The organism is Paraglaciecola sp. L3A3 (assembly GCF_009796765.1).
In the GTDB taxonomy this organism is placed as follows: Bacteria; Pseudomonadota; Gammaproteobacteria; order Enterobacterales; family Alteromonadaceae; genus Paraglaciecola.
Genome location: NZ_CP047023.1, coordinates 2,169,288 through 2,226,958, shown reverse-complemented (window position 1 = coordinate 2,226,958; position 57,671 = coordinate 2,169,288). Strand labels below are relative to the sequence as shown.

General features: G+C 37.9%; 41 protein-coding genes and 1 tRNA gene (2 of these 42 cut by a window edge). 24 read left to right on the top strand and 18 right to left on the bottom strand.

Going from position 1 to position 57,671, the window contains the following annotated elements; all coding sequences use genetic code 11:
- A protein-coding gene (locus GQR87_RS09260) for a LysR family transcriptional regulator (protein WP_233267443.1) crosses the window boundary here: on the top strand, positions 1-875 show its 3' portion. It extends 64 nt beyond the left edge of the window; only the last 875 of its 939 coding nucleotides appear in the window; its start codon lies beyond the left edge, outside the window; its stop codon occupies positions 873-875.
- An 89-nt stretch (positions 876-964) separates the two neighbouring features.
- Here the strand turns inward: GQR87_RS09260 and ppsA are convergent, their stop codons facing one another.
- On the bottom strand, positions 965-3,340 hold the full coding sequence (ppsA, locus tag GQR87_RS09255) for a phosphoenolpyruvate synthase (RefSeq protein ID WP_158968655.1): 2,376 nt from the start codon (positions 3,338-3,340) through the stop codon (positions 965-967).
- A gap of 193 nt (positions 3,341-3,533) precedes the next feature.
- Here ppsA and GQR87_RS09250 point away from each other — a divergent pair, with 193 nt between their 5' ends.
- Both GQR87_RS09250 and GQR87_RS09245 read left to right on the top strand, forming a co-directional pair.
- A complete protein-coding gene (locus GQR87_RS09250) occupies positions 3,534-4,346 on the top strand; it encodes a pyruvate, water dikinase regulatory protein (protein WP_158968653.1) in 813 nt (270 codons plus the stop codon).
- A 379-nt stretch (positions 4,347-4,725) separates the two neighbouring features.
- Positions 4,726-5,631 carry a GntR family transcriptional regulator gene (locus GQR87_RS09245; protein WP_233267442.1) on the top strand — a complete coding sequence of 302 codons (906 nt, stop codon included), beginning with the start codon at positions 4,726-4,728 and terminating at the stop codon, positions 5,629-5,631.
- Positions 5,632-5,948: 317 nt separating this feature from the next.
- Here the strand turns inward: GQR87_RS09245 and GQR87_RS09240 are convergent, their stop codons facing one another.
- Complete coding sequence (locus tag GQR87_RS09240) at positions 5,949-6,095, bottom strand: hypothetical protein (RefSeq protein WP_158968651.1); 147 nt, start codon at positions 6,093-6,095, stop codon at positions 5,949-5,951.
- Between the two features lie 212 nt (positions 6,096-6,307).
- On the opposite strand from GQR87_RS09240, the gene GQR87_RS09235 reads away from it, so the two are divergent.
- From GQR87_RS09235 to GQR87_RS09225, 3 genes are all read left to right on the top strand, one after another.
- Positions 6,308-7,204 (top strand): amidohydrolase, encoded by an 897-nt coding sequence (locus GQR87_RS09235; RefSeq protein WP_158968649.1) that lies wholly within the window; start codon positions 6,308-6,310, stop codon positions 7,202-7,204.
- A gap of 303 nt (positions 7,205-7,507) precedes the next feature.
- On the top strand, positions 7,508-8,335 hold the full coding sequence (locus GQR87_RS09230) for an amidohydrolase (protein ID WP_158968647.1): 828 nt from the start codon (positions 7,508-7,510) through the stop codon (positions 8,333-8,335).
- A gap of 140 nt (positions 8,336-8,475) precedes the next feature.
- A complete protein-coding gene (locus tag GQR87_RS09225) occupies positions 8,476-9,255 on the top strand; it encodes an IclR family transcriptional regulator (RefSeq protein ID WP_158968645.1) in 780 nt (259 codons plus the stop codon).
- Between the two features lie 156 nt (positions 9,256-9,411).
- Here GQR87_RS09225 and GQR87_RS09220 read toward each other — a convergent pair whose 3' ends face one another.
- Both GQR87_RS09220 and fucP read right to left on the bottom strand, forming a co-directional pair.
- Positions 9,412-9,759, bottom strand: a complete 348-nt coding sequence (locus GQR87_RS09220) for an L-rhamnose mutarotase (RefSeq protein ID WP_158968643.1) — start codon at positions 9,757-9,759, stop codon at positions 9,412-9,414.
- 2 nt (positions 9,760-9,761) lie between these two features.
- Positions 9,762-11,180: an L-fucose:H+ symporter permease gene (gene fucP, locus GQR87_RS09215; protein ID WP_158968641.1), complete on the bottom strand. Its 1,419-nt coding sequence runs from the start codon at positions 11,178-11,180 to the stop codon at positions 9,762-9,764.
- Between the two features lie 305 nt (positions 11,181-11,485).
- Between fucP and GQR87_RS09210 the strand changes: the two genes are divergently transcribed.
- From GQR87_RS09210 to GQR87_RS09190, 5 genes are read left to right on the top strand one after another with little or no spacing between them, the layout of a single operon-like run.
- Entirely contained in the window at positions 11,486-11,782 is a 297-nt protein-coding gene (locus GQR87_RS09210) for a UxaA family hydrolase (RefSeq protein ID WP_158968639.1), read from the top strand.
- Position 11,783: 1 nt separating this feature from the next.
- Positions 11,784-12,968, top strand: coding sequence for a UxaA family hydrolase (locus GQR87_RS09205; RefSeq protein WP_158968637.1), 1,185 nt, complete (start codon positions 11,784-11,786; stop codon positions 12,966-12,968).
- 13 nt (positions 12,969-12,981) lie between these two features.
- Complete coding sequence (locus GQR87_RS09200) at positions 12,982-14,022, top strand: aldo/keto reductase (RefSeq protein ID WP_233267441.1); 1,041 nt, start codon at positions 12,982-12,984, stop codon at positions 14,020-14,022.
- A 60-nt stretch (positions 14,023-14,082) separates the two neighbouring features.
- Positions 14,083-14,856, top strand: coding sequence for an SDR family NAD(P)-dependent oxidoreductase (locus GQR87_RS09195; RefSeq protein ID WP_158968635.1), 774 nt, complete (start codon positions 14,083-14,085; stop codon positions 14,854-14,856).
- Positions 14,857-14,914: 58 nt separating this feature from the next.
- The gene (locus tag GQR87_RS09190; protein WP_158968633.1) at positions 14,915-15,760 is read left to right on the top strand and encodes a fumarylacetoacetate hydrolase family protein; all 846 of its coding nucleotides are present in this window, start codon (positions 14,915-14,917) and stop codon (positions 15,758-15,760) included.
- A 94-nt stretch (positions 15,761-15,854) separates the two neighbouring features.
- Here GQR87_RS09190 and GQR87_RS09185 read toward each other — a convergent pair whose 3' ends face one another.
- The 3 genes from GQR87_RS09185 to GQR87_RS09175 form a co-directional block, all read right to left on the bottom strand.
- On the bottom strand, positions 15,855-16,214 hold the full coding sequence (locus tag GQR87_RS09185) for a DUF2750 domain-containing protein (RefSeq protein WP_158968631.1): 360 nt from the start codon (positions 16,212-16,214) through the stop codon (positions 15,855-15,857).
- A gap of 412 nt (positions 16,215-16,626) precedes the next feature.
- A complete protein-coding gene (locus GQR87_RS09180; protein ID WP_158968629.1) occupies positions 16,627-17,361 on the bottom strand; it encodes an SGNH/GDSL hydrolase family protein in 735 nt (244 codons plus the stop codon).
- Positions 17,362-17,543: 182 nt separating this feature from the next.
- Positions 17,544-19,196: a sulfatase gene (locus GQR87_RS09175; RefSeq protein ID WP_158968627.1), complete on the bottom strand. Its 1,653-nt coding sequence runs from the start codon at positions 19,194-19,196 to the stop codon at positions 17,544-17,546.
- A 142-nt stretch (positions 19,197-19,338) separates the two neighbouring features.
- Between GQR87_RS09175 and GQR87_RS22540 the strand changes: the two genes are divergently transcribed.
- From GQR87_RS22540 to GQR87_RS09145, 7 genes are all read left to right on the top strand, one after another.
- Positions 19,339-19,473, top strand: a complete 135-nt coding sequence (locus GQR87_RS22540) for a hypothetical protein (protein WP_255456466.1) — start codon at positions 19,339-19,341, stop codon at positions 19,471-19,473.
- A gap of 92 nt (positions 19,474-19,565) precedes the next feature.
- Positions 19,566-21,095 carry a sulfatase-like hydrolase/transferase gene (locus GQR87_RS09170; RefSeq protein WP_158968625.1) on the top strand — a complete coding sequence of 510 codons (1,530 nt, stop codon included), beginning with the start codon at positions 19,566-19,568 and terminating at the stop codon, positions 21,093-21,095.
- 287 nt (positions 21,096-21,382) lie between these two features.
- The gene (locus GQR87_RS09165; protein WP_158968623.1) at positions 21,383-21,925 is read left to right on the top strand and encodes an RNA polymerase sigma factor; all 543 of its coding nucleotides are present in this window, start codon (positions 21,383-21,385) and stop codon (positions 21,923-21,925) included.
- Between the two features lie 18 nt (positions 21,926-21,943).
- Positions 21,944-23,047 carry a FecR domain-containing protein gene (locus tag GQR87_RS09160; protein WP_158968621.1) on the top strand — a complete coding sequence of 368 codons (1,104 nt, stop codon included), beginning with the start codon at positions 21,944-21,946 and terminating at the stop codon, positions 23,045-23,047.
- A 225-nt stretch (positions 23,048-23,272) separates the two neighbouring features.
- Positions 23,273-26,272: a TonB-dependent receptor gene (locus tag GQR87_RS09155; RefSeq protein WP_158968619.1), complete on the top strand. Its 3,000-nt coding sequence runs from the start codon at positions 23,273-23,275 to the stop codon at positions 26,270-26,272.
- Positions 26,273-26,854: 582 nt separating this feature from the next.
- The gene (locus GQR87_RS09150) at positions 26,855-30,235 is read left to right on the top strand and encodes a TonB-dependent receptor (protein ID WP_158968617.1); all 3,381 of its coding nucleotides are present in this window, start codon (positions 26,855-26,857) and stop codon (positions 30,233-30,235) included.
- Positions 30,236-30,403: 168 nt separating this feature from the next.
- Positions 30,404-31,714 carry a tetratricopeptide repeat protein gene (locus GQR87_RS09145; RefSeq protein WP_158968615.1) on the top strand — a complete coding sequence of 437 codons (1,311 nt, stop codon included), beginning with the start codon at positions 30,404-30,406 and terminating at the stop codon, positions 31,712-31,714.
- A 32-nt stretch (positions 31,715-31,746) separates the two neighbouring features.
- Here the strand turns inward: GQR87_RS09145 and GQR87_RS09140 are convergent, their stop codons facing one another.
- Both GQR87_RS09140 and GQR87_RS09135 read right to left on the bottom strand, forming a co-directional pair.
- On the bottom strand, positions 31,747-32,724 hold the full coding sequence (locus GQR87_RS09140) for an alpha/beta hydrolase (protein ID WP_158968613.1): 978 nt from the start codon (positions 32,722-32,724) through the stop codon (positions 31,747-31,749).
- Between the two features lie 125 nt (positions 32,725-32,849).
- On the bottom strand, positions 32,850-34,949 hold the full coding sequence (locus GQR87_RS09135) for a DUF5011 domain-containing protein (protein ID WP_158968611.1): 2,100 nt from the start codon (positions 34,947-34,949) through the stop codon (positions 32,850-32,852).
- 957 nt (positions 34,950-35,906) lie between these two features.
- On the opposite strand from GQR87_RS09135, the gene GQR87_RS09130 reads away from it, so the two are divergent.
- Positions 35,907-37,034, top strand: coding sequence for an alpha-L-fucosidase (locus GQR87_RS09130; RefSeq protein WP_158968609.1), 1,128 nt, complete (start codon positions 35,907-35,909; stop codon positions 37,032-37,034).
- Between the two features lie 117 nt (positions 37,035-37,151).
- On the opposite strand, the gene GQR87_RS09125 is transcribed toward GQR87_RS09130, so the two are convergent.
- The 4 genes from GQR87_RS09125 to GQR87_RS09110 all read right to left on the bottom strand — a co-directional run bounded on the left by GQR87_RS09125 (position 37,152) and on the right by GQR87_RS09110 (position 42,118).
- Positions 37,152-39,131 (bottom strand): hypothetical protein, encoded by a 1,980-nt coding sequence (locus GQR87_RS09125; protein WP_233267440.1) that lies wholly within the window; start codon positions 39,129-39,131, stop codon positions 37,152-37,154.
- Positions 39,132-39,243: 112 nt separating this feature from the next.
- Entirely contained in the window at positions 39,244-40,056 is an 813-nt protein-coding gene (locus GQR87_RS09120) for a hypothetical protein (RefSeq protein ID WP_158968607.1), read from the bottom strand.
- Positions 40,057-40,061: 5 nt separating this feature from the next.
- On the bottom strand, positions 40,062-40,649 hold the full coding sequence (locus tag GQR87_RS09115) for a hypothetical protein (protein WP_158968605.1): 588 nt from the start codon (positions 40,647-40,649) through the stop codon (positions 40,062-40,064).
- A 14-nt stretch (positions 40,650-40,663) separates the two neighbouring features.
- Positions 40,664-42,118, bottom strand: a complete 1,455-nt coding sequence (locus GQR87_RS09110) for a sulfatase (RefSeq protein WP_158968603.1) — start codon at positions 42,116-42,118, stop codon at positions 40,664-40,666.
- A 262-nt stretch (positions 42,119-42,380) separates the two neighbouring features.
- Between GQR87_RS09110 and GQR87_RS09105 the strand changes: the two genes are divergently transcribed.
- From GQR87_RS09105 to GQR87_RS09085, 5 genes are read left to right on the top strand one after another with little or no spacing between them, the layout of a single operon-like run.
- Positions 42,381-45,497, top strand: a complete 3,117-nt coding sequence (locus GQR87_RS09105) for a glycoside hydrolase family 2 TIM barrel-domain containing protein (RefSeq protein ID WP_158972948.1) — start codon at positions 42,381-42,383, stop codon at positions 45,495-45,497.
- A 14-nt stretch (positions 45,498-45,511) separates the two neighbouring features.
- Positions 45,512-47,089, top strand: a complete 1,578-nt coding sequence (locus GQR87_RS09100) for an arylsulfatase (RefSeq protein ID WP_158968601.1) — start codon at positions 45,512-45,514, stop codon at positions 47,087-47,089.
- Between the two features lie 54 nt (positions 47,090-47,143).
- Complete coding sequence (locus GQR87_RS09095) at positions 47,144-48,625, top strand: tetratricopeptide repeat protein (protein WP_158968599.1); 1,482 nt, start codon at positions 47,144-47,146, stop codon at positions 48,623-48,625.
- A gap of 57 nt (positions 48,626-48,682) precedes the next feature.
- Positions 48,683-50,188 carry a sulfatase gene (locus GQR87_RS09090; RefSeq protein ID WP_233267439.1) on the top strand — a complete coding sequence of 502 codons (1,506 nt, stop codon included), beginning with the start codon at positions 48,683-48,685 and terminating at the stop codon, positions 50,186-50,188.
- Positions 50,185-52,101: a sulfatase gene (locus tag GQR87_RS09085; RefSeq protein WP_158968597.1), complete on the top strand. Its 1,917-nt coding sequence runs from the start codon at positions 50,185-50,187 to the stop codon at positions 52,099-52,101. The genes GQR87_RS09090 and GQR87_RS09085 overlap by 4 nt, the downstream gene beginning before the upstream one ends.
- A 110-nt stretch (positions 52,102-52,211) precedes the next feature.
- On the opposite strand, the gene GQR87_RS09080 is transcribed toward GQR87_RS09085, so the two are convergent.
- From GQR87_RS09080 to GQR87_RS09060, 5 genes are all read right to left on the bottom strand, one after another.
- On the bottom strand, positions 52,212-53,153 hold the full coding sequence (locus GQR87_RS09080) for an alpha/beta hydrolase (protein WP_158968595.1): 942 nt from the start codon (positions 53,151-53,153) through the stop codon (positions 52,212-52,214).
- A gap of 422 nt (positions 53,154-53,575) precedes the next feature.
- Positions 53,576-54,424: a hypothetical protein gene (locus GQR87_RS09075; protein ID WP_158968593.1), complete on the bottom strand. Its 849-nt coding sequence runs from the start codon at positions 54,422-54,424 to the stop codon at positions 53,576-53,578.
- Between the two features lie 951 nt (positions 54,425-55,375).
- Positions 55,376-55,452: transfer RNA gene (locus tag GQR87_RS09070), tRNA-Pro, on the bottom strand.
- 182 nt (positions 55,453-55,634) lie between these two features.
- On the bottom strand, positions 55,635-57,590 hold the full coding sequence (locus GQR87_RS09065) for a phytase (RefSeq protein ID WP_158968591.1): 1,956 nt from the start codon (positions 57,588-57,590) through the stop codon (positions 55,635-55,637).
- Positions 57,587-57,671 carry the 3' end of a metallophosphoesterase gene (locus GQR87_RS09060; RefSeq protein WP_158968589.1) on the bottom strand. The gene runs 896 nt beyond the window's last position, so only the last 85 of its 981 coding nucleotides appear in the window; the start codon falls outside the window, past its right edge; it ends in the stop codon at positions 57,587-57,589. The genes GQR87_RS09065 and GQR87_RS09060 overlap by 4 nt, the downstream gene beginning before the upstream one ends.

The window sequence follows — 57,671 nt, the reverse complement described above, 5'->3', positions numbered from 1 at the left end:
AGGTGATTGAGCTAGGTAGTTTCAGCAAAGTAGCTGACGCCAACAAGCTGACCAACTCTGTGGTGAGTAAACGCATAGCTCGCTTGGAGAAAGATCTTGGGGTGCAGCTGTTATACCGAACAACACGAAAATTAACCCTCACAGAAGCAGGTAGGATCCTGCTACAAAAAGCGAGAATGGTTCGTCAAACAACCACTGAGGCTTTAGATGCTCTATCAGGGTTTGGTGAAAATATATCTGGTCACATACGTATGTCGGTGCCCACTATTTCAGGTGAATTATTGTTGGCCGATTTAGTGTCTAACTTTTGCAAAACTTATCCCAATATTAATATTGAATTACGCCTTGAAAACAACCTTATTGATTTAGTGGAAGAAGGCATTGATCTAGCTATTCGAACAGCAAAAATGCAAGACTCATCGTTAATCGCTAGCAAAATAATCGATTCATCATGGGTTGTTTGTGCCTCTGCCGAATACTTACTTCATTCTGAAAAATTAGAAGTATTAGCGGATTTAAAACAACACAATTGTTTACGTTATGACTTACAAACGGAAGGCAGCAGTGATTGGCGTTTTATTCAGGGTAAAAAATCATTGTCTGTAGAGGTATCTGGTTCACTTTCTTCAAATAATGCTTTGAGTCTAAAAAAAGCAGCTTTAAACAACAGTGGAATTATTTATGTTCCTAAATGTTCTGTCCATGAAGAATTATTATCTGGCTCATTACAACCAGTCTTAAGTAATTTCACCCCAAGAGTTTTGGGTGTCTATGCCGTTTATCCTTATACTCGACACCAACCGCAAAAAATAAAATTACTGATTGAAGAAATACGCAAAGCTTATCAAAATCTAAGCCATTATTTTATGTTGTAAAATTACGTTAGAAACAAGTTTATTGCACAAATTTTTGTATAAAAAAACCGCTTTAGAAAACTAAAGCGGCATTACCTACAAAACAACAATTATTTTGCGTGTTTTTCACCTAAATATAACCAAGTTTCGACAACCGTATCAGGGTTCAACGACACACTATCTATGCCCTGTTCTACTAACCATTGAGCTAAATCTTCGTGATCAGATGGCCCTTGACCACAAATACCCACATATTTACCGCGTTTTTTGGCTGCTTGAATGGCCATAGCAAGTAAAGCTTTAACAGCTGGATCTCTCTCATCGAACAAATGAGCGATTAGACCTGAATCTCTATCTAAGCCTAAAGTTAATTGAGTTAAATCGTTAGAGCCAATAGAGAAACCATCAAACATATCCAAGAATTGATCGGCCAATAGTGCATTTGATGGTAGTTCACACATCATAATGACTCTTAAACCATTTTCACCTTGCACTAAGCCTTGTTCTGCCAACAAGTCTAAGACTTTACGGCCTTCATCAAGGGTTCGAATAAAAGGGATCATTATCTCAACATTAGTCAGATCCATTTTATTTCTAACTCGTTTAATGGCTTCACACTCTAGTGCAAAACATTCACGAAAATTATCTGAAATATACCGACTTGCTCCACGGAAACCGAGCATTGGATTTTCTTCATCGGGTTCATATTGGTCGCCCCCCACTAAATTGAAATATTCGTTAGACTTAAAGTCAGACATACGAACAATCACTTTTTGCGGATAAAAAGCTGAAGCTATAGTCGAAATACCTTCAACCAATTTTTCAATATAAAACTCAACGGGTGATGCATAGCCAGCGATCATCTCAGTTATTTCAGATTTTAATTCATTTGATTGCTGCTCAAAATTAAGTAAAGCTTTTGGATGAATACCAATCATTCGATTGATAATAAACTCCAATCTAGCCAAACCGACGCCAGCACTAGGCAAACGAGCAAAATCAAATGCTCGGTCAGGGTTACCTACATTCATCATGACTTTTAAAGGCAATTCAGGCATAGAGTCAATATTAGAAGTTACCACATCAAAATCTAACACATCGTCATATATAAAACCCGTATCGCCTTCGGCGCAAGACACAGTAATTTTGTCTCCAGTAGCGATCGAATCAGTAGCATTACCACAACCCACAATTGCAGGTATCCCTAGCTCTCGAGCGATAATTGCCGCATGGCAGGTTCTGCCGCCACGGTTAGTCACTATGGCGGAAGCCTTTTTCATGATGGGCTCCCAATCTGGATCTGTCATATCAGTAACCAAGACATCACCAGGTTGAATCTTGTCCATTTCTTCAACACCGCTAAGTACTTTAGCCATACCTGCGCCAATCTTATGACCGATAGCACGACCTTCACAGACTATTTTAGCTTTACCGTTTAATCTGAAACGCTCAATGACTTGAATATTTTCACGACTGCGCACAGTTTCTGGGCGTGCTTGAACTATATACAGCTTTCCGTCTATACCATCTTTGGCCCATTCAATATCCATTGGACGTTTGTAATGTTTTTCAATAATCACAGCTTGTTTTGCAAGCTCCATTACTTCTTCATCAGTAAGTGAGAATTGACAACTATCAGCAGCATCAATATCAACGATTTCAACTTGTTTTCCATGTTCTAGAGCATCGGAGTAAATCATTTTAGTTAATTTGCTACCCAAGTTTCTGCGCACTACGGCTGGAACGCCTTTTTCTAAAGTCGGTTTATGAACATAAAATTCATCAGGATTTACCGCCCCCTGAACCACCATTTCTCCTAGTCCATATGATGATGTGATAAATACAACATCTTCAAAGCCAGACTCAGTATCAATAGAAAACATCACACCAGAAGAAGCACAGTCACTACGCACCATTCTTTGCACGCCAGCTGATAAAGCGACACCTTTATGGTCATAACCTTGGTGAACTCGATAAGAAATAGCTCGGTCGTTAAATAATGAGGCATAAACATGTTTAATCGCCAACATGACGGCATCATAACCTTTAACGTTTAGGAAGGTTTCTTGCTGCCCTGCGAATGAAGCATCAGGCATATCTTCAGCAGTAGCAGATGACCTTACGGCAAATGAAGCTGCATCCCCAGACTCACCTTGCAGTGTTTCAAAAGCACTTTTAATTTCACTTTCTAACTCAGGTAAAAAAGGCGTCTCGATAATCCAATTACGAATAGTCTCACCGGCTTCTGCCAACGCGGCTATGTCTTCAACATCAAGTGAATCCAATAATTCATGAATACGGTCTTCCAATCCACTTTGTTGCAAAAACACGTTAAACGCATAGGATGTTGTGGCAAATCCACCAGGTACTTGTACACCAGCATTTGCTAAATTCGAAATCATCTCACCCAATGATGCGTTTTTACCACCAACGGTACCGACATCACCCATACCAAGATGCTGATACCATAAAACGTGTTGTTGCATTTTAATTCTCCAAACTGAATTTTAAGGTTGTGTGTATCAAAAAAAATAAATATATGTAGAGTACAGAAGCGTTAAATAGGGATTTATTTATCCTCTTAGATTTAACCTAAATGAATTGTAGAATGAGTCTTTTATGAAAGTAAAATTTAATTCAGTTACGTAATTTAATTACAACATTGTTAAGGAAATGTTAATGATAACAGCGTATTATATATCAGATGGAACAGCCATAACGTCCGAAGTTTTTGGCCATGCACTCCTTAGTTTATTTGAGGTTGAGTTTAATCATGTGACTATTCCATTTGTCGAAACAGTCGAACAAGCGGAAATAGTAAACAAAAAAATATCTGAAAGTTTTCAAGATGACAAACAAAGACCATTAGTGTTTCATACCATAGTCAATTTAGATGTGCGAAAAGTCATTTCCAGATCCATCGGGATTAATTACAACTTTCTTGATCAATTTGTAGCGCCACTAGAAAAAGTTTTAGGTGTTCCAGCCAAACCAGAAAAACATCGAACTCACAGCATTCATGAAAAAACCTATGATATTAGAATCGAAGCTGTCAATTATGCTCTGGCTAACGACGACGGCTCTAATTTAAAGGATTATCATGAAGCTGATATTATTTTGGTAGGCGTGTCTCGCTCAGGTAAAACACCAACTAGCCTATACCTAGCATTACAATACGGAATTAAAGCTGCTAATTACCCTTTCACCGAAGATGATATGGGAGAGATCCTTCGTCTACCCAAAATTCTCAGGCAGTTTAAAAATAAATTATTTGGTCTTACCATTGAAGCACAACGCTTACATCAAATTCGTTCAGAACGAAAAGCGAATAGTCGTTATGCATCTTTACCACAATGTAAAATGGAATTGAGAGAAGTAGAAAATTTATATCGGAAAGAAAAAATTCCTTTTTTAAACAGCACTCATTTTTCTATTGAAGAAATATCAGCCAAAATATTGGCTGAAACAGGATTAAAACGTAAAAATTATTAGGTCTTTTATAACAAAAAACAACAAAACTTGGCCTTTTATCAGCAAAGCCGTAGCGCAAAAAAATAATGATAATATATGGGGAGGAAGAATTAATATTCTCTCCATTTACCCGCAAAATATAAAGTAAAATAAATGTTATCAAATAGTTAACTTAACATGTGTATATGTATGTGAACTTACACATGACTATCAATATGGCTAGACATAAAATATCTAGCTAATATTTGCGGTTAATCACTTGGTTGGTGTTATTTGAATAGAAGAGATATAATTTTATTTAAGCTGTATATTTTCCTATAAACATCTGTAAAATCAAGAAAATATATTTGTTAAAAAATAATACTTACACACTCGATTAATTGTTATCAAGGAAAAAGATTTGAGTACTAAAACCTACCTGTTTAAACAATCAATCAATCGTATGCTACAACTAATTATTGAACTTCCCGCAGGGGAAAATGTTATGGCTAACGATATTGAATTGACAAAATTGTTAAATATTAGCCGTACAACTGTGCGCTCATGTGTTGAGTACTTAAATGAACAAGGCATAGTTAAAAGAGAAGGTCCTAACAAAATAGTATTACGTCAGCCTGAAGAAGCTGATTTCTTTGATATTAAAAACAAAAACTCATCCAAAGATATACAAATAGAAAAATATTTTTTGAATCTGATAAATACTGGACAGTTAGTACCGGGTGACAGATTTTCAGAACTTAGTTTAGCTAAAAACTCTGGTTGTACCACGATTACTGTTCGTGAATTTTTGATTAAATTCTCTAATAATGGTTTGATTGAAAAAATTCCTCGTGGCCGTTGGAAAATGGTGAAATTTGATGAAGAGTTTGCTCGTGAATTAGTTGCATTTAGAGAAATGGTTGAAATGCGTGCGATTACTGAATTATTAAAGTTACCTAAAGACCATCCTGTTTGGCAAGAATTGAAAGAGCTATTAATCAAACATCAAGAAGTCAGCCATGATATGGAAAATCGCTATATGGAATTTCCAGACTTAGATCGTGCCTTACACCTTATTATCTTAAAAAGTGCTCACAACAGATTTACTCAACAATTTTTTGATATTGTTTCTTTTGTTTGTCACTACCATTATCAATGGGATAAGACAGGTGAAATTGAACGGTTTACAGTCGCTATAAATGAACATATCGATTTATTAAACAACTTAATAACCTACAATAATGCAGGTGCCATAATGAGCTTGGAGAGACATTTACAAACAGCAGAAACCACATTGTTACGCTGCGTGCACGGATTAGAAAAATAAAGTCTCCATCCCCTACTTAATCACTCATTGAAGTTTTTGGCAACAAAGCGAGTTTAAATAAACTGACTTTGTTGCCTAACGTTATTTAACCTGAACTCGGGTTAATAAGTGTGTATTAATTAAATTTATACTTAAAATTCAGCGGGTTGAAAACGCGCATTCGTTTGGGTTGACATCCCCCTTACTCGATGACGAAAATTTTGTGGATAGCAAGGCGGATTGTCGTACGCATTAGCTGGCTATTTTAGAAGATCCAACGCCGCTAGGCGCAAAAAGAGCGTTATTGAGAGGCTCGGCTTATCCAGTACTCAGGTTATTTACCATCCCCCATATTGAACATATTTAACTTCTTCGCTTTTGCCAACAGCCCATCGACCACGATGGGGAAATAATGTCCGGTCGACCGTTTCACTATTAGTTTCATCCAGTAATGGTAGCAAAGCGCGGTCATCTGACGTTTGCATAGTAACAGGTAAACTCACACCAGCTAGATCAACAAAGTTTTATATTTACAACTTATTTCATACTCAAAATATCAAGAATAACAAAAACATGCTAATTTTCGTGCTCTAAATAGAAATATTACAGATTAAGTTTACAAGCCCTTCAACGTTTGATATACAGAACATTACATTAAATATAAATCATTATTTATTTAATAATCGGTGAAAAAATCATGAACGATCGTACTAAAATAACGAAACCAATTCGGCTAGATAGTCATAGGTTAGTTTGGCAACATGGTCCTGACTATTATAATTGGCTGACAGAAGATATGTATCAAGCGCCTGTTAATATTCAAGCGGAAAAACTAATAAAACGAAACCATTTACCAGGAATTTCAAAGATAATATTGGTTCAAGCTGTCGCCAATATTGAACAAACAAAATACTTATTGCGACTGGCACATTTAAACGACTCCATAGTTGGTGTGATAGCCTGCATAGATATGTATTCACCTGATGCAATTAGAGATATTGCCAGACTGGCAATTGACCCATACTTCAAAGGAATTAGACCTAAACTACAAAATTCTGCAGAATCCGATTGGATGTTGGCTGCCAAATTTGAGCCGATATTTAATTGTTTATCAAATTTTGGGTTGAGTTTCGATGCTTTAGTGAAACCTCGGCATCTCGAGGCTTTGTTAGTGATAATCAATCGTTTTCCTGAACTTAAAATTGCCATTGATCATATAGTGAAACCAAATGTCACAATGAGACATTTTGAAACGTGGGCAGAAAACATTTTTCAAATATCAAGCCATAGCCATGTATTTTGTAAGCTAACGGGATTAATAGAAGGCTCACATCACAATGCTAACTTAGAGCCGGTAATACCTTATATGCAGCATTTAATAGAAAGTTTCGGTGCGAAAAAATTGATGTGGGGAAGCGATTGGTCTGTGCTTAATCTAGCAACAGATTACAAACAATGGCTTGGTCTCACCGAAGCATTTTTATCATCAATGACTGAAGATGAAAAACACAATATTTGGTCACTTGCGGCAAGTGATTTTTATAATATAAAACACGACATATTAAAACCACAACATCTAATGGAAGCCTGCTAATACCAATTCGCATTGATAAGTTGCGATTCAGCGAGAGTTTAAATGCGCTTAATCAAGGCGCTTGAATGAAGGAATAGTGGGTCTATTTTGAGTTCGAGCAACACAGGGTAAGCGCATTTAAAACTCGCCTGAAAGTAATGCCCCAGCGGCTTTCCCCCTGCGTTCTTGGTATTTAAAAGCGAACAACCATTCCTTTATTGTTCAAAAACCGCTGGAAGTATTCTCAGTGATAACTTATCAATATGGATTGGTATAAGTAGCAAACATAAATTGGCATGTTAATAATATAAACTTAAGGCTCTTATGCAACGTATTGATACTCACCACCATATATGGAAATTGTCTCGAAATGACTATCACTGGTTAACACCTAAATTAGATGTGTTATATCGGGACTATTTAATTAATGATATTGAGCCAATTTTAGAAAAAACAAACATAATAAAAACAGTATTAGTTCAAGCTGCTGATAGTTTAAATGAAACATACTTTATGTTAGATATTGCATCTAAACACGCTAAGATTGCTGGTGTAATTGGTTGGATAGACATGTTAGCTGAGGATGCGTTGGCTCAATTACAAAAATTAAGTATTCAGCCAAAATTCAAAGGCATTCGGCCCATGCTCCAGGACATTTCTGATCCAGCATGGATGTTAAATGATAAGTTAACACCAATTTTTCAGGCACTTATCACTCACAACCTTATTTTTGAAGCATTAGTAAAAACTGAGCACCTGCCTTATTTAAAGCAATTATTAGAGCGCCACCCTAAATTAAAGGTTGTGATAAATCATGGAGCTAAACCGAATATAAGCTCACAGAAAACGAAAGACTGGCATACATGGATAAAAGCCATAGCCGAAAACCACCCTGTATTTTGCAAATTATCTGGCTTAGTAACCGAAGCTCAACAACCAGTAAAATACACAGACATATCACCCTATATGACACATATTCTTCATAGTTTTGGCGCCGAGCGCATTATGTTTGGTAGTGACTGGCCTGTTATAAATTTAGCTTCTGATTATTCTACTTGGATAAAGTATGTGGAACGATTTGTCGCTCCGCTCAGTTTGCAACAACAAAAGGCTATTTGGTACGATAATGCAAAGCAGTTTTATCAACTTTAGTTCTAGGGGCTGTTGTTCTTTAGTGTATGAATTTTGTTCAAAAGCCCCTAGTGAACTAAAATAAAATTTACTTTATGGAATACTAGGACCGACCTAAGTATACTAACCTCAACAATTTACGACTCGAATATAAGTTAATAATGGAAGAAAAAAATAAAAAACGCAGCTATTCAGCACCTGCGTTAGAAAAAGGTTTTGAAATTCTAGAGCTATTAGCAGAAGTTCAAGAACCTATGTCGCTAACTCAAATATCCACCACTTTAAATCGCTCTAAAAGTGAAATTTATCGCATGGTTGCGGCTTTAGAGACTCGGGGATATTTGGCCAGAAATGAAGGTGGCGATTTCTTCCATATCACTAATAAGTTGTTTGATTTGGGAATGAAAGTCCCTCCTGTAGGCACGTTAGTAGAGGCTGCATTTCCAATCATGCACAAATTATCTGCTGAGATAATGCAATCGTGTCATATTGCCGTTGCCAACCAACAACGTATGGTTGTAATTGCTCGTGTTCAAAGTCCTGCTATTGTTAGTTTATCAGTTCGGGTAGGACATCACTTAGAATTATTTAAAACAGGCTCAGGACGGGTTTTATTGTCTTATATGCCTGAAAATGTTAGAGAACAATCGTTGCAAGATTTTGCAAAAACTGATGAAGAATTCAATCGAGAAGAGTGTGAAACACTGATCGGTAGAATTTTGAGTAAAGGTCATGCAAGATCTAAAAGCCCAATTGTCACAGGACTAACTGATTTATCATTTCCTATATTTTTAGGTCATACAAAAGAAGTCATTGCCTGTCTGACTGTACCTTTTATAGAAGAAAAAGGCATTTCATTGAGCCTTGCCAAAACCGAAGCCCATGTGAAAAAAGCCGCTGCTGAGCTTTCTGTTATGGCACAAACTTATAGTGGTTTTTAACCGTCTATAAACTCAATCGCCTAGTCAGTAAAAAAGGTCAAATTCGTTTCGAATTTGACCTTTTTTGTTTAAAACAATCAGTCCTTGCATTTTATAACAATTCCATTAAATAACTATGCACTCAACGAGAACTTATTTGAGTTGGTATTGGTAAAATCAATGTTCTTCAAGGCAAAAAATATTAGTGACTGCTTGCCATTTCCCTGCATTAGGTTCGTTAGGATCGACTTTCTGAAACTTTTCCATCAAACGCTCCCACGCTTGGATTTTTTCATTATTAAAGTCTGCTTTAGCTTTTTTCTCAAAGCTAAAAGATTCAGTGACTTCAATCACCATGATCAACAACAAATCTTGTCTAAAAATTTTCATCGATATAATTTCGGAATTTTTAATACTATCAATGACCTCAGGCCAGACTTTACCTGGCTTATGATAATCTTCATATTCTTGAATAAGCTCAGCGTCATCTCGTAAATTAAGTGTTAAGCAATGTGTTTTACTCATGTTTAAGCCTTTTTATTATGAATGTAATTAACTCTAAATCCATATGTAGCAATCACCACAAAACAAATTAGAGGTAGTACAAACGAAGTTTGTACTGATGGAATAGAGTTAATAATAGGTTGAGCATCGATTAGTGCCGCTTGTAATGGTGGCATTAAAGCCCCACCCACTATCGCCATCACCAATCCAGCGGATGCTAAACTTGCGTCGTCGCCCATATCTTGTAGTGCCAACCCATAGATAGTGGGGAACATCAAAGACATAGCAGCCGACACACCAATTAAACTATATAAACCAGCAAAACCTGTTAAAAATATTGCGCCTAAAATAAAACCAATGCCACAAGCGGCCAATATCATTAATAAATGACCCGGTTTAAAAAATCCAAGTAAGAATGTGCAGATAAAACGACTTGCTAAGAAAAGACTCATAGCGACTATATTGTAACCCTGAGCTTCTGCTGAGGTTAACCCCACCACTGTCATGCCGTAATGGATAATAAAGGTCCAGCACATGATTTGTGCTCCTACATAAAACGCTTGGGCAATCACCCCTTCTATATATCTATTATTATTTTTCAGACGTATAAATGTTTCTTTTAGCTCACCGAGGGTTAATGGATTCTGCTGAGACATAGTTTTTGGTAATTTAAAAAATAAATAAACAAAAAATAAAATGGTGACTATTGTCGCTATTGCCACATAAGGACCGCGAACAGTAATTAAGTCAGCAGCTTGCATTGCTTGGTGGGCGACAGGATCAGCGGCTGCAAAATCATGTAATGCTTGAGTTAACTTTCCATCCACCATTGAAGGTAACATATCTTTATACTCGGGATGAGCAAGTTTTTCAGCTTGCCTAAATTCTTCAACTTGTAACTTATTTAAAATCAAGGTCGAGGCAACAAACATGCCCGTTAAAGAACCGATTGGGTTAAATGCCTGAGCTAAATTAAGTCGCCTAGTTGCAGTATCCTTGTGTCCCATAGATAGAATATAAGGGTTAGCAGTAGTTTCTAATAAGGCTAGACCACAGGTTAAAATACAAAGGGCCGCTAAAAAGTAATAAAACTCCATATATACGCTAGCGGGAATAAACAAGATTGCGCCAACTGCATATAAAGCAAGCCCTAGCAAGATCCCCGCTTTATAGGAAAAGCTCCTAATAAAAATAGCGGCCGGTATTGCCATCACCCCATACCCTAAATAAAACGCAAATTGCACCATGCTACTTTGGGCATTACTAATTAGAAATATATCTTTAAAAGCTTTTACCAAAGGATTAGTCACATCATTTGCAAACCCCCATAACGGAAACAGCATTGCAATTAATATAAATGGCAGCAGCATTCCTGTTTCTAATAGTGGCGGTTTATTTAAATGGGATGTTGATGGCATAGAAGATTCAACAATTTTAGACATATTTATCTCTCATATTTTAAGTACTAACTAAGCTAAGCAAAATTCAGCCAAGCTATTGTCCTATAGTTGGTTATTATTGATTAAGTAAATAATCACACAAAAGTTTTATATATTCAATAATGAATCATATTTAAAACACTTTTGTATGTATTACAATAAAAAAAATAGATATAAAAATTAGTTAATTAGATAAAATTGAACGGTTAATAGGAAGAATATATATTGACTTAATCCTTCAGACAAAATATATTTTAAATATTAAATTTTACATTAAATATAAAACACTGGGAGTTAGGACAAGCGTTATGTATTCAAAATTTGTCTTAGTAAATAAAGCAGATAATGTTTTGATTTGTTGTCAGCCAGTAAAACCTGGCGAAGTAGTCGTTATTGAAAACCTAGAATATACAATGACTACATCAATTGATGTAGGTCATAAAATTGCTAGAACCGCAATAAGCAAGCAACAAAAGGTAATCAGGTATGGGGTTCCAATTGGATCTGCCATCATAGATATTAAAGCTGGCGAACATGTTCATATGCATAATATGAAAAGTGACTATATACCTAGTCACACCAGACACGCCAAGGCTGGAGAATAAAATGCAAGGTTATTTAAGGAAGGACGGCAAGAAAGGCATTAGAAACACTGTAGTTGTCGCGTATTTGGTTGAATGTGCCCATCATGTGGCAAGAAATATCGTGTCAAAAATAGACCATGAAGATGTACAGCTAATTGGTTTTCCAGGTTGTTACCCTAATGAATATTCGCTACATATGATGGAAACACTTTGTACTCATGCCAATGTAGGTGGTGTGGTACTTGTTTCATTAGGTTGCGAAGGATTTAATAGGGAGCAACTTGCAGCAACAATAACAAGTAGTGGCCGCCCTGTTGAAACATTGGTTATCCAAAAATGTGGTGGCACAAAAACCACCATTGAAGCCGGTATTGAAAAAGCCAATGCAATATTTGATGAGATCCAATCGACCCCTAGAGTAGAAATGCCGGTAGAAGATCTGGTAATTGGTACCATATGTGGCGGTTCAGATGGAACCAGTGGGATCAGCGCCAACCCTGCCGTAGGTGTTTGTTTTGATAAATTAATAGCAGCTAATGCAACTTGTATCTTTGAAGAAACAGGTGAATTAATTGGTTGTGAACACATTATGGCTCACCGAGCAGAAACCCCAGAAATTGCCGAACAACTCATTACATGTGTTGAAAAAGCAGAAAAGTATTATACCAAAATGGGTTATGGCAGTTTTGCTCCAGGTAATGCTGAAGGTGGACTGACTACTCAAGAAGAAAAATCTATGGGGGCTTACGCTAAGTCAGGCGCTTCCAATATAAACGGCATCATTAAACCAGGTGAAGTACCCTATAAAAAAGGCTTGTTTTTAATGGATGTAGTACCTGACGGCGAACCAAAATTTGGTTTTCCTAACATAGCCGACAATCAAGAAATTGTAGAAATGATCGCTTCCGGAGCTCATATAGTGTTATTTACTACAGGTAGAGGATCGGTGGTTGGCTCAGCTATTTCTCCGGTAATAAAAATTTGTGCAAATCCAGAAACTTATAGAAACCTAAGTGAAGATATGGATGTTAATGCCGGAGCTGTTATCGAAGGAAATGCCACAGTCGATCAAGTGGGAGAAGAAATTTATCAGCAAATATTAAAGGTTGCGAATGGTGCTCCGTCTAAATCTGAAGAATTAGGCCATAAAGAATTCCTTTTAACCTATAAAACTTTTGAAAATCTCGGGCCTTCGTGTCTCCGATAAACAAGTGATTTAAATGAATATTATGAAGCACAATTTTGAAAAGCGTCAAATAGGCAACACTAAGTTACAAGTCTCTACTTTAGGATTTGGTGCGGCATCTATGGGAAATCTGTATCAAGCCGTAGCTAATAGCGAAGCTCAAGCCACCCTAACCGCAGCCATTAATGCCGGCATCAATTTGTTTGATACGGCGCCCCGTTATGGACTTGGATTAAGTGAGCGACGTGTAGGTGATGCTTTACGTGACTTGCCCGCAGCAGACTATGTGTTGTCCACAAAAGTAGGACGTATTTTAACAGCAGATCGTCAAGCCAATACATCAGAGCTTAGATATGGTTTTGCTACACCTATGCCCTTTGATGCCCATTATGATTACACCTACGATGGCATAATGCGCTCATTTGAAGACAGTTTGCAACGTTTGGGTTTAGCTAAAATAGATATTTTGTTGGTACATGATATAGGTGTCGATACACACGGCGATAAAGACCAGTTTTATTTTGATCAGCTTTCTTCAAGTGGCTATAAAGCATTAGATGAACTTAGATCGTCAGGACTAATACAAGCAGTGGGTTTAGGTGTGAACGAATCTCAAGTATGTGAACGTGCCATGGATATTGGACAATTTGATTGTTTTTTATTGGCTGGACGTTATTCACTACTAGAACAAGATCCATTACATAATTTATTACCTAAATGTATTGAACATGGTGCCTCAATTATTTTAGGCGGGCCTTATAATTCAGGTATTTTAGCCACGGGAGTTAAAGGTGATAGAGTGCCTTTATTCAACTATGAACCCGCTCCTAAAGAGATTATTAAGCAGGTTGATGAAATTGAAAACGTATGTGAAAAGTATCAAGTCACTCTAGCCGCTGCCGCGTTGCAATTTCCTCTAGGACACCCTGTTGTGTCATCTGTAATCCCTGGCCTAGGTAATGAAAGACGGGTCAAAACAACCTTAGATTTATTTTCCGAAGACATTCCAAATGAATTTTGGCAGGCATTACAAGCTAAAGGTTTATTGGACGAAAGTGCCCCTTTGCCTAGTTAGTCGAAGAACACACCTACCCCGTCTTTAGGCGTATTAATAAAACATAGATTTGGAATAAACATGACAAGTAACAAAAAGAAAGTAGCATTAGTAACAGGTGGTGGCAGTGGTATTGGTCAAAGTATCTGTTTACGTCTTGCACAAAAAGATTTAAAGATTATTGTGGTTGACCTAGACATTAATGCAGCCACAGAAACAGTCAACCTTATCAGTGCGCAAGGTGGTTTAGCAGAAGCTTATAAGTTAGATATTGCCAACCATAAAGACGTTACGTTATTGTTCAAAAATATTATCGAAGAAAATGCTATCGACATACTTGTTAATAATGCAGGTATTGCACACATAGGTAACATAGAAAATACCAGTGAAGCAGATTTAGATCGTCTATATAACGTAAATGTTAAAGGTGTATATAATTGTGTTTCGGCTTGTATCGAAGCCATGAAACAACAAAAAAGTGGGGTGATTATCAACATGGCCTCAATTGCTTCTTCGGTAGGTATTACTGATAGGTTTGCTTACTCTATGAGTAAAGGGGCTGTGTTAACTATGACTTATTCTGTCGCGCGAGATTATATTGCTGACGGTATTCGTTGTAACTGTATTTCTCCAGGCCGCGTGCACACGCCATTTGTCGACAACTTTTTAGATAATAATTACCCTGACAATCGCGATGAAATGTTCGAAAAATTATCTAAAAGTCAGCCAATAGGCCGTATGGGACAGCCCCAAGAAATTGCCGCTTTAGTGGAATATTTATGCTCTGACGAGGCTTCATTTATCACGGGTAGTAACTTCCCGATTGATGGTGGCTTTGTTACTCTAAATAACTAAACACTTAAATTTATAGCTAGTAGCTCAAAATTATTAAATGAATATATAGGACTCAACAATGAAACTTTTACGTTATGGACCTTTAGGTCAAGAAAAACCAGGCATAATCGATAACGATGGTAATATACGTTGCCTTTCAAGCATAGTGGCAGACATTAATGGCGAAACCTTATTAACTCAATTAGATAAAATTAAAACAATTGATATTAATAGCTTACCGGTTGTTGAAGGTAATGTTAGATACGGCGCATGTGTCGGCAATGTAGGAAAATTTCTTTGTGTAGGCCTTAACTATGCAGATCACGCGGCAGAATCGGGCATGCCTATTCCTGCAGAACCAGAAATTTTTACTAAAGCAACAAGTGCTGTTTGTGGACCTAACGACGACATCGTGCAACCTAAAAACAGTGACAAACTTGATTGGGAAGTAGAATTGGCCATTGTTATTGGTAAACACACTTCTTATGTGACTGAGGAAGAAGCAAAGGATCATATCGCTGGCTATTGTGTGTGTAACGATGTATCAGAACGTACATTCCAACTTGAAAAAGGTAACCAATGGGACAAAGGAAAAGGCTGTGATACTTTCGGTCCAATCGGCCCATGGTTAGTCACCTGTGACGAAGTAAGTGATCCAGAAAACTTGTCAATGTGGTTAGAAGTGAACGGTAAAAGGTTCCAAAACGGAAATACCAATACTATGGTATTTAAACCTGCCTTTATCGTTAGCTACTTAAGCCAATTCATGAGCTTACAACCAGGCGATGTGATTTCAACTGGTACCCCCCCAGGTGTGGGACTTGGCCAAAAACCACCAGTATACTTAAACCCTGGAGATAAAATAGCCTTAAGCATTGAAGGCCTTGGAACTCAAAATCAGACCGTAGTTGAATATACAAAATAGCCAATAAAAAAGCCTCTATCTAGAGGCTTTTTTATTTTCATTGAGTTACACAAATAGTGATAATAATTTAAAACATCGACTTTTTGTTACACTATTACAAGGCTTCTAATTTAGCTAACATCTGACTAAATTCAGCCAACTCTAGCTCTAAATATTCACCGGCATCTAACCATTCTACACCAATTAACACATTGTCTTCGGCTAAGTCCTCAACCCAATATTCTAACCAATCAGAAAGGCTGATGGCCATTGGTACATAGTCTTGCCATTCGTCAACACAATGCTTTTTAGCTAATACCATGCTAGACCATACCGGCATAACATCGGCATTTTCAAAGTTAATAGAATCAAGTACTACCCAGCCTTCACTGGCCTTATCTTGTAGTGCCCATAATGTTTGGGTAGTTTTTACTTGTGCCATAAAATCGGCTGATGGAATTTTATTATCTGTCATCTTGATTATTGTCTGTTAGCTGTGTAGAGCTAATCATACGTAGTTAACCTAGTCGGAACAACGCTAAACTTAAATTTGTGTTCTGAATCGATCAATTAATGCCAATCTAGTTAACCTGAATATTGGATAAGCCGAACCTCTCGATAATGCTCTTTTTGCGCCTAGCGGCGTTAGATTGTCTAACAATAGCCAGCTATTGCAAACGACAACTCGCCTTGCTATCCACAAAAATTTCGTCATCAAGTAAACGTTTAGGCAGTCCCTGCCTGCGGGCAGTATTTTTGCTGCCTCAGCACTCATTCATGTAGAGCAACTAGATCACACTCGTACTTTATTGTATTCATACCGTTCAATTCGCTGCAAAAATATTCAGCAAAGATCAACAGCCCCTAATGTATTTCGCTAAAGAAAGTCACAATAGGGGTTGAATCACTTTTGCCACTTGAGCAGCCTGTAACTTACGCCCTTGTTCATTAAAATGTACATTTTTGGGTAATTGGATTTGCTCTAATTTATTTTCTGACAAGGCATACAAATCATTTATTTGAATTCCTTTTTCAATCATAAGTTGTAGCGCTATATCGTTATAAACGAGCGCATCTATAGGTGCGCGAGCTGGTTTAACACCATCCGGATATGGGGTAGTAGTAGCAAATACTAATTTAGCCCCCGTAGTTTGCAACTGTTCAACAATTTTAACTAAATTTGTACGATAAATTTGTGGTTCAGCTTGACGAGGATGATTAAAATTATTGGAATTTTTTCTTGAGTCTGGTTGCACATGTTTTAGATCATGTAATCCCCAATTAAAATGGATAACATCCCATTTTTTATCGCCAATCCAGCGAGTAATTTGACCCACTCCAAACTCAGTGCCCTGGCAATTTTCAGCTTTTTGCCCATTGTTAATATTAGGGCGAAACACATTAGCTTGTCCTGTTAGTAATTCTCTCACTTTAAGGGTATAACCTATTGAAATTGAATCTCCTAGAATTAACACATTAGGTAAATTATCTTCAACTATAGGTGACCATTTTCCTGTGGCGTTTATCTCCACTTCAGAGCCCGTTTCAGCTTGATACGGTTGTGCACTACATCCCAGTAAAAACAGTAAACTAAGGGTCATAATGAAAAGACATTTAAACATAGATCCTCCTTCATATGTTGATCGAATGTTACTTTATACATATAAAAGACGAACAATATATATTCAATTATCCGTCAATCAATTTAGTGTCAATCAATTTAGTGTCAATCAATTTAGTGTCAATCAATGACATCCAGTAAATTACAGCCTAAATCACTTATTAAAAAAAGTGGTTTTAACTGCTACTGCTTTGCCCCAATATCTTTATGCGTTATTTGACTCCCCCACCAATTATTATTCGGTGACCAATCGGGTAAAAGCATTTCTTTTCGTTGCTTTTCAAGTTTGGGCAATAATATAGTTTTATGTTCTTCTAAACGTTTTTGACGTGCAATTTTATTCCAAGTTGGATCTTCAGCAGCATAATGTGTATCCATCGAAGCTAACCATTGGATAAGTTGTGTCTTTAGTTTTTCAGTTTGCTCAGGATGACGAGCTGCTAAGTCATGGCGTTCACTTATATCCGTAGCTAAATTATATAATTCATTGCGGCCATCTTCCCAATAATGAATTAATTTCCACTGCCCTTTTCTAATGATAGAACTAGGTTCTCCACCTTGATTTCCGTAATGTGGATAATGCCAGTATAAAGCTCTGGATTGTATGGCTCGACCTTCAATAAGCGGTTTAATACTCACCCCATCAAGATGCGCATCAGGCTTAAGTGGTAATCCAGCTAAGTCTAATAATGTAGGAAATAAATCAGTTCCTGAAACAGGTTCATCAATACTTTCATTGCTTTGTTGTAACCAAGGCACATAAACAAAATAAGGCACTCTCATCCCGCCTTCCCATTGGTACCCTTTACCACCACGTAAACTTAGGTGATTAGTAGAATAGTTATCGCCAGAGGTTACGCCGCCGTTGTCAGACGTAAAAATAACAATAGTATTTTCAGTTAAATTAAGCTTTTGCAATGTTTGCATCACACTACCAACCGCTTCATCAACTTGCTCAATTAAACCTGCATATACCGGGTTGTCTTGATATTTTCTTGCAGGCAACACTCTTTCCATTTCAAAGCCTGATTGATGGATCCCCATTTTTTCAGCTTTATCTCTATATTTACGCCACTTTTCTTCTGAAGTTTGGATAGGAGCATGAACCGCATAAAAAGAAAGGTAAGCAAAAAATGGCTCGTCTTTATTATCTTCAATAAAGATTGATGTTTCTTTTGCCAGTTTCATCGATAGGCTCATGCCTTTTTCTTCAGGTAAATTAGTCAAATTAGGATTTTTAAATGGAGAAAAAAAGCCACCACTTGGACCACCTGCTTGGTTTCCTCCTTGATTTACGTCGAAACCATGGTCGGTTGGCAATGAATTTTCTTCTTTACTGCCTAAATGCCATTTGCCAGCAAAAAACGTGGCGTATCCCTGTTCTTTGAAGGCTTCAGGAAGAGTCGTAGAACTTTGATCTAAATGAAGTTTAAATTCTGGGGGAAGTAACTTTGTATGTCTATTTCTTTGCTTCCATTCTTGCCCTGTAGTTCGCTTGCCTTCGTATTGTGTTATGCCATGCCTAGCAGTAAACTGCCCTGTCATTAGGCTTGCCCTAGAAGGACTACATACTCTAGAACCAGCATATCCATTAGTGAATATAGTCCCGGACTTTGCAATTTTGTCAATGTTCGGAGTTTCATAATATTCACTGCCCATGACACTTAAGTCGGCATAACCCAAATCATCTACCAATATAAATAAAACGTTCGGTTTAGAGGGCGTAGATACAAGCTCAGCAGGAGTCTGTTTAGTGCTTTCGTAAGTGCAGGACAACAACACACTGAGTGCAGGCCAAATCAGTAATGATGGTCGAATATTCTTAGTTAATTTCATATCAATATCTACTTTTAAATTTATAGTCAAAATGTAAGCCCCAAATTAACAGGCCTTACATTGCAAAAACTAGGGTGCTAATAGTAATAACTCACTAGTGCCCTAGTCAAAATCTCACTTCTACCTAGATTAACTAGTTAATATGACCATCCAGATTGACTGCATCACTGCACCAGCTCCAGCGGCGGTTAACGCTAAAAATATCTTCTATTCATTTTTGTCTTCGTCTTTAGGTATGCATTTATCTGAAAAACAATTTAATGCAATGAACAAGTAACAAGATAAACACATAAAAACCGTAAAATTTTTACGGTTTTCACAATAAATATGGTCAAACATATACACGTTTAAGGGGTTATTAATTAGATTATGAAACATACAGACTTAACAGATGCACAACGTGCATCGACATATATAACAATGCGCAATAAACTGAGTATCGCCGCTTTAATATGTTTGGGCTTTTTATATAGTGCCTCCGTATTAGCCAATACTGACAAAACCAACGTGCTATTTATCCTAACTGATGACCAAGCCTATGATACTGTTCATGCTTTTGGCAACGACCGTATTTCCACTCCCAATATTGATGCGCTGGCTCATAACGGCATGAGTTTTACTCATGTATTTAATCAGGGAAGCTGGTCTGGTGCAGTCTGCTCACCAAGTCGTCGTATGATCAATACTGGTAGGCACTTATATCAAACTGGTCGTGGGCCAGAAAAACTAGATGCCAAAACGAAAGACAGCATTAAATTAATGGGAGAAACCTTTAAGGATAATGGCTATCACACTTTTATGACCGGAAAATGGCACTTATCTGAGCAAGATTGGGAAACCAGTTTTTCCGAAGGCCAGGCCATTTTTATGCACGGCATGGCTCACTTACATAAAGGTGGACAGTTCAATACTGAGTTTGTTGATTATGTACCATCGAAAAGTAATCAAACAAATTTTCGAGCATACAAAGCCCAAAAACATACCAGTGAAGTGATTGCTGATGCAGCAGTTGATTTCCTAAAACATAAACAAGAAAAACCATTTATGATGTATGTAGGGTTTCTCGCCCCTCATGACCCAAGGCAAGCACCACAAAGTTATATGGGTAAATATCCTGGCGACACAATAGATTTACCCGCTAATTTCTTACCAACTCACCCATTCAATCAAGGGGATTTCTATATTCGAGATGAAATATTAGAAAACAATCCACGTACTCCCTATGCAGTGAAAAAAGCCATTGGTGAATATTACGCCATGATAGAACACACTGATGCGCAAATAGGTCGTGTTTTAGAGGCATTAAAAAATTCTGGGCAATTAGATAATACCTTAATAGTATTTACCGCAGATCATGGTTTATCTGTAGGAAAACATGGCCTATTGGGTAAACAAAATCAATATGATCATAGCATAAGAGCTCCCTTTATTATGCAAGGACCAAATGTCCCAGTAGGGAAATCTGCTACTGGAATGTTTTATTTAAATAGTGTATTTCCTTCGATTGTGGACATGGCAGGTTTGGAGATACCTAAAAGTGTCCAAGCGCCGAGCATTGCTCCTCTAGTACGTGGCGAAAAAGACAAGATCTACTCAAGCATTTATGGCAGTTATCGTCATTTTCAGCGTATGTTACGCACCGATGATTATAAATTGATCTATTATCCGATGTTAAAGAAAACCCAATTATTCGATATGCATAAAGATCCGTTAGAAATGGTTAATTTAGCTAATAAACCAGAACATAAAATGCGGATTAAGAAAATGATGGAAAAGCTGGAAGAATGGAAAAAAGTTGTCAATGACCCCTTGGATAACAATGACGTTATCAACAGTTACAGAACAATGAGCGGCGTTAATGATTCAAATAAACGGCCTAAAGCATGGCCAGCTTTATAACAATTAGACTTAATTTTTTTTCCAGAACTCAATAATTGAGAAACCCAAATGAGGTCTAAATTAACATTTCATTTGGGTGCCAAAGTCTTTCTTATAGTAAACTGACAAGTATTCAATTTATTCTTATCATATTTTAAATATTATTTTTACGGGTTAACAATAGTCGATTGTTCAATATGTAGATGGCTTGATAAATTTCAATTTATTCAATAAGAGATGGATCTTAATAATGTTAAATAAACTGGTAAGTAGCACGATCCAACTTCAATGCAAAAAGGCATAATTATATGACCATGATTTCTCAAATATTTATTGAAAACACCGATTTTTTAAAGCGGTTTTTAATGAAATATTTGAAATCAGAGCAAACAGTTGAGGACGTAGTACAAGAGGTCTATATAAAAGCACACAATGCTGAGTTGAGCAAAGAAATTGAATTTCCTAAAGCTTTTTTGTTCACTATTGCAAAAAATCTAGCATTGAACGAATTAAGTAAAAAATCCTATCAAAGGACGGTTTATTTAGAAGATTGTAGCAGTGAAGAAAATGATCCCATTGGCGATAGTTTAGAACATGAAATCGATGCGAATAAAGCTGTCGATATATATTGTAAAGCTATGTCTGAATTACCAGAAAAGTGCCGAAAAGTATTTTTATTAAGAAAAATTCACGGATTAAAACACCAAACAATAGCGGAACAATTAGAAATTTCGCTAAGTAGTGTAGAGAAACACTTAAAAACAGCAACTTTGAGTTGTAGAGATTACTTAAAGCGTCACCAGATAGATTTACATGGTGTCACTAATATTAAAAATAAACAGTCAAAATAAAGAGTCGGATAAGGGCATATGAATCACAATATCATAAAATTTGCAGCTCCCAGATCCGTTGAAGATATAGCCGCGGATTGGCTGATAAAAATGGATGGCGACGTTACTTTAACTAAGGTCGAGCAAACTGAATTTGCACAATGGATAGAAAGCGATCCACAGAATAAGCGTGAGTTTTTGTCACTGGCCCAAGTATGGGACGATGTACCTGTAGAAAAAATTCATCAATTGTTAAATGCCAAGCATTATACAGCAAAACAAAAACAATCATTTTTACAAGGGTTTGCATTTCGTCCTGCCTTTGCATTATGCAGCATGTTTTTTGTGGCAATAATACTGTTTGTATTTTCAGGCAAACAAACAACAGAATATACAACTAACGGTCTATATGTAACAAACATTGGTCAACAAAATAAGCACCAATTAGTTGATGGTTCTGTCATATATTTAAATACCAACAGTCGCGTTCAGGTGGATTACACCGAAGATAATAGAAACGTTTGGTTAGTTTATGGTGAAGCGCATTTCGAAGTGGCCAAAGACGCCAATAAACCTTTCAGAGTTTACGCAGCAGGTGGACGTGTACAAGCTGTTGGTACTGCCTTTAATGTCAGACTTCGTGACAATTTATTAGATGTATTAGTCACAGAAGGACGTATTGCTCTATCTGCGGTGACTGAAGACTTTATCACCACACCTTTCTCACAAGAAAGAAATGAGCAAGATGCTAACCATATGAACACTATTTTATCGACAGTGGGCATGTTAGATGCGGGCCAGAAAGTCACTCTAAATGCCATGTATGAAGGTAAGGCAGCATTAAAAAATGTAGCTAAAAACATCCAAAATTTAGATAGCAAAGAATTAGAGCGTCAGCAAGCATGGCAAACGGGTGTACTCATTTTTGATGGTCAAACAATGAGTGATTTCGTGAATGAGGTGTCTCGGTTCACCCATGCTACTTTTATCATTAATGATCCACAAGTAGCGAATATGAAGGTGGGCGGTAGATACAAAATTAACAAACTTGACCAAGTTTTAGTTGCGCTAGAAGAAACCTTCAATATTGAAGTATCTCAAATCAGTAACAACAGTTATTTACTCAGAAAAAAACAACAATAAAGCCAGTAATTAACCACTGGCTTAGCCAAGTAACAACGGAAAATTGAACCATTAATAACATTAAGTTTTATATATAGAACATTATTACAAAAAGAAACTTCTATTCGATAGAGATACTTGTATACTGAAATTATAAAAAATTAGTTCTGACATTCTCTCATCAGCAATAAAAGATAATTAATGTTGTATATGTTTTATAGAAAACTTTTTTTTATAGTCTGTTTTTTGTTTTTGGTAAATTCTCAATTTGTTATTGCATCATCAAAAACCTATCAACTATCTATAGAAGCAGGTAGTACAGCGACTTCTCTAAGAAAACTAGCTGAACAAACCGATTTATTAATTCTTTATCCCTATGACTTAGTTAGTCAAAAAACTTCTGCGGCAATTAATGGAAAGGTAACAATCGACAGTGGAATGTCGACAATTTTGGAAGGTACAAATCTAATGGCGGTCAGAAACGCCAACGGTTTATATAAAATAGTCAAAATTCCAGTCACTGAAGTCACTTCACAACCAAACGAAATTGCAACATTTCCGCCTGAAGACATCATTGATGCTATCGAAGAACACTTAGATGAACAAAGTCCCGAAATTATTTCTATTGTAGGCAGACTGAGTAACTATCAAAAACGTTTTTTAAAAAAACGATACTCAAACGTGTTAGTAGAAAATGTCAGTGTTCAAAACAACAAAAATCATATTCAACGTAATGTGGGAACACTCCTACAATCGGCAGCTGGCGCCAGTACCGACTATCGAAAACGTGAAGGACTATTTTTAACTGTCAGGGGATTTGGCCCTGAGTTGAATACAGTGCTTTATAATAATCGCCAACTACCTTCTACGAACTTAGGCAGTGGATTTAGTTTTGACACCTTCTCGCCGCAGTTATTTTTGTATTCTGATATCTATAAAACACAAACAACAGAATTAGTCTCAGGCGGTATTGGCGCAACTATTAACTTAGTAAACCAGCCGAGAACTAATCAAAAATCGTTCAACTTACGTGGCGGTATAAAATTATCAGCAAGTGAAGATGGTGATTTTTTCCCAGAATTATTTGGCTCTGTGACTTACTCTGGAGAAACTATTGCCAGTATTTTTTCAATGAATTTTTTGCAACAAAGTTACCGAATAGAATCAGCCAATTCAGATGGTTGGTTTGCAGCTGATTTAACTGGAATCGAAAACAAAGAAGGGAGTGAAGATTATAGTGAAATTTGGGTACCAAGAAATTTTGACTTGCGAATTGAACAATCAGAAAAGCAACGTTTTGGCCTGTCTTGGGTCAGTAAATTAAATATCACACCCAACCTCTATATTATTACTGATCTTGTATATTCTAGATTTGATGTGGAATCCAGTATAGCCTCATCTGGAAATTGGACACATATTAACGGTAATACTGAAAATTCAGCCGAAAAAGATACCTTTGATAGTATTTCAGTTGATCAAAACAACACCTTATTGAGTTATAGATACAAATCCGACTTGTCCTTCGCCAGTGATTTTGTGCAGCTTATCCGAAATCGTCCTAGCGAAACAATACACTTTGCAGGCACAGCAGGTTATGACTTTAGTCAAGCCAGTAACATTGTCATGGATATATCCTATGCAGTGGCTAAAAGTAACAATGGTGGTAACAAACGATTCTCAGCTGTAGGTTCTCCTAATGCTAATCCTCAATATACTCTGTTAGAAAACCGTCCTTATGCCAATATTAGTTTTGCTAACTCTATCGACGCTTCGGATCTTCGCAGTCACATTACTATTGATAGTGGTGATGATGTGGAAGATAGAATATTTCAAATTAAGTTAGATGGCGAAACTATTCTAAAGTCCACTCATTGGGAACAAATTAAATATGGACTTTATTATGCCGACCGAACAAAAGAAAAAATCGCATTTAAAACGCCTTGGGGTGAAGAGTTTGGTGGTTACGAATTTGACTTACCAGATGAGATGTTTAGTACCATTGATGCAAGTGGTTTTTTAGATGGTGGCGTTCCTGAAGTCTGGTATGGCTTCGACTCACAACAATACATAGATTACCTTTGGTCAGATGAGCATATTCAGCAAGCTATCATTGATACAAACCACCCCCTAGCAGAAACAATAGAATTACGTAAACAATTGGGAGGCTTTAATGCCAACGAATTACCTAACAGTTCCTGGGACGTCAGAGAAGAACTACTTGAAGCATATATTAAAACCTTTCTAAGCGGCCAACTTTTTGATTTGAATTGGTCGGCGCAAATGGGTGTTCGCTTATCAGCTACAATTATAAAATCAAAAGGTTACGACCAAGGCATACAAGATTTAACCTATAGCGATACAGATCCTACATCGTTACGTATTACATACGCACAAAGTATTCCTGTATCCAAATCCAATAATTATGTTAACTGGTTACCTAATATCAATTTTAAACTTGAATTAAATGATCAGCAGTATATAAATATTGGTGTTTCAAAAACCATATCACGGCCTTCATTAGATAAATTAGCGCCATCTATTGGTGAATATGTCGCTAGAACTGGTGCCAGCACTGCCATCAGAGGCAATCCGCAACTGCAACCCTATGAATCAATCAATTTTGACATCAATTGGTCTTGGTTTTTTGATGATAAAGGCTTAATTGACCTTACCTTCTATTATAAAAGTGTTGATAATTTTATTTTACAAAGTGTGGGTTTTGAATCATTGCTCGCTCATCCAGAAGGTGACTTTTTAGTCAGTACCCCATATAACGCTGATAGCACTTCATTTTATGGTTATGAGTTTGTCTATCAAAATCAATTTGAAAGCCTACCCGCTCCTTTTGATGGTACTGGTATTGAACTGCGTTATACCCATGTTGCATCGGATCCATTGCAGGCTAATAGTAGTATTCGTGAAGAAATTATTGAAGGCTTATCTGATACCCTAAATTTGATCTTTTTTTATCAAACTGAAACATTTAATGCCAGTATCATCTACAACCACAGAGATGAATTTGTTCGCAAACATAGCGGCCTGCTAGGGCAACCCGAAATGGTTGATGACTATGGTCAGTTAGACTTTAAAGTAAGCTACCAATTAAGTGAAAAATTGGGGCTGTTTTTAGAAGTCCAAAACTTAACCAATGAAAACCTCCGTAGTTTTTCACTATTTAATGAACGGCTATTGTCTTATGAACACCATCAGCGAATATTTACTTTAGGATCAAATTTACGGTTTTGAAGTATCACAAAGCAATTATTTGTAGCTAATACCAAACAATTTGAAGAAGAGCGTTCGGCTTATCCTGGGCTCAGATTGGATTGTAAAGTTATATATAACTTTTACAGTTTACTATTAACACTCGTTTAACACCTAGACCCATTAAAAACCAAGACAACTACATAATGAATAAAGTAAATGTGCTTACGGAATGTGGACGAGTCAAAGGCTTATTAATAATAAAGATATAATTACTGGCTCTGGTATACGGCTAATAGGCTAAATAACAAGATCTTCATAGTAACTTACCCATAAAACAGATTATAAGATACTGTACCAAATACATACCACCATTATATATTGGTACAATTAATACTCTTTCATACTATTCATAATCATCAATAAAAAGGATACAAAAAAATTGTAACAATTATTTTTAAAAAATATTTACGGGTTCACGGCAATTGAATTGTTATATTGATGTTACAGAAGAGCAGTTCAACCATATATAACGTTACGCTCTTGTAAACTATAAAAATAAATTTACTCAATATAATGCAAACTTCAAAATTGCCATTGAGCGACATAATAACGGAGTTCACGATGAAACAACCTTGGAATACTTTGCCCACTTTAGTAGCCGTAGCGGTGCTAACGGCTATAAATCCAGTGTATGCCCAAACCACAGATGAAAACGAAACTGAGGTAGAGGTAACAGCTGTTAGCGAAACCGCAAGCCAAACCAGGACTAACGCAAAAAACGAAGATTTCGAACTTGAAGTAATTGAAGTTTCTGGCCTACGATCAAGCCTAATGCGTGCAAGTGAAATAAAGAAGCATGCCAATAGTGTAATAGATGTTATTAGCGCTGAAGATGTAGGTAACTTCCCCGATGAAAACGTTGTTGAATCTATGCAGCGTATTACCGGTGTACAAGTTATTTTTGGCGAAAATGGTGGTGCTAGTTCTTTCCAAGTTCGCGGGGTTAGTGAAAACCGTATTGAACTTAACGGCCGCAGTGTTGCGGGTGGTGAAGGCAGTGAGCCCGATAGGCAAGTTAACCTTTCAGATATTCCTTCCGAATTAATCGATACATTAGAAGTAATAAAATCCCCCACTGCTGCTAAAACTGAGGGTTCGTTAGGTGCAACAATAAACTTAAAAACAAAACGCCCACTACAAGTTAAAAAAGATTTTCTTAATGTAAATGCAAAAGCCAAATACGGTGACGAAGCCGATAAGCTTTTCCCTAACTTAAATCTTACCGGAGTAAAAAACTGGCGTGATACATCTTTAGGTGATTTTGGTGCCTTAGTCAATCTAACATACAATGACAACCAAAAAGGTGGGGAAGTTATTCGAGTTTCGAACTGGGGTGAAGTTTGCCCAGTATTTAGATCAAATGGAAATGGCTACACAACACAAGACCAAAGCCTTTGTGAAACTGAAGATTCTCGAAGAGTATTTCGTCCTAATAACTTTACATTAATCGATCAAAACGCACAAAATAAGAAAACGGCTATTGCTGCAACTTTTCAATGGGCGCCAAATGACACATCTTCATATACTGTAGATTTTATCCAGAATAAGACCCTTAATCACTCGACATCCGATGTATTACTAATACAATCACAGACGAATACGATGGTACCAGATACCGTGCTGGGCGATGAAACAAATATTTATGCACTAAGTAATGTTAGTCTTGGCACCGAATTGATGAGATATGACGATTTTTCTCGTGAAACTACTCCTGTTACGCCTATTACAGCTTTTGATAGTTCCTTTGGTTTCTTAAACCGAAGTACCGCACAAGCGGGACATAACACAACAGAACAAACAACTTTAGCCCTTAAAGGTCAGTGGGATTTAGATAACCTAACTATTGAAGGCGAAGTTGCACACTCGAAATCTGATGTTGAACGCCATTATATTGCTTTTGGATACAACGCTTATACTGGTACCCCAGATAGTGCTGGCGATCATCGTTCACTGGTTCAAGACCCGAGCCTTAACGGCACTGACGAAGCGATTGCGGTAAGACAAGAAGGTTCAAATTTGTCCATAGACTTGTCTGACCCCAGAGCGTTGTATCTTAACCTAAGTGGTGGCGAAGATCCTACAGATCTTAGGATTTGGCGCTTAAACGGTTCACAGGACGATGGATGGACGCGTAGTCCAACAACATCGGCAGCGAAACTCGATTTTGACTACTTTGTAGATTATGGCGCACTTGAATCAGTCCAATTTGGTGCCCGTGTCGCACAAGATGTCATGGAAAATACCAGTCGTTATCGCTTTACTTGTGGAAGAAACTATAGCGCTGGCGGTTATGTTGAAGGTGAAAGCCCCGCTTGTTCAGAACCTATGTCAGCAGTTGAATTGGCCGAAAAATATGGCGATAGTATCAACCGTGTTCACGATGGCTTTTTCTCTGAATATGCCAATATACCTTCATGGGTCGCCTTTGACTTAGATATGTATCGTGACAATCGTGAGTTATGGAATGAAATCTCAGGCTTTAATGAGGTTGGCTATGTAGAAAATGCTGGTGAATCTTATACTATCACCGAAGATACCAGCGCCGCTTATGCAATGATGAATTTAAATGGCGACATATCAAGTTCACTTACCTATCGCGGAAATTTTGGTGTGCGAGCAGTTAAAACAAAAATAACCGCAGAAACGTACGAAGCCGTGGACGAAAATAATGCTCCTGTCGCGACTACAAGAACCAATAGTTACAATACTTTTTTACCTAGTATGAATATCGCTTTTGCCTATGAAGACTTAGGTTTAGTACGTTTAGCTGCAGCGAGAACCATGGTACGCCCTGCATTAGCAAGGTTATTACCCACAGCACAGCTAAATAGATTTAGTGGTTGTAATGTATACGATCCAGAGAACCCATATGGCATTGGCATTTTAAATAAAGGCACTCCAAATCCCGACTTGACCCAAGAAGAGCAAAACCTTCAACTTGCGCAGCAATACGCCATTGCCAATGATTATAACGGCTCTGTAAATGCTTGTCCTGGTATTCGTGGCGGTAGCACTGCTATTGGTAATATTGCTCTGGATCCACAATTATCATACAACTATGATTTAAGCTTTGAACACTATTGGGGCAAAGGAAATATGGCCAGTTTGGCATTTTTCTACCGTAAAGTTCAGGCCGACCTAATCACTAGACGAGTCGTATTTGCGGTACCTACTGATCCAGCTAACGAACTTGTAGGTGTAGAAAGTAACCTAGGCGGTGGCGAGACCTACTTATTAGGTGAATCTGTATCCCAAGTTCCAGGATTTGAACTTTGGCGAGCTCGTGAAAGTCATAATGGTCAGGGCTCAATTCGTCAAGGCATTGAAATTGGCTACACCCAATGGCTTGATTCTTTACCTGGCGCATGGAGTGGTTTAGGGTTTTCTTTAAACTATACTTATAGTGAGGGTACTAGACCTGATCCTATATTCCTTGATGCAGTAACAGAAGAAGAGATAAATTTATCATCACTGCAAAACCTACCGGTAGAATATGCAGGACAAACCATTCCTTCTAATTACTCTTCTCAGTTAGAAATTATTGATGAGTTATTAGCCTTAGGTGATGAAGGTCCACTAGCTAATGGTGTGATACTAACAGACTATAGGTCACTTTTACCTGTCCCCCAGTTGTCTAAACACTCAGGCAATGCGTCAATATTCTACGACAAAGGACGCTACAACGTTCGTTTATCAGCCAATTACCGTAGTAAATACTATAGTAACAGCGGATTATACAGTAATGCCGTTTATTATGATGATACCTTACGCGCTGACTTTTCGTCGTCTTATAAAGTGAATCAAAACTTAAAAATACAATTCACTATTAATAACATACTAAAAACCAACGCTCACCGTTGGAGAACCGATTCTCAGTTAACTGATACTACAACGTACTCAGATCGATTCTATACGTTTGGCGTAAACTATAAGTTTAACTAACAGTTAATGCTTTAAAAAAAGGCTAGCAATTTATTGCCGGCCTTTTTTATTATCTATTTTTTTGATGCTATTTGTTTCTAGCATAAATTCTATGAATTTCTGAACTAAATCAAACGTGCAGAGGTAAGTTTAGCCTCAAGTAAGGTATATCTTACATAGGAATGTAAAATGAACATTATCGCCAAGTCACTTAGCTTAAGTTTACTCATATCTTTTAGTAGCTTTCTATTAGCCGATGAAAAAGCGGAATTTAAACAGTCTTTTGCTAATTTTGCCAAATATGCTCAATCAGGTGATTTTGCAACAAGTTTACCCCATGCAAAAAAAGTATATGAACTCAGCCAAAACCTATTTTCTAAAGGCGACGCCAATAGATTAAACGCCGCAGAAAATTACGCCCTAACCCTTAAACAACTAGGCAAAGATAGCACCGCTGAAGAAGTACTATTAGACAAGCTCACACAAGAAGAGAATAAATTTGGGCAGCATGCAAGTGAGCTACAAACCTCCCTTTCTGATTTATCTGCATTAAGCCTTTCAAAGGCAAAAATGAACACTTATCAACTGCGTTTTGAAAAAGTACACTTACGCCATAACAGTCGCAAGTACGTAAAGCAATTATTGTCTTCAAAGCTAACTACAGCACCTTTAGCCACGCAAATTAAAGCATCATTAGAAGACAATAATAATACCGCTATTAAGCTCCATGAAACTGCCCACTGGAGTATTATTACTGTTGGAAAAAGTAATAAGTTTGCCAAGCACACAAAAACATTACTAGAAAAAATATATAAATCGATGCTGAGCTTTAGAATTGCGCTAGATATACCACCGGCGAAACTACAAGAAAAACTTGTAGCGGTTTATTTCGAAAATCATCAACAAAGACAAAAGTTCACCACAGATAACCGACAGACTAATGGTCAATATGTAGTGTTAGTACTAGCAAAAAACAATAAAGCGTTTCCAGTTGCAAATACTACCAGAAATACTGTTGAGCTAATTTCCAACGCCGACGGTTTGGAAAGAAAAGTGAAAGGCCGACCAGCTTGGTTGTTCAATGGTTTATATGGCAGTTTTCTGTTCGCTAGTGCGGAAAAAGAGTTTGGTCCTCAAACCGATAATTATCTTTTACAAAGTATCGTGGCAATAAAAAAAATCAGCGCTAAGAGCTCGATACCAAGCGTTCATGAAATAGTCTCATTTGTTGGAAATAATTCATCAACCAAAAGACAAAATGAAATGAAGGCGTTTTATCCATTTTTTGTCCGTTATTTGTATGAATTCAAGCCTGAGCCATTAAGCGAGTTCTTTTACTCTGTTACCTCAAGAAACGCTAAACGCACACCCAGTGCCTTTAGATCAAGATTTACAGAAGCTTTTGGCGAGATTGAATCCCATGAAACACCTTTCCAGTTATTTTTGCAAAAGATAATTAAGGTAGGCGAGCAAAAAATTGCAGCCAACTCAAAAAAGTAAAAGTATGACTTCTTTGCCCCTTAATTATGTATTTACTTAATTACTAGGGCACAATTTTCTTTAACGGGCATCGCTTTTGAAGTTACTTCATTAACGAGCATTCCCGTAGCACTAGCGTGAAGCGTTTTTAGAAATGCATCTACGGCTTGCGTATAGCAATAGTCTTTTCCCAGTTCTACATTTATTCCCCTGTGTGAAAAAGCAACCTGTAGTAGCTTAGCTTGCGAGTCGTATGTATTGGCTTTGTTAATAAAGCTTTGAGCTTGAGCACAGGCATTGTCTTTTCGTTTCGATGAACAAACAGCCAAAAATGGAGCCAACTTTTTCTTCAAACCATGGAATGGAGACGCTTTCTTCCAATAGTCCGGAAGTTTTCCAAAGGCCTTTTTGTATAACCTTAATGTTGAGGACGATTTCATTATTTTTTCAACATCATAAGCCGCCGAATCTAAGGCAATCGTGCCTAACCATGGTGTTAACATTGCATTATGATGGACTGATATAAGCGAAACTAAATGAGCGCCCGATGAATGGCCCATTAAGATAAACTTGTTTGGCGATCCACCCCATTTATGTGCATTTTTTTGTGAAAAAAGTATTGCCTTTTCAACATCTTCCGCCTGTTCCGTAGGACCTGCTTTAGGTAAAAGACGATAATTGACTGAAATAAAAACAAAGCCTTTGGCTACCCAGTGAGCGACCTTATTTTTCACAACTGCAGAAGAGTCTTTATTCCCTATTCTCCATGCACCGCCATGGGCCATAAATATTACCGGTGAACCTACCTTTTTAACAGATGGAAAGTAAACATCCAGAATGTGGTCTTCATGTTCACCATAGGCAATATTCGACAGCATTTTGATATTATTAGCAAGAGCATGTGCTTTCATTGTGAAGAAAATGATAAGCAGCAAGCATAGATATAGTACAGTTTTCAAATTCCATGAGATATTACTTCTGATAAACATATTCATTCCTAAAGAAACAGCTAAGCATAGTATGTTTTTCATGATGACGCTGAAGGGCAAGATGTACCAATAAAAAAACCACCGAACAACTAAGTTTGGTGGTTTTTAAAATTTTTCGAACCATATTGTACAATAATTAGATTATTACACTATATGTTTACCTACTATTATGGCGTTGGCGTTAATGGAACAGCCAATCGAATATAAGTCGACAAAGGTAGGGTGAAAGTAATGATATTGTTTTCAGCATTAACAGTTGTGTCTATTGTTCCGCCATTTTTACCCGTACCATAAAGTAAGGTCACTACATCCCCATTTATTGTTTCGCCTTCTTGTAAGCGAACGGCAATTTTTCTTTCGCCTAGTGCAGTAACCACGCTATCAACAGTTACGTTTTTGTTGGTATTGGTCAGCATCACATATAGCGTATCATTTTCTCTAAACGCAGTGCCTCTAACCTCTTCACTGTATACTATTGAGTCAACAACATTACCCTTACTACCTTCAACAAAGTTTTTAATTGCGTTGCCTCGCACCCCAGTATTACCGCCATTAAACCAAGCAAACACAGCTCCATATTGACCTGAAATTATACGTTCAGCACCAGCATTAATAGCGGGAATAAACTGTGCAATACCAAAAACGGTCTGCTCATTTGCATTGCCACCTTCTGAAAGCCAACTTTGGTTTTGTGTGAACCATAGAGGAACAGAATTACTTGCTGCCGCAGCGGCTATTTCATTCCATTCGTCTTGCTGTTCATAAACACGTAATGAAGCGTGATCGAAAAACTCTGCTCCGGCAATGTCTACGTGGTCAGCAACAGCCGCATACTCTATGTCAGCATCTACAATATTATACGACTCTGGTCCAATAATAGTTAATGCATCGTCACCGGTCATAGCCGCCAATAAGGTTTGATAATCTATCGCGTCTACTTCGTCATTACTAAATGGTGCAAGGTAGTCAACAGCACCGCCAGCCGCCGCCATGTTCGTTAAATAAGTATCAAGGTATGTAGCATAATCACTTAAATCGATACCATAAAAATCATCATCACACGGTGACTCACAAGATGCAATTTGACTGTATTTAAGTCTACCCGTTTCAATTGCATTTCTTGAACCCCAAGCTCCCTTAGAGCCTGATACAGATGCGATTATTTTCATGCCCTTACTTTTTGCATAAGCAGCTACGGTTTGAATATCAGAATATACGGCATCGTCAATAGCAATACTTGGGTGAATACCAAAATGCACCATATCTAGACCCAAAGTGTTTAACATATGGTCTATCATTTTAGTGCCATTATTAGTAGCAAACATTTGAGAAGCTTGTGACTCGGTAGACCCTGTAAATTCAACGGCTTGCTTAGCTTGTGTTGGCAATACATCCATTACAATGTCTACATCAGCAATTACGGGAATTACATGAACTTGTTGTACTACTTCTTCAGCATCGTTGCCACCGGCATCACTTACATTGTAAGTTACTGGGTATACACCAGCAGTATTAGTATCTAAAGAACTTGTGTCGCTTACAATTAAGTCTGTTATATCACCATCAACATCATCAACCGCGGTTACTCCAACGGGGGTAAACACAGCACCTTCATCAATTGAAACATGAGTATTTTCTGCCATGATAACAGGTGCTATTTCATCGGCTATATCTTGTACCGATACGGTTCTAATAAGCTCTATCGCTTCGTTACCCGCGGCGTCAACCACATTATAACTTACCGTGTATTCACCAAGCGTGCTTGTATCAACATTACTGACATCAGCAACAATGGAAGCGCTTAAGTCGCCATCGGGATTGTCAGAAGCGGTCGCGCCTTCGTCAGTATAGCTTGAATCTAGGGGAATGATTACTGTTGCGTCTCCATTAAGCGTTATTACGGGGAGTATAGTATCTGGAACAGTAACCGTTCTTGTAGCGCTTGTTTCATTACCAACAACATCTACAACCGTATAAACGACCGAGTATGTGGCAGGGTTTGCGGTATCAACATTACTAATGGCGACGATATTACTAGTCACATCACCATCTACATTGTCAAATGCTGTAGCGCCTAAATCAGCGTAAGTTGAATCTACAGCAACTTCAATACTATCGCCGCCCGTTATAGTGAGCGTAGGGCCATAATAATCAACGTTAGCATTCGCCGCTGAAAATACGTTTTCTTTATCATCGTCACTCGAACCACACCCTATAAGTGGTAAGGTGATTAAACTACTTATTGCGAGAAGTTTAAATTTGTTCATTGTACATTTTCCTTTATCTTTTTTACTTTATTGGAACAATTAATTAACAATATGCAAATGCAAACCCGTAAAAATAGTTTATATAAAAAACACTCAATTAATATTGAATTTTCATGATAACTGAAATTTCTTAGGTTATACCAATCGGTGGAGACAATTACTTCTCAGAAAACGTGATGCACACCTTACGTAAGGTGTTGTTATACAAAAACTTTTAAGTAAGGATGACAAAACATTAAACTTCTGAGGTATTCCAGCAGCCTAGTAAAAATACCCAGCCAGTTAATTAAAATTACCTTTAGTTTAAATAACCATCGAGCTAGTAGCAGATAATTTCATCCCAAACTCAGACTTACACTATCGAGTTAAAAGTAATTCTAATCCGTATTGATAAGTGATATCTCAGAATGCGACCAGCTGTTTTTGAACAAGGCGTCGGTATACTTCTGGCATCCTGCCTTTCGCTTAAGCCAGCGGAGCTGTTCAAAAATGTTTCAGACATTTTTGTGCAGGAATGGTTGTTTCCTTTGAAATGCCGAGAACGCAGGGCAAAAGCCGCTGGGGCATTCCTTTCAGGCGAGTTTTAGATGAGCTTACTCTGCGTTGCTCGAACTCAAAAGTTGGATTAATTTTGGTCAAATTTTTAAATACCCTGAACTCAAGTTAATAAGTGTAGTATTAGTTTAATGCTTATAAAAATTCAGTACCTTACGTCCATGTATTCATTTTAGGTTATGTTAGAACTCTTTCAGTGACGAAATTTATCGTTTATAGCAAGGCAGTGTTTCGTACCTAAGAGCTGACTATTGCTAGAGAATCCAACGCAGCTATGCATAGATAGGGCGGATTACCCTCTTGCTGAACAAAATTTATAATAGTTTAGCTGCTAGAAGTTACGGATTTAAGGCAGAGAACTGTTTACATAACTAGGAAATATAAAAATAGGAAAATATAAAAATGCATCGTCGTACATTACTAAAGTTCATGGGTTATGGTGGAGCCTCACTACTTGCTACACCATTAATGTCTTGCGCGTCTAAAAAAATTGCGGTACCAAACTACTTATCCGGATTTGAAGGCACATATACCACTGATCCTAAACAAGCCAATATGGACTGGTTTACCGCAGCCAAATTTGGCATGTTTATTCATTATGGTTTGTATTCTTTATTAGGCAGAGGGGAATGGGTGCAAATAAAAGAAAAGATTCCTGTATTAGAATACGAAAAACTGAAAGACCGTTTTACAGCAGAAAATTTTGACGCTGATTTTATTACTGATCTAGCCTTAATGGCTGGCATGAAATATATCAATATAACCACCCGGCATCATGACAGTTTTTGCTTATTTAATACTAAGACAACCAGTTTTAATAGTGTTAATTCCCCAGCTAAACGTGACTTAGTAGAAGAATTGGCCACTGCTTGTGATAAAAAAGGTCTTGGACTTTGTTTATATTTTTCACACGGCCGAGATTGGCGTCATCCTCATGCAGCTAACAATGATAAATGGGGAGGACACGCTCGGCCTACTTATAATCCTAAAGAAAACTATTATAAATATGGCAGCGAGCATGATTTAGATATTTACATCGAATACATGCACGAACAATTAACAGAATTGTTAACCAACTATGGCACAATAGCGAACATATGGTTAGACGGACATGCTGTGCCGAAAAGTGGAGACACAGCTCAGTTCAGAATGCAGGATACGTACGACTTGATCCACAACCTTCAACCACAAACATTAATATCATATAAAACAGGTTATTTAGGTACTGAAGATTTCTATGCACCTGAAATTCACTGGTTAGAACAGCGCCCAGACGTTCAGAAACAAATGTTAAACGCTAAGAAACCGATTGAGATTTGTTCTCATATCGCAGGGTGGGGTTATACCAAGAAGTTTGATGGTAAACACCCAGGGGCAGAAGCTATCTTCAAGAAGTTAAAAACCGCTAAAACATATAATAATAGTAATTTATTGCTTAACTTAGCACCTAGAGGAGATGGTTCTTTTGATCCTCAAGACATTGCTTCATTGACTGAAGTAGGCGAACACATAAGAAAATTTGGCATTTAGTCTTGATCCTTATGAAAGTATTTTTTTATAAATGATGACTTTATTACTCTGCAATAAAGTCATCATTATTTAAAATACCTAGATCTATAAGAAAAAACCTATAACAACTGTAGTGATTTAAAGTGCTTTATCACTCGTTACTTTACTTTTAATGACCACAGAACTGGCAGCAGGTAATTGTATACTTAACTCAGACTTAAACGGTCTGGTTTCAAGTAAAGTCAAACTAACATTATTCAGCTGTCCAATGCGATTATCATCAATTGGATTAGAAGTATTAGAACGCAAAATCCACACTTCAAGTTGAGTATTTTGAGCCACTTGTAAGTTTTCAAAACGAACAGTGGTATCCACAGCTTGTTGTCCATTGGTGTTGGTCAACACCACACTAACATGCTGTTTTTTAGCATCAACTGCGGCAGTTGTTAACACCCCAGGCAGAAGCTGCTTACCTAATCTTGTTGGGGCAACCTTTACCTCACTTTGTACAACATACTGTTCAGAGTGTTTACTAAACATAGGAATAGGTAAAGCTCGAGCTCTAATCACACCATCATCGGTAACCATAGGGGTGTTATTATTCAAAAACAGGGAATGGCCTAATAACGCCGCCACTTCTTGACTTTTTTTGCCTATAACAGTGTGCATAGTCGCCACCTGATTAACATGTCCGCGTAGCCCGTATTCTGTTATCCATAATTTTTCTGTGCCACTAATAGCCGAATTTTTGAATTGCTTCAACCAATGGTTATGCTCTTTAATAGGCCTTTCTATCCCCATGCCCCTGGCTATTTGTGCTTCATATTTTTTAGATTCTGACACGTTTTTATGGGTGCTAGGATAATAATGCTTTACCACACCATCAAAAGGTGAATTCACTTCGGCCATACCTTGATAAAATGATTCTTTCTCAAAACAAGACAGCACCACAATACTGGGATCAACCGCTTTCATTTTTTGGTAATACTCAATAAAACCAGGTTGTTTACCACTGCGATAATTAACGAATACAAACTCTCCGCTTGGCGGGATAAGTCCATTTTGACCATTACCAAAGATTATCTGACCTGTTTCAGTTTCGAGTACATAATGTTTACTATTCGCTTTAGATAAACTGAAATCAGTTACTTTTTGCCATTCTTCATCGCCGACTTTAAGAATAAAAGGCAAATCGTTTTGACTTAAGTCAACAGGCGGAAACTTTACAAAGAGTTGCTGATTAGCTTGTCCATTAGTTTTGATATGTTGGTCCTGCCAAGAACTGACACTCGCTGCTTTTTGTTGCTCAAAGTATCGATAGCCCCCGTGAATGTAACGGTCCGCATCACCAAATGGTAAGGTGCCAGCTTTACCTGCTACATTATCGACAGGAGCATTACCTGTGCCTCGTTTGGCATCAAATTTATCTGGATATGATCCCCAGTTTAATTCCCAGTTACCATACACTTCATTGCCAATTTCCCAATATTTAATGTTATATGGTTCAGGATGGCCATTCTCAGCTCGTACTTTTGCCCAATCTTTGCCACCATTAGGATTAGCTCCCACCGGGCTATTCATATACTCAACCCAATCTGCCGCATCATCAGGTTTTTCGTAACCATAGGCCACCATCATAAAACCATGCTTAAAATTGGTGGTTTCTAATAATCGACCAAATTCATCACTGCCAAATTCATTACTTTGTGGTCCACGGTTATTACCACTGACATTATCAATTCTCTCAGATAATGGCCCTATTCCTCGTTTCCATTTATACAAATTCCCTTCTGAACCACCAGGAAACCTGTAGGTTGTTAAGCCAAGTTCGCTGGATAACGCGATAGTCTCAGGGTTAAATTCGCCACTTTCTAATAGCAAACCTTGACCGCCCTTAGGGTAGATATTATTACCACCAAAAAATAATGGCGACTGTTCACCTATTATATGTTGAGCATCAATGATCACGCTTGCTTGCTTGGATGCCTCGCCATTCATTGCAGAGTGTTGTGGCGCGCAACTAGCTAAACCTATAATAAAGCCCATGCTTGCGCCCATAACCAATAATGCTTGTTTATTTAATAAATAATGTTTCACTTGTACTCCTTTGGCAGCCATCAGCTCCCCCTCAAAATTAGGAAAATATAAAATAGATATGGCATAAGACAATTATCAATAAGATTACCTCAAAATCAGTAGCAGTACTGAAAGTTTACTGCCACAAAACAAGCTACTCTATTTGCAATGTATAGATAGACAAAGTGCTGGGTTCAATATCCACCATGAAGGTTTCAAGGTCGATTCTTTTTATAGACGACTCCTTGCCTTTAATACTTGTATTGTTGTTCCACATTTTTAGCTTAATTTCATTACTGCTAATGATTTTATCCCATACATTAACAAGCACGTTATTATAAGCTTTGGTTGTAGAGTTATTAATGACATAAGCAGTTATTTGCTTATCATCAGAAAAGGCCATAACCTTAATATCTGCTATTTCCCCCAAGTTTTGGTGTGCGATGTAATGTGTATTATAAACCCCTTCAATGAACGCCTTGGTCATCCAATACCCTCGGCCCCGCTCGGCTTTTTGACCTTTTTTAAAATAGACAGAGCGAGATTCTTTGCTAAAACCTCGAGACCATAACTCAAAGAACACTTCCCCTTTTAAACCGGCACGATAAGCTTCAGATTTGCCAGAATATATCCTAGTGACATTGGTCATTGGCGGCTCTTTCCCGCTAAAAGGGCCTCCACCTGCAGAATTAGATTCTTCGTTATACACAGCTTTACCAATAACCTTTGCAGCTGCGATTAACGAGTGCCAATCAGCCTGTGATGGACCATCATATGTATGGGCTGAAAACCCAGCATAGTCATCTTTAACACCAAGTTCTGCCACTTCTTTCACAAACTTGGTGCCTTGTTTGACTCCCCATGCAGCAGGGCCATTAATTTTAGGCATAGGCACCCCAGCATAGGTTTTGGTTTGCAGCAGGATCTTTAACTGTTCAATGGTGTTGTGTTCATTACTAGGGGTCATCACTTTTAACCATTCTTTTTAGATACCGACAAAATATCAATAGCCACGCCGTTGTCATTCATCAACTTTAAGTAATCGGCTAAAAACCTAGCCCACTTAGCGGCTTTAAATGCACTAGGGTTGTAGTTCCCACCGTTATATCCTCCGCCGGTATAAACCCAATTAGGCATATTATTAGCTGTACCATAGCCGTCGTAATCTGTAATTAATGTGGCCCAAAATTTGGTATCCGGACTCTTTGTTTTGATTCTTTGCATCACATCAATTTGATTATGGTAGATATTGAAGTTAGCCTCACCTTCAATCAATTCTTGCTTTTTATTTATACCAACTCGCCAATAAGGCATATGGATATCGTCAAAATACCAATCAAGAATGTCATCGCTATTGACGGCATTGACAAGGGCATCAGCAGAGCGTTCCATGTCGCCCCCTACAATATCTATTTTTTGTTTTAATGCTCCTGCTTTTAAGACTATTTCTGCAGCCAACAATTGCAGTGATGAACCTCCCAGAAGCACGCACAACAATACCGACCTTAGTCTCTGATTGTTTATTGTTCTTTTTGCCAACATCTTTATTGTTTTATTCACACTTATTTCTCAAATTATGGAAGCGTTAAACTTTGTTCAACTAGCTTTAATCGTTGTTCTAATTGTTTGACTTTTTCAGGAAACTTATTGGCCAGATTGTTTTTCTCAGAAGGGTCTTCATTCAAGTTATACAACCAAGTAGTGTTAGGTGCGTTAGTCCATAAAGCATCCATTCCAGGGCGCATATATTTCCAATTATTTAACCTAATACCCGCCAGTCCATCATAATGGGTATAGATAATTTCAGTTCTAGCTGTGGGTACATCCGTATTGATTAAATGATTTTCAATATTTTGACCATCAATTATCACTGCAGGTAATTTCGCGTCAGTTAGAGCGGCAAAGGTAGGTAATAAATCCATGGCGCTCACCATATCTGTACTGATTTGATTGGCTTTAATTCTGTTTGGCCATACGGCTACAGCAGGTACCCTCACTCCCCCTTCAAAATTGGTGGTTTTACCTTTTTTAAATGGCAAAGCAGATCCGCCATGCTCTTTTTTAGCTAACCATGGACCATTATCAGAGGTGTAAATAATTAAGGTGTTATCTGTTAAATTTAACTTGTCTAGGTGGCTTCGCAAACGGCCCACATTCCAATCTATTTCTTCAATCACATCGCCATATAAACCACGCTTACTTTTACCTTTAAATTGTTCTGAAACGTGCAAAGGTGTATGAGGCATGTTGGGGGTTAAATAAACAAAAAAAGGCTGGTCTTGATTTGCTTCGATAAACCCCAGTGCTTTATTAAAATAACGTTGAGTTAACCTGCTTTGATCAGCGGGATATTCAATAATTTTCTCATTTTCAAACAAAGGTACTATATCCATTACCCCTAAAGGTCTTAGCTTTTTATATAGATTGTTACCACTTCTCACTTTAATTTGATCGGCTTCGGCTTTCTCTAAATTGTATTGCTGATTAAATTTTACATTTTCGGAAAAACTGTGAGTGGCACCTATATACATATCATTGCTATAAGGCACGCCATAATAATAATCAAAACCTTGAGCAGTAGGTAAAGAGTCCGGCAAATCACCTAAGTGCCATTTACCAATCGCCGCTGTTTGATAATTTTTTTGTTTTAACATTTCAGCAATAGTGACTTCAGATGCTGGTAAACCCAGTGAATCAGGTTTTAACACTCTGACTACACCGTTTCTATGCCCCAATCGTCCGGTTAAAATCGAGGCTCGTGAAGGACTACAAACAGACGATGCCACATAAAACTGCTTAAATTTAATGCCTTCTTTTGCCATTGCATCTAAATGAGGGGTACTAATATTTGGTGACCCAAACACACCGATATCCTGATAGCCCTGATCATCGGTAAAAATGAGAATAATATTTGGTAAGTTTTTTGGAACGGGTTCTTTAGTTGTCGCACTAGCCACACCTACCCACCCTCCCCTGGTCAATACACACAGAATAGCAACATGAGATACAATTTTTTTTATGCCTATCATAATTAATTCATTGCCTTAAATAATCTGTCAAATCTGTAACTTACAAGACAATTAAGTCAATCAAAACCTCATTTATATGTATTAAATTTCTAACAGGAATTTCACATTTACAGGTAAATGTGAAAATTTATTACGGGAACTGCTTTGCACTTGGTTATATAGCTATACGTATTAATGGCAATGACTTATACAAGTGAACAGACTAGAACAAGGTAGAAAAATGATTAAACACCTGCGTGTTTTTAAAAGTGTTTTAATAACGATGGCGTTTGCACTGCCAGCAGCTGCGCAAACACTAGAATGGCAAAACCCTGAAGTATTCAGAGTAAACAAAGAACCAGCCAGAAGCTTTTTTTATAGCTTTGATAATGCCCAATCGGCTTTTTCAAAGACCCCTTGGGATCAAGCTAACCATATGTTATTAAATGGAAAGTGGAAATTTAACTGGGTAGAAACAGTTAAAAAGAAACCAAACGATTTTTTCAAAACAAGTTATGACGACAGTAAATGGGACGAAATTGCTGTGCCTGCCAACTGGGAAGTCAATGGTTACGGCACTCCTTTTTATCACTCTCACCAGTGTTTTAAAGCTAAAGCTGTGCCGCCTGAAATGCCGAGTCATTACAATCCAGTAGGCAGCTACCGTAAAACCTTTACCTTGCCTGATGATTGGCAACAAAAACAAGTTTTTGTCCATTTTGGCGCAGTCAAATCAGCTTTTTACCTATGGGTTAATGGTAAAAAAGTAGGCTATTCTCAAGACTCTAAAACTGCAGCTGAATTCGATATAAGCCAATATTTACAGGCTGGAGAAAACCAATTAGCAATGCAAGTTTATCGTTATTCTGATGGTTCATACTTTGAATGCCAAGATATGTGGCGTGTCAGTGGTATTGAACGGGATGTGTATTTATTTGCCACGCCTAAAGTTCACGTAAAAGATTTTCATGCTTACACCACACTGACTGATAATTATACCAATGGTGAATTACAACTCAGCGCATTAATTGATAATAAACACACTCAATCAGCTAGTGGTTATCAATTAAAAGTAGAATTATTGGATGATCAACAACAAACCTTAATTGAACAAAAGCTAAAGATTAAGAAACTATCAGCCAATAAAAATGGGTTAGTAGAGTTTACAGCTAAAGTTAAAACTCCGGATTTATGGAGTGCTGAACAACCCAACCTTTATGATCTAAAACTGACGCTAATGGATAATCAAGGCGCAGCAATTGAACACATAGGTCACAAATTAGGTTTTCGTTCTACAGAGCTTAAAAATGGCAATATCTTAATCAATGGTAAGCCGGTTTTATTTAAAGGAGTAAACCGTCACGAACACGACCCAGTTACCGCTCATGTGGTATCCAGAGAGCTAATGTTACAAGACGTGAAGTTGATGAAAGAATTCAACATTAATGCCGTACGTATGGCTCATTACCCTAATGACCCCTACATGTATTACTTGGCAGATATTTATGGTTTGTATGTTATGGACGAAGCAAACACCGAATCTCATGGTATAGGTGCAGCAAACCAAGGCCAAGCTTATAACCCTAACAATCACTTAGTGAACAAGCCTGAATGGGCTGCGGCTTATATTGACCGAGTGAGTAATATGTATCACGCGACCAAAAATAACCCATCTGTAGTTCTGCGTTCATTAGGTAATGAATCTGGGGATGGTCCTAATTTAGAAGCCACTTATGATTGGCTTAAACAACAGGAACCCAATTCACCTGTTATTTCTGAACAAGCGCAAATGCGCCGTCATACAGATGCTTATGGACAGATGTATGCTCCTATTGGTGATATAGAGCGTTATGCAAGACGCAAACTTGACACCAGTCGTCCAGTGATTTTAATTGAATATGAACATGCTATGGGTAACTCATTAGGCAACTTTAAAGAGTACTGGGATAGTTTTGAAAAATACCCATCACTACAAGGCGGCTTTATTTGGGATTGGGTTGATCAAACCTTTGCTATGCAAGATTTACAGGGAAATGATTTTTGGGGTTACGGTGGCGATTTAGAGCCCGCAGCAACCGTATCCTCATTAAGTTTCTCAGCCAATGGATTAGTGTTTGCTGACCGCACTCCCTACCCTTACTTGTGGGAAGTAAAAAATGTTCAGCAAAATATTGGCTTTAGTAGTGATGATATTACCAACGGTAAACTTGTTATTAGTAATAAACACTATTTCGCCAGTTTAGATGGTCACAGCTTAGCTTGGCAGTTATTGGCTGATGGAAAGCAAGTGGCACAGGGTGAAGGTATACCTTTAACTGCCGCTGCCCAAGAACAACAACAAATATCACTCGATTACGCAACAGAGCGTCAAGCTGGAGTAGAATATTTCTTAAATGTACAAGTGACTAGCGACCATAACAATGGCCTGATCTCTAAAGGGCATATTACCGCATGGTCACAATTAGCATTGCCAACTATAGAAGCTCCTACAGAAAAGCCAACTGATGTTAGATTATCTGTCAGTGATAAAGAACAACGCTACCTATTCAAAGGTCGCAATTTCAACTTAAGTATTGATAAAAAGTCAGGCTTAATCAGTTCCATGGAATATTTTGGTGACGAATTATTGAAAGCTTCTGCTCGCCCAGACTTCTGGCGAGCACCAGTAGACAATGATTTACCGATTAAAGGTTATGGCGATAAGTTTGCTCCTTGGCAAAAAGCAGGAAAAAGTAGCAAATTGGTAGCTATCAAACTAACAAAAGAGTCAAAGTATCAAGCCAAAGTTGAAATAGAGCATTATCTTGGCGCAGTAGAGAGCCGTTACTTCACCACCTATCATATATTTGGTAATGGTGAAGTGAAGGTTGATGTGTTTTTCTATGCTGCACCTCATAAACAACAATCTGAAATACCACGTTTAGGTACATTATTTCAGCTAGACAAGCAGTACTCTGATGTGAACTGGTATGGCCGTGGACCCCACGAAAACTATTCAGATAGAAATACATCGGCACATGTTGGCCAATTTAACAGCAACGTTGAAGACCTATACGTACCTTATGTGCGACCACAAGAAAATGGTTATCGTACTGATGTACGCCATGTCTCATTTTCTAATAAAGAAGGTAAAGGCATTACCTTTACCGGACAACCTTTACTAGGATTTGGGGCTCAGTATTACGATACAGCTGATTATCACGCCAAGCAAGGGGACGCAAAAATCAAAAATTTACATCCTCATGAATTAGAGAATAAACAAAGAATATTTATCAATATTGATTATTTACAACGTGGTATCGGTGGCACAAATACTTGGGGAGCGGAACCTTTGTCTGATTATATAATTCCTTATTTGGACTATCAGTATTCCTTCTCATTTAAGCCGTATAAACAATAAGAAAGGCAACACTAATGAAAATAAATAACAACAAATTACATAAAACACTACCTCTGTTAAGTGCCTTAAGCATTGCATTATTCACTATGAGTTGCGGTGGAAATAACAGTGAAAAAAGCACTGAAACAGTGGTACAGGATCCAGTGAACAAACCAAACGTCATATATATTTTAGTGGATGACATGGGCATTGGTGATATCGAACCTTATGGGCAAGAACTCATCAAAACCCCTAACCTACAGCGTATGGCGGACGAAGGATTGACCTTTTCCCAACATTACGCTGGTAACCCAGTTTGTGCTCCTTCAAGAGCAGCTCTGATGACAGGTAAACACTCTGGACGAGGACAAATACGTGGCAACTTTGAATTAGGTGGTTTTTCTGATGAAGAAGAATTTGGCCAACTACCATTACAGCCAAACACAACAACTGTAGCTAAAATCATGCAAAAAGCAGGATATACCACAGCTCTTATTGGCAAATGGGGCTTAGGTGGTCCGGGCTCTTATGGCGTCCCAACTAAGCAAGGCTTTGATTATTTCTTTGGTTATTTAGATCAAAAACAGGCACATAATCATTACCCGACTCACTTATGGCAAAATGAAGAAAGATTCCCCTTGAACAACGAAGCGCTTGACTCTCATGGACAACTTTCAGCGAGCGATGATCCAAATGATGAGGCCAGTTATGCTAAGTTCAAGCGTAGTGATTTTGCTCAAGATCGACTCACCAATGAAGCATTAGATTACATTGACAGCAATAAAGACAAACCGTTTTTCTTATATCTGTCTTATGCAGCTCCTCATGCTGCATTACAAGCACCTGATGCAGAAATAGCTAAATATTCTCATTTTGAAGATACCCCATATGATGGTAAATCTGATGGAAATTATCTTCCTGCATTTAAACCTCGCGCTACTCGTGCGGCAATGATTTCTCATATTGATCAGGGCATTGGCTTAGTATTAAACAAACTACAAAAGTTAGGTCTTGATGAAAATACTTTAGTCATATTTTCGAGCGATAACGGTCCTAGTTTTGAGGGTGGAGCCGATTTAGAGTTTTTTGACAGTAATGGTAAATTTCGTGGGTACAAGCGTGATTTATATGACGGTGGCATTAGAATGCCTACTATTGCTCGTTGGCCTAACAAAGTTCCTGCCGGTAAAGTGTCTGACCACGTATCTGCTTTTTGGGATGTGTTACCTACTCTGGCTGATTTAGTTGAAATTGACGCACCAAAGGATATAGACGGTATTTCATTTTTGCCCACTTTGTTAAACCAAGACGGTCAGCAAGAGCACGATAGTCTATATTGGGAATTTCATCACTGGAACGGCAGCCATAAACAAGCTATACGTATTCAAAATCAAAAAAATGCCGACTGGAAAGCGATTCGTTTCTTTAACAAAAAGGCTAAAAATGGTACTGCCATTGAGTTGTATAACTTAACGACTGATCCGCAAGAACAGAACAATGTGGCGCAAGAAAATCCAGATCTAGTAAAACAAGCTGAAGCATTATTTAACTCTTCACGGACTCGATCTTTTATGGATAGCTGGAACTTTGATTACTACAACGGCAAAAAGTAGTTATCCCCTTATAGAGCTGGCCTAGCCAGCTCTTTCCTTTAAAGGACGTAAACCATGTCACGCCTGCCAATCACTTTATTCATATTTTTTTCTTTTTACCTAGCTGTTGCACATAAAACAAAAGGTAATATTGTTGAAGCCGATTGGTTATATGAACAAGGGCAATTCAACCAAGCTAACAACCAATACCAACTGGCAGCACAAATCGGTAATTCCAGAGCTATGCATACTTTGGGTGTGATGTATTACCAAGGTCAAGGTGTAGAAAAAGACTTAGTTATTGCGACTATGTGGTTTAATTTAGCCGCACATCATGGTGATACTGCGAGTAAAGTCAGTGCTGCTTATTTAGCTAAACAGCTGACAAAAGTACAACAAGCTTCACTCCAAAAGTTATTAGATAAATATTCCGAAAGTCATAGTCAGGCGAACATCAACACCACTTATTACCCTACCCTACGTAATGAGTTAATTGGTAGTAAAATCACCCATGGCATACATGATATCACCCACTCAAACCTTGAAGATGAGTTTTGGGAATTTGAACAGGATGCAGATTTTGAAGAAGATGAATTTTTCAATGACGATAGCTATAGCCCTTCAAGTTCACTAACCTCACAAAGTAATCGACCATTTTACTTAATCGCAGATATATTAGTAGAAACTGACGGCAGTGTACGTGATATTGAAGTCGTACAAAAATGGGGAAATACCTTAATTGCCTTAAGAAAACTAGCAGAAAGTCATTACACTCCATCAACAATTAATAATACCCCTATACCCATACATAAACGTATTACTTTAGGCATCAGTGTCGATCATTTAAGAAAAATTGATTTGGCTGAAGTGTTATCAAGAGCTGTCTATAAAAGCATTACAAAAGTGCTAATCAATACTCGTGATAGCGACAACCCAAGCGATCAATATCAATTAGCTATTACCTTAATGAATTTCCCAGGTCTCACTCAAACCTCAGAACAAGTAGATCAGCTATTGTTAAGCGCCGCAACCCAAGGCGTAGCCCAGGCTCAATATGTCTATGCCAATAAGCTTTACCAAGAACTAAATGATATACCTGCTGCGATTTATTGGTTATCGGAAGCAGCAAAACAAAGTTTTGCTAACGCAGAATATAGACTAGGGGAATTATTTTTAATCAGCCCTTGGATAACATACAACCAAGAAAAAGCGGCATTTTGGTTAAATAGAGCCGCCCAGCAAGGCCATGTTTTTGCATTAAGACGTGCCGCAGCGATTATGCTTGGGACTGACCAAGATCAATTGAAAGATCCACAAACAGCGATGGAATATTTACAACATATTGCAACCAAAGAAAAAAACAATCCCGAATATCATTACTTGTTAGCCCTGGCTCATAATCAAAAAATACCAAGGGATCGCATGTTAGCAATTAAGTCGTTAAATCGAGCAATATTTCTTGGTGATCAGCTCAGCTGGAATACTAACGACTGGCAACAACAATTAACAAGATGGCAAACCGGCAGTGTCACTGTTCAAGATTTAGGAAATCAATAATGACTCTTCCCAGCCTACTTCCACCCACAAAAAAAATCAATGATTAGGTAATAAACTATGACACTACGCTATTTACATAAACACCACAAGCAAGGCGCTTTACCACGCATCCTAAGTTGTTGCTTGTTATTATCCATTTTCAATGTATCTGCTGAAGATAAACTCCAAGTCACACCCACCCCCATTATTCAACCTAATATATTAATGATAGTAGTGGATGATTTAGGCTGGAGTGACCTAGGTTTTAGTAATAGTAGTGGTGTATTCGACACTCCCAATATAGACACATTAGCGAAACAAAGTTTACGTTTTACAGATGCCTATGCAGGCGCCGCTAATTGCGCGCCTAGCAGAGCAGTACTGATGAGTGGTCAATACGCCCCAAGACATGGTGTGTATACGGTTTCTCCATCAGATAGAGGCAAGCCACAAACTCGTAAATTAATACCCGTGAAAAATGAAGATTTTTTACCTGATGAAACCATTACCCTAGCCGAATCACTCAAAAGTGCGGGCTATACCACAGGCCATTTTGGTAAATGGCATCTTGGTGATGATCCCACTACCCAAGGTTTTGATCATAATGTGGCAGGATACAAAAAAGGCCACCCAACTTCATATTTCAGTCCTTATAATATGCCAACTATTAAAGATGGGCCAAAGGGGGAATATTTAACACAGCGTTTAACCACAGAAGCGATTAACTGGATAAAACAAGTTAAGCAACAACCATTTTTTGCTTATATACCTTACTACACAGTACATACACCACTACAACCTATCCCAGCCTTGGAAAAGAAATATCGCAGCAAGCAAGGGATCATTAGTGGCAAACAAGCAAAATATGCAGCTATGGTTGAAGCTATGGATAACAATGTTGGGAGATTATTAGCGGCATTAAAAACTAATCAATTAAGCGACAACACTTTAGTCATATTTACCTCAGATAATGGTGGCATTCGTGGTATATCACCACAAGATCCTTTACGAGCAGGCAAAGGCTCTTATTATGAAGGCGGCTTACGCGTGCCTTTATTAATTTATTGGCCAACTAAAATCGATCCAAGAGTGACTCATGTTCCCACTGTTAACGCTGACTTATACCCAAGCCTAATTGCATTAACGGGTGCTAAATTGCCTCAACAACCACTTGATGGAAAAGACTTAACAAACTTATGGTTGAGCCCTGACAAGCAAATTGATAAGAAGCTAACAGAACGCGCTTTATTTTGGCACTTCCCTATTTACCTTGATGCAAAAAATGCCATATCCAATCAAGCTACCGATCCTTTATTTAGAACTAGACCAGGCTCAGTGATCAGAAAAGGTGATTGGAAGCTCCATCACTATTTAGAAAATGATAGCTACGAGTTATATAACTTAAAACATGATTTACCTGAGCACACCAATCTTGCGAAATTTTTACCTGAAAAAGTAGCAGAATTGAAACTAGACTTAGCACAATGGAGAAGTGAAATTCAAGCACCAACTAACTTGCCATTGAACCCTCTTTACGACGCAAAAATTGAATCTCAACTAACCTTAAAAGCATTATTAAAATGAATCGATTAATAAAAACCACACTAATTTTCGCTTTATCTTTACTCAGTCAGTTTTCATTGGCTAAAGATAACCAACTTAAACCCAATATTTTATGGTTAACTTTTGAGGATACCAGCGCATTCGAGCTAAGTAGTTATGGCAATAAACATATCAAAAACCCCAATATTGATACCTTAGCCAGCAGTGGATTTAGATTTAATCGGGTTTCATCTAATGCGCCCTATTGCTCACCCGCTAGAAGTACCATTATTTCCGGCGCATATGCTACAACCTATGGCGCAGATCATCACCGTGCTCCCATTCAAGCCTCTGCAAAACGGTTATTTTTCCCTGAGCTATTGCGCCAAGCTGGCTATTTCACCAGTAACAATAAAAAACGTGACTACAACGTTAAGTTGAGCCAAAAAAGATTGGCTAAAATATGGGATGAATTTGACAGTAAAGCCAGTTATAACAGCGTCCAACGCCAAAGCAAGCAACCGTTTTTTTCTGTATTTAACGCTAATATTACCCATATGAGCAGGTTAACCTCTCACACATTAGAAGGTCGCAGAGATTTTACTCAATCTGGAGTAAACCCAGCAGCCACTCCTGAATATTTGCCATCATTACCTGAAATAACATCAGACCATCAATTTCATCTTGAAGGTGTAATAGATATTGATACTTGGGTGGGGTTATTTATCGCTGATTTAAAAGCTAAAGGTCTTTACGATAACACCATTATTTTTGTGTTTTCAGATCACGGTGGCAGCTCCCCAAGAGGAAAAGGATTTTTATACCAATCTACAGGTTTACATGTACCTTTTATTCTTCATGTCCCAGAGCAATTCAAACATCTAGTTCCGGGTTCAAAAACAGAACTGGTCAATAAACAACTTAGTTTTGTTGATTTAGCCCCTACAGTTTTAAGCTTAGCCGGCGTTGCAGCGCCAGACGAAATGCAAGGGCAAGCCTTTTTAGGGCAATTTGCTCAGCATAATCGACCTGTGAATTATGCATTTCGTACCAATCAAGAGCAGCACTACGATCCACAAAGAGGTGTAACAGATGGTCACTATAGCTATGTGAAAAACTATCTGCCTCGTAAACCACTACAGTTACGCAATGATTTTCAATGGGGTATGCCCGGCAATATAGCCTTAGATGAATTCGCTAAAAGTCGCGAAGGTGAAAACATCAAGCGTTCATTGTATCAGGGTAAACAAGACGAATATTTATTCGATTTAACGACTGACAAGTACGAACTTGAAGATTTATCGAAATCAGCTGTGGTTGAGCATAAAGTGGTATTACAAAAAATGCGTAAACTGGTTGCTACACATATACGCAATAGTCGCGATTTAGGTTTTGTACCTTTGGCTTTTAAACAAGATCAAGCATTTGCAGATTGGCTCCCTACTAAGTTAGAAATTCAACAACTACATGATATAGCCGAGCGTGTATCTGCAGCCTCAGTGCAGGATGTAGCTTACTTTGAAACTAATCTAGCGCATCCAAATGGCATAATACGTTTTTGGGCGGCCCAAGGATTTGCCGAACTAGCTGCTAAAAAATACCTAATAAACGCCCCAAAAGCACTATTAAAAGCTACAAATGATAAGTATGCGGCGGTTGCCACAGTTGCGCGAGAAGCTATGGTTTATTTACAGGCACCAGGTGCAGTTGAATCATTATTAGCAGCTAAAGATTCACAACATCGTCGTTCTGCTCTTGAGACTATAGCCTGGACACATCCAAATTTATTAGTTCATCACTTGGATTATTTTCGGAAAAATAATAATGGACAGAATCACGTCATTCTAGCTGCTATCGGAGAACTATCTGCATTCGATGTAGCCACTAAAAAGCAAAAGAAGAAAGGAATTAGTGTCAATCAAACCCGACGGCCTTTAGATCCTTTACCGAACTAATTTCAACAAACAGTTAAAATTCACTTAAAAAAAACAGGCTCAATAATGAGCCTGCTTTTTTATTATTCACCATACTAAATTTACAATTTTTTATTGAAAATAAATGCTACTTAATCAATATAAGCTTCAGTCAAATAGCCTAATTTAAACAGGAAGTTATGAGACTCTTTTAAGGTTTCTTTATATCTCGCTTTATTAAAAAAGCCATGTTTTTGCCCTTCATATAAACGCAATTCACTGATCCCACCTTGAGCAGTTAATGCCTGATCAAATGCCTGGCCCGTTGCCACAGGTATTAAATCATCTCTAGTTCCCAGCATAGTCAGTGTAGGCGGGCCTTCGGAGGTAATGTTATGTAAGGGTGAAAAGCGTTGCCAATATTTATTCACACGTGCATAACCGTAACCTTTAGGTCCATTATCAATCACTGGATTAAACAAGATAAGTGCTTGTGGTTTGGGGCTCACAGATAAGTCATCAGTAGGATCATTAAAATCACTTATAAAAGCAGTTGCTGCCGCTAAGTGACCGCCTGCAGAACCTCCACTTGCAATAATGTTATTAGCATCAATATTTAGACGTGTGGCATTTGTACGCACCCATCTCATGGCAGATTTTGCATCAGACACTGCATCTGCAGGGGTCGTTTTATTTCTTGATTTAACCCGGTAGTCAACCAAAATAGTGACCAAGCCTTGTTCGGTGAAATATTCACTTTGAGGTTTAAATTGAGTTATTTTCCCGCCATTCCAGCCTCCACCAAAAAAGAACACTATCGCTGGCACTTTCTGCCCTTGGCTAATATTTTTAGGTGTATGCACCTCTAGTTTTAAAGGTTTCCCAGCGACTTCTTTATAGGTGAAGGTTGCAACATTGTTACTTGAGGTTTTATCATTGACCACTTTAGTATCAGTCACATTTACTTTTGCAACCTGACTTGGCTGCTCTTTTAAGGTTTGAGTTGAACACCCCACCACAGACAATAAAATTAAGGGTAATATTGAAGATCGTAGCACCGACTCAGGATTGAGTATTTTTACAAACTGAAGCATATTTGCCCCCTATTAAACATTAAGAAAATTTGAGCTTTATAACTTGTCAATTTATAGCTGGACGTTATTTTGACAAGACAAACTTTTTATAAAAAACCATCGCCATAACAATAGCTCTTAACATTTAACAAGTAATCAACTAAAACACGTAATAAAACCAAGAGACTAGCAAAAGCCGCCATGTTAAACACAACAAGTTGAGATAAAGGCGGGGCAATATGAAGTGTGCTAGTATAATGAGAAAAAGGGACTAACTAATTTACTAAAAATAACTCTAATGATTATTCTAAACAGCTCTTGCGCTGCGTTCGTCCGCTAAACATCGCAAATTGCGCGAAATTATAAAAAAGGTTGAACAGTACTAATAATACATAATTCAACCTTTGCAAATAACATCCTTGTTACTGGATTAGCATTGGATATTATTTGCTAGCAAAAACATCAAAAAATTCGGTGGTATTTTTGATCTGGTTATAACCAAAAATCCAACACACTTCTACGGTATCAGAAAAATCAAATCCACCAGCTGTAATGGCTGCATTGTCATAACGGCCATCTTTACCATTGTATTGGTTGCTAATTTCTTTGGCCAACTTCCATAAATTACCTACTTGCTTATCGTTTAACACTCGTGGCCAGTTACCAATATTTTCAGTATTAAAGCCTGGCGTCCCATTTCCTACAGCATTACCATCGGCAATCTTTTCATAATCAGTATAATCGCGCACATAGTCTAAATCTTTAGGCGAAGTTGAGCCTTCGTTCCATTTACTATGTTGAACAATATGCACTCGTGTTTTGACATCAATATCTGTTAAATTAGTATGTAAAGCTCTGACTATATCAGCTGAAAAATCAGATTGACCTGCTTCTGCAATCCAGATATCCCCCCCCGCTTTTAATGTATTAACAACCAGTTGAGTCACCTCTTTTAAGGCTTTATCATAATTGATATGAGCATCAGACCAATTATTGCCAAACGCCAAATCAAATAATTCAGCTGAAGGCACATATAATCCCTCTTGAATACCATAAGCACCAGCCACAGCGTGATATTTCACCTTAGCAAATTTAGGATGAGCTAACATAGTCGCAATAGCCGCTTGAGCATGAATATCGTCTACATCGGTTTTACTATCAAATTGCGGTAAGAATAGATCTTTACTGGTATCAAACTTGCCCAGCATATCGCCTTGCTCACTGGCACTGATACAAGCAACAGAAAACACCATACTTACAAACCACACACCTAACGCTATTGTTCTTTTCATTTTTGCCTCTTTAAAAAATAACTAAAATTATTTGATTGAGTGAAATATCATCTATCGAACCAAAGAAGCAACAACATATTATATTACTTATTAATGCGCACCCATTTAGTTTTAAAACATAAAGCTTTTACTGAGTTACATAATTAATCATCAGCTTTTAACAAGAATTGGAGTAATCATTAGCTCGACTTTAGAGGAAAACAGGCACCAATAAATTCATTAAAAGTAGAAGTTTGTAAGTCTTTTTTGGTCTGTAACTAAGAGAATAATCATCATAGAGAATACTTACTGTATAAAAATCAATAGATAATATATTTGATAATAGCTTTAACACGGAAGGAAGGTTTGTCGATAATTATTAATCCGACCAATTCGCACACATGTGTATGCTTCATTTCGAGTGTATATTTTGGTTTTTTATTGGAGATTTGAAAATATAGGGCAGAAGGCGATGATTAACTGGTCGGTGTGATAGGATTTATTCCGTACATCCTGTACTTCCCCCCTAGCCAAAAATGCCGCTACCAAATAGCGCGTCTCTGAAGTGATGTGTTTGAAAATAAAGACAGAAGGCGATGATTAATTGGTCGGTGTGATAGGATTTATTCCGTACATCCTGTACTTCCCCCTAGCCAAAAATGCCGCTACCAAATAGCGCGTCTCTGAAGTGATGTGTTTGAAAATAAAGACAGAAGGCGATGATTAATTGGTCGGCGTGATAGGATTTATTCCGTACATCCTGTACTTCCCCCCTAGCCAAAAATGCCGCTACCAAATAGCGCGTCTCTGAAGTGATGTGTTTGAGAATAAAGACAGAAGGTGATGATTAATTGGTCGGTGTGATAGGATTCGAACCTACGACCCCTGCACCCCCAGCCAAAAATGCCGCTACCTAGTAGCGCAGATCCGAATTAGTGAGTTTTAAAATAAAGACAGGAGAAGATGATTAATTGGTCGGTGTGATAGGATTCGAACCTACGACCCCTTCACCCCCAGCGAAGTGCGCTACCAAGCTGCGCTACACACCGACCGAAGCAGAGAAGTTTACTCATTTTTAATTTCTTTGCAATGGATAATATTGAAGTAAGTAATCAACTGATTAGAGTTTAAACAATTATCTCAATTTTCCAGCAAGTTTGTTGCTGTTATGCAAAAAATTAAGTTAAAACTGGTAGACAGAACCAGTTTTAACTTAGTCAATCATCATCCTTTATTCAGCTTTTAACCACTTTAATAATAATTGTTTAATCACTTTACCATCTACCAGTTTAAAGTTTTGTGGTGCATCCACTAGGCGGTTTCGACCATCTTGAACCACTAACAGCCCATCAGGTAACTTTGACCCTAAACTTTGCGATGTGATCTCTAAACCATCGGTTTCAGATACGCCGTCTATCATCACCTCAAGATCCATATCAATTTTAAAGCTGCCTAAATAACGGTTGTCTTGCTCCAGAGCAAACACTCCATAGCTATTATTACCTTGACTCGAAGCCACTAAATATCGCGCGCCATCCATAACATAAATCCCCATACCTTCTACATCGGCTACAAAAGTGTCAGAAGTAGTCACGATTAACTTCGCCGGAATATCTATAGGCTCGGCAGTAACTTGCCAAATACCGCTAGATTCTTCGCCAAAATACAGTTGTTTATTGATATCATCGGCGACACAACCTTCGGGTTGACTGGGTACCTTAAATTCTCTGACTAATTTACCTTCAATTTGATTATGGTTTGTAGATAACAAATACTGCTGATAATGACCGTCAGTATCATTGATAAACACATAATACTTTTCTTGTTGTTGATACATACACAAGCCGTAGACATCGCCTAAGTCGGTTTTAATATCCGTTAAAAATGCAATTTCACCGCTGTCCTGTTGAATTGAAAATACACTAATACTTTTCGTACTGCGATTACTGGCGGCGGCTATATCAATAACCTTATTGCCCAGCTTAAAACCATAACGTAAATCAACATTGTTTACCCGGCCGATATTGAGCTGTTGTAACAAGTTACCTGCTAGGTCGTACAACAACATACCTTGTTTTTTGTTAGTCCCTAGCACTCGACTTTGTTCTGGATCAACAAAATTAATCCAAATGGCCGGATCATCCGCGGCATCACCATATGCAGACACTGGCTCACTTTGGGCAAATGCGCTAATACTCTGCATACGATTCAGTTTCTGTTTACCCGAAGTCAGTACTAGCGGTAATTCGGTTGTTAAATATTGCTCGCTGCCATCATCATAGATACCTAACAACAGACTTTCCTCTAGTTGTAAGGCATTCACAGTTTCTGGCTTACCCGCGCCAAGTAATTGAATAAACGAGCCAGTTGTTGGTTGACTGCTATTAGCCTGATTAAGCGGAATATGCCAAACCCCTTGCTGTTCAGGCGTACTGATTAATAGATCGCCATTAGTCAGAACCTCTACATCAGACACCTCCCCTGTTAAAGGCCCAAAGGGTTGCACTGCCGTCACTAACTCTCGGATTAATTCCGCTTCAGGATCAGCAGAATATCGCCATACACCAATATTTTCTTCCACTACATACAGGTTTGCTCTTGCATCATCCACCGCACAGGCTTTGGTTTCTGGTGCACCAACAAAATCATGAACAAATATATCCACCAAACTATGACGAATCCCATCCACAATAATACGTTGTTCAATGCTGCCTAGTGTATTAGCGACAAATACCGACAAGTGGCCCTGAGGCATTTTATACCAACATACAGCTTCTACTTGAGCTTCTGATTTAGCTAGTGTTTGTAGTAAGGCCAGCTGCTTATTTTGCCAATCTAATCCCAGGATTAACACTTGGCCTAAATCGTTATCCAAAGTAATGATTAAGCTATAGTTTTTATCACCTATTTGAATATTGTCACGCCAATCCAGTGCTTCTAAATTACCCGCAAAGGTACTCAAAACTTTACCATCAAGATCAGTCAACATAAGCCCTTGGCTTTCGCTGGTTAACAACCAGTATTGCTCTTGCTGGTAACGAATGGGAGTAGCAGACTTACCACTTATATTATTTTTTGTGGCGACGGCTAAAGGCACTGTTTGGCTACTTATAGCCAAGGGCTTTGATATGCTCTGGCAGCCGTTTAATAAACCCAAGGTAATAAGACATAAAGTCAAAAATTTCATAACACGCTCTTATACATATTGTAATGATAAATACGCTGCCCAGCAGCATTGATAAATTGCACTAACATATTGTTATCTGTC

Excerpts from the sequence above, each read along its gene's own strand:
- ppsA (WP_158968655.1), bottom strand. The coding sequence starts at position 3,340 with ATGCAACAACACGTTTTATGGTATCAGCATCTTGGTATGGGTGATGTC.
- GQR87_RS09250 (WP_158968653.1), top strand. The coding sequence starts at position 3,534 with ATGATAACAGCGTATTATATATCAGATGGAACAGCCATAACGTCCGAA.
- GQR87_RS09240 (WP_158968651.1), bottom strand. The coding sequence starts at position 6,095 with ATGCAAACGTCAGATGACCGCGCTTTGCTACCATTACTGGATGAAACT.
- GQR87_RS09235 (WP_158968649.1), top strand. The coding sequence starts at position 6,308 with ATGAACGATCGTACTAAAATAACGAAACCAATTCGGCTAGATAGTCAT.
- GQR87_RS09230 (WP_158968647.1), top strand. The coding sequence starts at position 7,508 with ATGCAACGTATTGATACTCACCACCATATATGGAAATTGTCTCGAAAT.
- GQR87_RS09225 (WP_158968645.1), top strand. The coding sequence starts at position 8,476 with ATGGAAGAAAAAAATAAAAAACGCAGCTATTCAGCACCTGCGTTAGAA.
- GQR87_RS09220 (WP_158968643.1), bottom strand. The coding sequence starts at position 9,759 with ATGAGTAAAACACATTGCTTAACACTTAATTTACGAGATGACGCTGAG.
- fucP (WP_158968641.1), bottom strand. The coding sequence starts at position 11,180 with ATGTCTAAAATTGTTGAATCTTCTATGCCATCAACATCCCATTTAAAT.
- GQR87_RS09210 (WP_158968639.1), top strand. The coding sequence starts at position 11,486 with ATGTATTCAAAATTTGTCTTAGTAAATAAAGCAGATAATGTTTTGATT.
- GQR87_RS09205 (WP_158968637.1), top strand. The coding sequence starts at position 11,784 with ATGCAAGGTTATTTAAGGAAGGACGGCAAGAAAGGCATTAGAAACACT.
- GQR87_RS09200 (WP_233267441.1), top strand. The coding sequence starts at position 12,982 with ATGAATATTATGAAGCACAATTTTGAAAAGCGTCAAATAGGCAACACT.
- GQR87_RS09195 (WP_158968635.1), top strand. The coding sequence starts at position 14,083 with ATGACAAGTAACAAAAAGAAAGTAGCATTAGTAACAGGTGGTGGCAGT.
- GQR87_RS09190 (WP_158968633.1), top strand. The coding sequence starts at position 14,915 with ATGAAACTTTTACGTTATGGACCTTTAGGTCAAGAAAAACCAGGCATA.
- GQR87_RS09185 (WP_158968631.1), bottom strand. The coding sequence starts at position 16,214 with ATGACAGATAATAAAATTCCATCAGCCGATTTTATGGCACAAGTAAAA.
- GQR87_RS09180 (WP_158968629.1), bottom strand. The coding sequence starts at position 17,361 with ATGTTTAAATGTCTTTTCATTATGACCCTTAGTTTACTGTTTTTACTG.
- GQR87_RS09175 (WP_158968627.1), bottom strand. The coding sequence starts at position 19,196 with ATGAAATTAACTAAGAATATTCGACCATCATTACTGATTTGGCCTGCA.
- GQR87_RS22540 (WP_255456466.1), top strand. The coding sequence starts at position 19,339 with ATGACCATCCAGATTGACTGCATCACTGCACCAGCTCCAGCGGCGGTT.
- GQR87_RS09170 (WP_158968625.1), top strand. The coding sequence starts at position 19,566 with ATGAAACATACAGACTTAACAGATGCACAACGTGCATCGACATATATA.
- GQR87_RS09165 (WP_158968623.1), top strand. The coding sequence starts at position 21,383 with ATGACCATGATTTCTCAAATATTTATTGAAAACACCGATTTTTTAAAG.
- GQR87_RS09160 (WP_158968621.1), top strand. The coding sequence starts at position 21,944 with ATGAATCACAATATCATAAAATTTGCAGCTCCCAGATCCGTTGAAGAT.
- GQR87_RS09150 (WP_158968617.1), top strand. The coding sequence starts at position 26,855 with ATGAAACAACCTTGGAATACTTTGCCCACTTTAGTAGCCGTAGCGGTG.
- GQR87_RS09145 (WP_158968615.1), top strand. The coding sequence starts at position 30,404 with ATGAACATTATCGCCAAGTCACTTAGCTTAAGTTTACTCATATCTTTT.
- GQR87_RS09140 (WP_158968613.1), bottom strand. The coding sequence starts at position 32,724 with ATGAAAAACATACTATGCTTAGCTGTTTCTTTAGGAATGAATATGTTT.
- GQR87_RS09135 (WP_158968611.1), bottom strand. The coding sequence starts at position 34,949 with ATGAACAAATTTAAACTTCTCGCAATAAGTAGTTTAATCACCTTACCA.
- GQR87_RS09130 (WP_158968609.1), top strand. The coding sequence starts at position 35,907 with ATGCATCGTCGTACATTACTAAAGTTCATGGGTTATGGTGGAGCCTCA.
- GQR87_RS09125 (WP_233267440.1), bottom strand. The coding sequence starts at position 39,131 with ATGGCTGCCAAAGGAGTACAAGTGAAACATTATTTATTAAATAAACAA.
- GQR87_RS09120 (WP_158968607.1), bottom strand. The coding sequence starts at position 40,056 with ATGACCCCTAGTAATGAACACAACACCATTGAACAGTTAAAGATCCTG.
- GQR87_RS09110 (WP_158968603.1), bottom strand. The coding sequence starts at position 42,118 with ATGATAGGCATAAAAAAAATTGTATCTCATGTTGCTATTCTGTGTGTA.
- GQR87_RS09105 (WP_158972948.1), top strand. The coding sequence starts at position 42,381 with ATGGCGTTTGCACTGCCAGCAGCTGCGCAAACACTAGAATGGCAAAAC.
- GQR87_RS09100 (WP_158968601.1), top strand. The coding sequence starts at position 45,512 with ATGAAAATAAATAACAACAAATTACATAAAACACTACCTCTGTTAAGT.
- GQR87_RS09095 (WP_158968599.1), top strand. The coding sequence starts at position 47,144 with ATGTCACGCCTGCCAATCACTTTATTCATATTTTTTTCTTTTTACCTA.
- GQR87_RS09090 (WP_233267439.1), top strand. The coding sequence starts at position 48,683 with ATGACACTACGCTATTTACATAAACACCACAAGCAAGGCGCTTTACCA.
- GQR87_RS09085 (WP_158968597.1), top strand. The coding sequence starts at position 50,185 with ATGAATCGATTAATAAAAACCACACTAATTTTCGCTTTATCTTTACTC.
- GQR87_RS09080 (WP_158968595.1), bottom strand. The coding sequence starts at position 53,153 with ATGCTTCAGTTTGTAAAAATACTCAATCCTGAGTCGGTGCTACGATCT.
- GQR87_RS09075 (WP_158968593.1), bottom strand. The coding sequence starts at position 54,424 with ATGAAAAGAACAATAGCGTTAGGTGTGTGGTTTGTAAGTATGGTGTTT.
- GQR87_RS09065 (WP_158968591.1), bottom strand. The coding sequence starts at position 57,590 with ATGAAATTTTTGACTTTATGTCTTATTACCTTGGGTTTATTAAACGGC.